Origin of the sequence: Variovorax sp. VRV01, from assembly GCF_014852545.1 — a bacterium.
Classification (GTDB): domain Bacteria; phylum Pseudomonadota; class Gammaproteobacteria; order Burkholderiales; family Burkholderiaceae_C; genus Variovorax; species Variovorax beijingensis_A.
The window spans coordinates 57,007-111,502 of record NZ_JACVBS010000019.1 but is presented as its reverse complement, the minus strand read 5'-3'; the positions used below and the strand labels follow the sequence as shown (position 1 = coordinate 111,502).

Annotated in this window: 55 protein-coding genes and 1 pseudogene (1 of these 56 cut by a window edge); 13 read left to right on the top strand and 43 right to left on the bottom strand. The window is 68.4% G+C overall.

The window, feature by feature from the left end; genetic code table 11:
- Positions 1-126 precede the first annotated feature (126 nt).
- From IB278_RS27325 to IB278_RS27290, 8 genes are all read right to left on the bottom strand, one after another.
- Entirely contained in the window at positions 127-1,506 is a 1,380-nt protein-coding gene (locus IB278_RS27325; RefSeq protein ID WP_145738755.1) for an amidase, read from the bottom strand.
- Between the two features lie 6 nt (positions 1,507-1,512).
- A complete protein-coding gene (locus tag IB278_RS27320) occupies positions 1,513-2,553 on the bottom strand; it encodes a TRAP transporter substrate-binding protein (protein ID WP_145738753.1) in 1,041 nt (346 codons plus the stop codon).
- Between the two features lie 43 nt (positions 2,554-2,596).
- Positions 2,597-3,889 (bottom strand): TRAP transporter large permease, encoded by a 1,293-nt coding sequence (locus tag IB278_RS27315; protein WP_145738751.1) that lies wholly within the window; start codon positions 3,887-3,889, stop codon positions 2,597-2,599.
- On the bottom strand, positions 3,886-4,554 hold the full coding sequence (locus tag IB278_RS27310; RefSeq protein WP_192326758.1) for a TRAP transporter small permease subunit: 669 nt from the start codon (positions 4,552-4,554) through the stop codon (positions 3,886-3,888). Before IB278_RS27310 ends, IB278_RS27315 begins: the two co-directional genes overlap by 4 nt.
- An 11-nt stretch (positions 4,555-4,565) precedes the next feature.
- Complete coding sequence (locus IB278_RS27305) at positions 4,566-5,642, bottom strand: TRAP transporter substrate-binding protein (RefSeq protein WP_145738748.1); 1,077 nt, start codon at positions 5,640-5,642, stop codon at positions 4,566-4,568.
- Between the two features lie 174 nt (positions 5,643-5,816).
- Positions 5,817-6,656 (bottom strand): IclR family transcriptional regulator, encoded by an 840-nt coding sequence (locus IB278_RS27300; protein WP_145738746.1) that lies wholly within the window; start codon positions 6,654-6,656, stop codon positions 5,817-5,819.
- Positions 6,657-6,830: 174 nt separating this feature from the next.
- Complete coding sequence (locus tag IB278_RS27295; protein WP_145738744.1) at positions 6,831-7,235, bottom strand: phage holin family protein; 405 nt, start codon at positions 7,233-7,235, stop codon at positions 6,831-6,833.
- Between the two features lie 56 nt (positions 7,236-7,291).
- Entirely contained in the window at positions 7,292-8,200 is a 909-nt protein-coding gene (locus IB278_RS27290; protein WP_145738742.1) for a LysR substrate-binding domain-containing protein, read from the bottom strand.
- Between the two features lie 177 nt (positions 8,201-8,377).
- Between IB278_RS27290 and IB278_RS27285 the strand changes: the two genes are divergently transcribed.
- The 3 genes from IB278_RS27285 to IB278_RS27275 are packed head-to-tail and all read left to right on the top strand — an operon-like array spanning position 8,378 to position 11,290.
- Positions 8,378-9,577, top strand: a complete 1,200-nt coding sequence (locus IB278_RS27285; protein WP_145738740.1) for an acyl-CoA dehydrogenase — start codon at positions 8,378-8,380, stop codon at positions 9,575-9,577.
- Between the two features lie 8 nt (positions 9,578-9,585).
- On the top strand, positions 9,586-10,824 hold the full coding sequence (locus tag IB278_RS27280) for a CaiB/BaiF CoA transferase family protein (protein ID WP_192326756.1): 1,239 nt from the start codon (positions 9,586-9,588) through the stop codon (positions 10,822-10,824).
- A gap of 25 nt (positions 10,825-10,849) precedes the next feature.
- Positions 10,850-11,290 (top strand): VOC family protein, encoded by a 441-nt coding sequence (locus IB278_RS27275; protein WP_145738737.1) that lies wholly within the window; start codon positions 10,850-10,852, stop codon positions 11,288-11,290.
- Here IB278_RS27275 and IB278_RS27270 read toward each other — a convergent pair.
- The gene (locus IB278_RS27270) at positions 11,287-11,745 is read right to left on the bottom strand and encodes a hypothetical protein (RefSeq protein ID WP_145738735.1); all 459 of its coding nucleotides are present in this window, start codon (positions 11,743-11,745) and stop codon (positions 11,287-11,289) included. The genes IB278_RS27275 and IB278_RS27270 overlap by 4 nt on opposite strands.
- 99 nt (positions 11,746-11,844) lie before the next feature.
- Here IB278_RS27270 and IB278_RS27265 point away from each other — a divergent pair, with 99 nt between their 5' ends.
- On the top strand, positions 11,845-12,675 hold the full coding sequence (locus IB278_RS27265; RefSeq protein ID WP_145738733.1) for an isocitrate lyase/PEP mutase family protein: 831 nt from the start codon (positions 11,845-11,847) through the stop codon (positions 12,673-12,675).
- 16 nt (positions 12,676-12,691) lie between these two features.
- Entirely contained in the window at positions 12,692-13,273 is a 582-nt protein-coding gene (locus tag IB278_RS27260) for a uracil-DNA glycosylase family protein (RefSeq protein ID WP_192326754.1), read from the top strand.
- Here IB278_RS27260 and IB278_RS27255 read toward each other — a convergent pair.
- The 7 genes from IB278_RS27255 to IB278_RS27225 all read right to left on the bottom strand — a co-directional run bounded on the left by IB278_RS27255 (position 13,270) and on the right by IB278_RS27225 (position 20,241).
- On the bottom strand, positions 13,270-14,943 hold the full coding sequence (locus tag IB278_RS27255) for an amidohydrolase (protein WP_145738730.1): 1,674 nt from the start codon (positions 14,941-14,943) through the stop codon (positions 13,270-13,272). The genes IB278_RS27260 and IB278_RS27255 overlap by 4 nt on opposite strands.
- 2 nt (positions 14,944-14,945) lie before the next feature.
- Positions 14,946-15,944 (bottom strand): tripartite tricarboxylate transporter substrate binding protein, encoded by a 999-nt coding sequence (locus IB278_RS27250; protein ID WP_145738728.1) that lies wholly within the window; start codon positions 15,942-15,944, stop codon positions 14,946-14,948.
- Between the two features lie 53 nt (positions 15,945-15,997).
- On the bottom strand, positions 15,998-16,357 hold the full coding sequence (locus tag IB278_RS27245) for a cupin domain-containing protein (RefSeq protein WP_192326752.1): 360 nt from the start codon (positions 16,355-16,357) through the stop codon (positions 15,998-16,000).
- A gap of 25 nt (positions 16,358-16,382) precedes the next feature.
- The gene (locus IB278_RS27240) at positions 16,383-17,384 is read right to left on the bottom strand and encodes a quinone oxidoreductase family protein (RefSeq protein ID WP_225613201.1); all 1,002 of its coding nucleotides are present in this window, start codon (positions 17,382-17,384) and stop codon (positions 16,383-16,385) included.
- 324 nt (positions 17,385-17,708) lie between these two features.
- Complete coding sequence (locus IB278_RS27235) at positions 17,709-18,596, bottom strand: 3-keto-5-aminohexanoate cleavage protein (protein WP_145738725.1); 888 nt, start codon at positions 18,594-18,596, stop codon at positions 17,709-17,711.
- The gene (locus IB278_RS27230) at positions 18,593-19,357 is read right to left on the bottom strand and encodes an SDR family NAD(P)-dependent oxidoreductase (protein ID WP_192326750.1); all 765 of its coding nucleotides are present in this window, start codon (positions 19,355-19,357) and stop codon (positions 18,593-18,595) included. The genes IB278_RS27235 and IB278_RS27230 overlap by 4 nt, the downstream gene beginning before the upstream one ends.
- 17 nt (positions 19,358-19,374) lie before the next feature.
- Positions 19,375-20,241: a dioxygenase gene (locus IB278_RS27225; protein WP_192326748.1), complete on the bottom strand. Its 867-nt coding sequence runs from the start codon at positions 20,239-20,241 to the stop codon at positions 19,375-19,377.
- Positions 20,242-20,391: 150 nt separating this feature from the next.
- On the opposite strand from IB278_RS27225, the gene IB278_RS27220 reads away from it, so the two are divergent.
- On the top strand, positions 20,392-21,423 hold the full coding sequence (locus IB278_RS27220; protein WP_145738719.1) for a LacI family DNA-binding transcriptional regulator: 1,032 nt from the start codon (positions 20,392-20,394) through the stop codon (positions 21,421-21,423).
- Here IB278_RS27220 and IB278_RS27215 read toward each other — a convergent pair whose 3' ends face one another.
- Together IB278_RS27215 and IB278_RS27210 are read right to left on the bottom strand one after the other, a co-directional pair.
- Positions 21,424-23,097 (bottom strand): hypothetical protein, encoded by a 1,674-nt coding sequence (locus IB278_RS27215; RefSeq protein ID WP_192326746.1) that lies wholly within the window; start codon positions 23,095-23,097, stop codon positions 21,424-21,426. It abuts the gene before it with no gap.
- Positions 23,098-23,125: 28 nt separating this feature from the next.
- Positions 23,126-23,317 carry a DUF1127 domain-containing protein gene (locus IB278_RS27210; RefSeq protein ID WP_145738716.1) on the bottom strand — a complete coding sequence of 64 codons (192 nt, stop codon included), beginning with the start codon at positions 23,315-23,317 and terminating at the stop codon, positions 23,126-23,128.
- An 88-nt stretch (positions 23,318-23,405) separates the two neighbouring features.
- Here IB278_RS27210 and IB278_RS27205 point away from each other — a divergent pair, with 88 nt between their 5' ends.
- Positions 23,406-24,302 (top strand): LysR family transcriptional regulator, encoded by an 897-nt coding sequence (locus IB278_RS27205; protein WP_192326745.1) that lies wholly within the window; start codon positions 23,406-23,408, stop codon positions 24,300-24,302.
- A 74-nt stretch (positions 24,303-24,376) separates the two neighbouring features.
- Here IB278_RS27205 and IB278_RS27200 read toward each other — a convergent pair whose 3' ends face one another.
- From IB278_RS27200 to IB278_RS27135, 14 genes are all read right to left on the bottom strand, one after another.
- Positions 24,377-25,024, bottom strand: coding sequence for an ANTAR domain-containing response regulator (locus IB278_RS27200; protein ID WP_145738712.1), 648 nt, complete (start codon positions 25,022-25,024; stop codon positions 24,377-24,379).
- Between the two features lies 1 nt (position 25,025).
- Complete coding sequence (locus tag IB278_RS27195) at positions 25,026-26,180, bottom strand: transporter substrate-binding domain-containing protein (RefSeq protein WP_145738710.1); 1,155 nt, start codon at positions 26,178-26,180, stop codon at positions 25,026-25,028.
- A 36-nt stretch (positions 26,181-26,216) separates the two neighbouring features.
- Complete coding sequence (locus tag IB278_RS27190; protein WP_192326743.1) at positions 26,217-27,884, bottom strand: nitric oxide reductase activation protein NorD; 1,668 nt, start codon at positions 27,882-27,884, stop codon at positions 26,217-26,219.
- Complete coding sequence (locus IB278_RS27185) at positions 27,881-28,708, bottom strand: CbbQ/NirQ/NorQ/GpvN family protein (protein ID WP_192326741.1); 828 nt, start codon at positions 28,706-28,708, stop codon at positions 27,881-27,883. The genes IB278_RS27190 and IB278_RS27185 overlap by 4 nt, the downstream gene beginning before the upstream one ends.
- A complete protein-coding gene (locus tag IB278_RS27180; RefSeq protein ID WP_145738704.1) occupies positions 28,705-29,715 on the bottom strand; it encodes an alpha/beta fold hydrolase in 1,011 nt (336 codons plus the stop codon). The genes IB278_RS27185 and IB278_RS27180 overlap by 4 nt, the downstream gene beginning before the upstream one ends.
- A 27-nt stretch (positions 29,716-29,742) precedes the next feature.
- A complete protein-coding gene (locus IB278_RS27175; RefSeq protein ID WP_192326739.1) occupies positions 29,743-31,056 on the bottom strand; it encodes a purine-cytosine permease family protein in 1,314 nt (437 codons plus the stop codon).
- Between the two features lie 43 nt (positions 31,057-31,099).
- Positions 31,100-32,137 carry an aliphatic amidase gene (locus IB278_RS27170; RefSeq protein ID WP_192326737.1) on the bottom strand — a complete coding sequence of 346 codons (1,038 nt, stop codon included), beginning with the start codon at positions 32,135-32,137 and terminating at the stop codon, positions 31,100-31,102.
- A gap of 41 nt (positions 32,138-32,178) precedes the next feature.
- A complete protein-coding gene (urtE, locus tag IB278_RS27165; protein ID WP_192326735.1) occupies positions 32,179-32,868 on the bottom strand; it encodes an urea ABC transporter ATP-binding subunit UrtE in 690 nt (229 codons plus the stop codon).
- A gap of 17 nt (positions 32,869-32,885) precedes the next feature.
- A complete protein-coding gene (gene urtD, locus IB278_RS27160) occupies positions 32,886-33,653 on the bottom strand; it encodes an urea ABC transporter ATP-binding protein UrtD (protein WP_099797328.1) in 768 nt (255 codons plus the stop codon).
- Positions 33,654-33,682: 29 nt separating this feature from the next.
- Entirely contained in the window at positions 33,683-34,735 is a 1,053-nt protein-coding gene (gene urtC, locus IB278_RS27155; protein WP_192326734.1) for an urea ABC transporter permease subunit UrtC, read from the bottom strand.
- Positions 34,736-34,738: 3 nt separating this feature from the next.
- Complete coding sequence (gene urtB / locus IB278_RS27150) at positions 34,739-35,641, bottom strand: urea ABC transporter permease subunit UrtB (protein WP_192326733.1); 903 nt, start codon at positions 35,639-35,641, stop codon at positions 34,739-34,741.
- Between the two features lie 5 nt (positions 35,642-35,646).
- Positions 35,647-36,840: an urea ABC transporter substrate-binding protein gene (gene urtA, locus IB278_RS27145; RefSeq protein ID WP_192326732.1), complete on the bottom strand. Its 1,194-nt coding sequence runs from the start codon at positions 36,838-36,840 to the stop codon at positions 35,647-35,649.
- Between the two features lie 416 nt (positions 36,841-37,256).
- Positions 37,257-37,757: a hypothetical protein gene (locus tag IB278_RS27140; protein ID WP_145738697.1), complete on the bottom strand. Its 501-nt coding sequence runs from the start codon at positions 37,755-37,757 to the stop codon at positions 37,257-37,259.
- The gene (locus IB278_RS27135) at positions 37,754-38,689 is read right to left on the bottom strand and encodes a LysR family transcriptional regulator (RefSeq protein ID WP_192326731.1); all 936 of its coding nucleotides are present in this window, start codon (positions 38,687-38,689) and stop codon (positions 37,754-37,756) included. Before IB278_RS27135 ends, IB278_RS27140 begins: the two co-directional genes overlap by 4 nt.
- Positions 38,690-38,785: 96 nt before the next feature.
- Between IB278_RS27135 and IB278_RS27130 the strand changes: the two genes are divergently transcribed.
- Complete coding sequence (locus tag IB278_RS27130; RefSeq protein ID WP_192326730.1) at positions 38,786-39,778, top strand: SDR family oxidoreductase; 993 nt, start codon at positions 38,786-38,788, stop codon at positions 39,776-39,778.
- Between the two features lie 31 nt (positions 39,779-39,809).
- On the opposite strand, the gene IB278_RS27125 is transcribed toward IB278_RS27130, so the two are convergent.
- Genes IB278_RS27125 through IB278_RS27105 form a run of 5 tightly spaced genes read right to left on the bottom strand, consistent with a single transcriptional unit; the run spans position 39,810 to position 43,626 of the window.
- Complete coding sequence (locus IB278_RS27125) at positions 39,810-40,748, bottom strand: glutaminase (RefSeq protein WP_192326729.1); 939 nt, start codon at positions 40,746-40,748, stop codon at positions 39,810-39,812.
- Positions 40,745-41,644, bottom strand: a complete 900-nt coding sequence (locus tag IB278_RS27120) for a DMT family transporter (protein ID WP_192326728.1) — start codon at positions 41,642-41,644, stop codon at positions 40,745-40,747. The genes IB278_RS27125 and IB278_RS27120 overlap by 4 nt, the downstream gene beginning before the upstream one ends.
- 19 nt (positions 41,645-41,663) lie before the next feature.
- Entirely contained in the window at positions 41,664-42,167 is a 504-nt protein-coding gene (locus IB278_RS27115) for a BON domain-containing protein (protein ID WP_318646716.1), read from the bottom strand.
- Positions 42,164-42,673: a flavin reductase family protein gene (locus IB278_RS27110; protein WP_145738687.1), complete on the bottom strand. Its 510-nt coding sequence runs from the start codon at positions 42,671-42,673 to the stop codon at positions 42,164-42,166. The genes IB278_RS27115 and IB278_RS27110 overlap by 4 nt, the downstream gene beginning before the upstream one ends.
- A gap of 41 nt (positions 42,674-42,714) precedes the next feature.
- A complete protein-coding gene (locus IB278_RS27105) occupies positions 42,715-43,626 on the bottom strand; it encodes a LysR family transcriptional regulator (protein WP_192326727.1) in 912 nt (303 codons plus the stop codon).
- A gap of 108 nt (positions 43,627-43,734) precedes the next feature.
- On the opposite strand from IB278_RS27105, the gene IB278_RS27100 reads away from it, so the two are divergent.
- Positions 43,735-45,747, top strand: a complete 2,013-nt coding sequence (locus tag IB278_RS27100) for an alkyl/aryl-sulfatase (RefSeq protein WP_192326725.1) — start codon at positions 43,735-43,737, stop codon at positions 45,745-45,747.
- Here IB278_RS27100 and IB278_RS27095 read toward each other — a convergent pair.
- Complete coding sequence (locus IB278_RS27095; RefSeq protein ID WP_145738681.1) at positions 45,729-46,958, bottom strand: nucleoside recognition domain-containing protein; 1,230 nt, start codon at positions 46,956-46,958, stop codon at positions 45,729-45,731. The genes IB278_RS27100 and IB278_RS27095 overlap by 19 nt on opposite strands.
- 76 nt (positions 46,959-47,034) lie before the next feature.
- Here IB278_RS27095 and IB278_RS34325 point away from each other — a divergent pair.
- Both IB278_RS34325 and IB278_RS33970 read left to right on the top strand, forming a co-directional pair.
- Positions 47,035-47,676 (top strand): annotated as a pseudogene (locus IB278_RS34325) (phospholipase D-like domain-containing protein); the annotation flags it as partial.
- Positions 47,677-48,307: 631 nt separating this feature from the next.
- Entirely contained in the window at positions 48,308-48,616 is a 309-nt protein-coding gene (locus IB278_RS33970) for a phospholipase D-like domain-containing protein (protein ID WP_412556338.1), read from the top strand.
- Positions 48,617-48,623: 7 nt separating this feature from the next.
- Here IB278_RS33970 and IB278_RS27085 read toward each other — a convergent pair whose 3' ends face one another.
- A complete protein-coding gene (locus IB278_RS27085) occupies positions 48,624-49,430 on the bottom strand; it encodes a metallophosphoesterase (RefSeq protein ID WP_145740501.1) in 807 nt (268 codons plus the stop codon).
- 134 nt (positions 49,431-49,564) lie between these two features.
- Between IB278_RS27085 and IB278_RS27080 the strand changes: the two genes are divergently transcribed.
- Positions 49,565-49,738 (top strand): hypothetical protein, encoded by a 174-nt coding sequence (locus IB278_RS27080; protein ID WP_186454093.1) that lies wholly within the window; start codon positions 49,565-49,567, stop codon positions 49,736-49,738.
- A 10-nt stretch (positions 49,739-49,748) separates the two neighbouring features.
- Here IB278_RS27080 and IB278_RS27075 read toward each other — a convergent pair whose 3' ends face one another.
- A complete protein-coding gene (locus tag IB278_RS27075) occupies positions 49,749-50,729 on the bottom strand; it encodes a LysR family transcriptional regulator (protein ID WP_192326723.1) in 981 nt (326 codons plus the stop codon).
- A gap of 107 nt (positions 50,730-50,836) precedes the next feature.
- Between IB278_RS27075 and IB278_RS27070 the strand changes: the two genes are divergently transcribed.
- Positions 50,837-51,385 (top strand): hypothetical protein, encoded by a 549-nt coding sequence (locus IB278_RS27070; RefSeq protein ID WP_192326721.1) that lies wholly within the window; start codon positions 50,837-50,839, stop codon positions 51,383-51,385.
- Between the two features lie 99 nt (positions 51,386-51,484).
- Here the strand turns inward: IB278_RS27070 and IB278_RS27065 are convergent, their stop codons facing one another.
- The 3 genes from IB278_RS27065 to IB278_RS27055 all read right to left on the bottom strand — a co-directional run.
- Entirely contained in the window at positions 51,485-53,347 is a 1,863-nt protein-coding gene (locus tag IB278_RS27065; RefSeq protein ID WP_192326719.1) for a phosphoenolpyruvate carboxykinase (GTP), read from the bottom strand.
- A 148-nt stretch (positions 53,348-53,495) separates the two neighbouring features.
- Positions 53,496-53,648 carry a hypothetical protein gene (locus tag IB278_RS27060; RefSeq protein ID WP_012745313.1) on the bottom strand — a complete coding sequence of 51 codons (153 nt, stop codon included), beginning with the start codon at positions 53,646-53,648 and terminating at the stop codon, positions 53,496-53,498.
- An 87-nt stretch (positions 53,649-53,735) separates the two neighbouring features.
- On the bottom strand, positions 53,736-54,496 hold the 3' portion of the coding sequence (locus IB278_RS27055; protein ID WP_186454092.1) for a threonine ammonia-lyase. It continues 445 nt past the right edge of the window; the window shows 761 of its 1,206 coding nt (coding positions 446-1,206); its start codon lies beyond the right edge, outside the window; it ends in the stop codon at positions 53,736-53,738.

Sequence of the window (54,496 nt, the reverse complement as noted above, 5' to 3'; positions counted from 1 at the left end):
GGATGGCATAGGCCTCGCTGCGGCTGGCCGTCTGCAGCAGCGCCGAGGGCACGCGCCGCCCCTCGCGCCGCGCGAGGCACAGCGCGTGCGCGGCGCTGGCCGGCGCAAGGCCGCCGGCCGCCGCGCTCACAGGGCGGGAAAGCGCTGCCACGGATGGGCGCGTTCGAATTGGCGGGCCAGCGCCAGCAGCGCGTCGTCGCCGCCTTCGCGCGCGACCAGCTGCAGCCCCACCGGCAGGCCCTCGGCAAAGCCGCAGGGCAGCGCGATCGCGGGCAGGCCCACGGCATTGACGAAGCCCGCGAACACCGCATGGCCGCGCGGACCGACCTCGTGGCCGTCGATGCGCGGCGGATGCGTGTCGGCCGCGGGCCAGGGCAGCGCCGCGGTCGCGGGGGTCAGCAGGAAGTCGTGCTGTTCGAACAGGCCTGCGAGTTCGCCGCGCAGGCGCTCGGCCTCGAACAGCAGTTCGAACAGCTCGCGCGCGGAGGCGGCGCGGCCGGTCCCGGTGTTGGCCTGCATTGCGGGGCCGAACAGCGCGGGATCGAAGGGCCGCGGCCAGAGTTCTTGCGGATGGTCCACCAGCCAGGCCAGCCCCACCTGCGCGAGCAGCGGCCAGCGCTGGTTCACCGCCTCGGCCAGCTCGAAGCGCGGCAGCGTCGTGACATGATGGCCGAGCGCGGCCAGGTTCTCGGCGGCGGCATCCACCAGCCGCGCGATGTGCGGGTCCACCGGGTGGTCCGCGAAGCGGGGCAGGTAGAGGATGCGCGCGGGCTTGGCTTCATGCGGTGCATCGGCCGCGGCGCGCGGCGCGATCGCCCGCATGACCGTGGCCACGTCGTCCACGCAGCGCGCCATCGGCCCCACCACCTCGAAGTCCAGGAAGATCGGCGGCAGCCCGCCGCCGCGCCGCACGCGGCCGCGCGAGGGCTTGAGCCCGACGAGGTTGGTGTGCGAGGCGGGCCGGCGGATGGAGCCGCCGCCGTCGGTGCCCAGCGCGATCGGGCAGCCGCCCGCCGCCACCAGCGCCACCGCGCCGCCCGAGGAGCCGCCGGGCGTGAGCGCCGGGTTCCACGGATTGCCGGTGGGCCCGAAGACCGGGTTGCCGGTGTAGCCCTGCATCGTGAACTCGGGCACGTTGGTCTTGCCGAAGATCACCGCGCCGGCTTCGCGCAGCCGCGCCACCGGCAGTTCGTCGCGCTCGGCGACCAAGCCGGCCAGCGCGCGGCTGCCCCAGTGCGTGGGCAGGCCGCGCACCTGCAGGTTGTCCTTGATGGTGGCCGGCACGCCATCGAGCGCGCCGAGCGCGTTGCCCGAGCGCCAGCGCGCGGTGCTTTGCGCGGCGGCCTCGGCCGCGCCTTCGGCATCGAGCACGACCAGCGCGTTGAGCCGCGGGTTCACCTCGGCCGTGCGCGCCAGGCAGGCCGCGAGCGCCTGTTCCGGCGTGAAGGCGCCGGCGCCAAAGCCGTCGGCGAGCTGGGCTGCCGTGAGTTGCCAGAGTGCTTTCATCGTGGCTTACCGCAGGCCCACCACCGGCGCGACGACCTGCTTCCAGGTGGCCGAGCACTTGTCGTAGGACTTGTCGCAAACCTCGGCCCACAGCGGCAGAGAGACCGCGCCGACCGCGTCGTGCACCAGCTTCTGGTCGGCCGGCTTCACCGGCACTTCCTTCATGGTGTAGCGCTTGCCGAGCTTGCACGGCTCGCGCCCCACGTTGCAGCGCGAGGCGTCGTCCCACAGCTCGCGCGAATAGGCCCAGGTGTCGGCCTCCAGCTGCTGGAAGGCGGCCGTCATCCTGGCTTGCTGCCCGGGCGGCAGCGCGTTCCACTTCTTCAGGTTGATGGCATAGGCGACGAAGTGGGTCTGGAAGCCGATCGGCATGACGTGCGTGGTCACGTCGGGCCAGCCGGCCGAGTTGGCGGAGCTCGGCCCGGTGATCGCGCAGTCGACCACGCCGCGTTCCAGCGCCTGCTGCGTCTCGGTGAATGCAAGGGCCACCGGAATGCCGTCGAGCCGCTCGATGAAGCGTGCGAGCGACTGGTCGCTCACGCGCACCTTCTTGCCCTTGAGATCGGCAAGGCCTGCAATCGGGGTCTTGCAGAACATGATCTGCGGGCCGAACGGATAGGTGCCCAGCAGCTTGGCGCCGTGGCGTTCCTGCAGCCGTGTGTCGAGCGGCGCGCGGTAGGCATCGACCACCTTGCGCGCGGTGTCGTAGTCGGTCGACAGGCCGACGATGTCGGGGCCGAGCAGGAACGGGTCGTCGCGCGAGACCTGCGCGAGGCGCAGCGCCACGATGTCGAACAGCCCCGACTTCACCACGCGCAGGCCGTCGGCGTCCTTCATGCCGAGCACGTCGAGCGGCTTGTACTCGGCATCGATCGGCAGCCCGGTGTTCTTCGCGAAGTTCTCGAAGAAGGGCTGCTCCCTGTTCTGCTGGATCAGGCCTCCGGACACCAGGCTGCCCGCCACGCGCAGCCGCGCGTTCTCGGCCAGCGCGGGCAGCGCCTGGGCGAGGGCGGCCGCGGCAACGAGGGCGAGCTTGAGTTTCTTCATGGCTTCTGCTTGTGGAAGGTTGAGGGACCGCAGACGAAGCGGCTCACATGTGGCCCGGCAGCCAGGTCACCAGCTGCGGCACGGCCAGCAGCAGCAGGGTGAACAGGATCATGATCAGCGCATAGGGCAGCGCGCCGTAGATCGCGTCCTCGATGCCGCCCTTGTCAGGCCGGATGCCGTGCACCACGAACAGGTTCATGCCCACCGGCGGCGTGATGAGCCCGAGCTCGCACATCAGCACGATGAAGATGCCGAACCAGATCGGATCGACCCCCAGTGCAGTGGCGATCGGATAGGTAATGGGAATGGTGGCCACCTGCATCGACAGCACGTCCATGAACATGCCGAGCACCAGGTAGAACAGCATCAGCGCGAGGATCAGCCCCGTGGCCGACAGGCCCAGGCCCGAGACCCACTTGGTCATGGCCTCGGCCACGCCGGTGAGGCTCACCGTCAGGTTCAGCACGAAGGCCGCCACCACGATCAGCAGGATCATGCCGCTCACGCGCGCGGTCGAGACGAAGCAGTTGCGCATCAGCTCCCAGCTCAGCTTGCCCGAGTGCAGCACGAAGCCCAGCGCCGCGATCACGCCCAGCGCGGCGCTTTCGGCCGCGGTCGCAATGCCGAAGTAGAGGCTGCCCATCACGATGCCGAACACCACCGCCGGCGGCACCAGGTGCACCAGCGCGCGGATGCGTTCATCGAGCGGCACCTTGGGCTCACGCATCGCATTGCCGCTTGCCAGGCTGGAGACCGCGATCCAGAGCATGAAGAAGCCGGTCAAGAGCAGGCCCGGGATGATGCCGGCGATGAACAGCTTGCCGATCGAGTTGTTGGTGAGGGAGCCGTACACGATCATGTTCACGCTGGGCGGAATCAGGATGCCCAGCGTGCCGCCGGCGGCCAGGCTGCCGAGCGAGGCGCGCATCGAGTAGCCGCGCCGGTGCAGCGAAGGCAGCGCCACCGTGCCCACCGTGGCGGCGGTGGCCACCGACGAGCCCGAGGTGGCCGCGAACAGCGCGCAGCTGCCGATGTTGGTGTGCAGCAGCCCGCCGGGCAGGCGGCCGAGCCAGGCCGACAGCGCGATGTACATGCGGTCGGCGATGCCCGAGCGCAGCAGCAGTTCGCCGAGCAGCACGAACAGCGGCACCGAGGTCAGCAGGTTCTCGTTCTGCACGCCCCAGACCACGGGCGCGATCGAGTCCATGAAGGGCGTGCCGTAGGCCGCGATGCCGCCGACGATGCCCACCAGCGCCATCGACACGGCAATCGGCATGCCGACCAGCATCATGCCGAGCATCGCGAAGAACGCGAGTCCTATGACGAGCAGGTTCATGGCTTGCCTCCTTCGCCCGGCTGCGGCGCCTGGCGCACCGCGAGGTCGTCGAGCTCTTCCTTGAGTTCTTCCTTGGCGCTCTTGGGATGGAAGTCGGTATTCAGCGCCGCGATGTCGCCGCGAAGCAGCAGCCGGGTGGCGCGCAGCGCGAGCCCGCAGGCCACCAGCGCGAAGATCACCAGCCCCGCATACCAGACGCCCTGCGGAATGATCAGCGGCGTGGCCCACGGCGTCTGCGCGGTGCTGCGGTAGACCATGGTGTCGCCGATCACCTTGAACGCCACCCAGCCGATGAAGACCGCGAGCGCGGCCAGCGACACTGCCGAGATCCAGTTCAGCAGCGCCTGCACGCGGACCGGAAACTTCTCGTGGAACACGTCGACGCGGATGTGGTTGCGGCCTATCAGCGCGAGGCTGAAGGCAATGGTCGAGCCCACCGCAAGCGCATAGCCGCCGAGCTCGTCCGCGCCCTGCAGCGAGATGTTGAACATCTTGCGCGCGGCGGTTTCGATGGTCACGATCACCGACAGGCCGAGGAAGATCGCGCCGAAGAGGGTGGCCAGCACCGTCTCCACGCGCGTCTTGAAGTCGGCGCGCCGCGGCGCGGCCGGCGCTCCCTGCGCTCCTGCAGGCGAGGCGGCGGTGGACTGCGGCCGCTCGCTCATGGCCGCGCTGCTCACTTGAGCCCCAGCACCGGCGCCACCGTTGCCTGCCAGCCCTTGGAACAGCCCGGGTTCGACTTGTCGCAGACCTCGGCCCACACCGGCAGCGACACCTTGCCGACCGCGCCGCGCACCAGCTCGAGGTCGGCCGGCGTGACCGGCACGTCGACCAGCTTGAACTTCTTGCCGGTGGTGCACGGGTCCTTGCCGGCATTGCAGTTGAGCGCATCGCGGAACAGCTCTTCGGAGTACTTCCACACCTCTTCGGTCAGGCCGTCGAAGGCCGCCTTGAGCTTGGCCTGCTGCTCGGGCTTGAGCGCGTTCCACGACTTCATCGTCATGCCGTAGCCGTTGAGCGCCATCTGGAAGCCGATGGCCAGCTGGTGGGTCGTGACTTCGGGCCAGCCGGCCGAGTTGGCCGAGCTCGGCCCGGTGATGGCGCAGTCGACCACGCCGAGCGACAGCGACTGGTGCGTGTCGGCGAACGACACCGGCACCGGCGTGCCACCCACCATTTCGATGAACTTGGCCAGGTTCTGGTCGTACACGCGCACCTTCATGCCCTTGATGTCGGCCAGCGAGGCAATCGGCTTCTTGCAGAACAGGATCTGCGGGCCGAAGGGCCACACGCCGAGCAGCTTCACGTTGAACTGCTGCTGCAGCCGCGCATCGACCGTGTCGAAGTAGGCCTTGGCCACCTTGCGGCCGGTGGCGTAGTCAGGCGCGGCGCCGACCAGGTCGAGGCCCAGGATCGTCGGCTCGTCGCGCGAGTTCTGCGACACGCGCAGCGAGACGATGTCGAACAGGCCCGCCTTCATCACGCGCAGCTGCTCGGTGTCCTTGATGCCGAGCGTGTCGATGGGCTTGTAGTCCACATCGATCGGCAGGCCGGTGCGGGCGGCAAAGTTCTCGAAGAAGGGCTGTTCCTTGTTCTTCTGGATCAGCCCGGTGGCCAGCGGCTGGCCGATGGCCTTCAGCTTGATCCGGTCCTGCGCCTGGGCGGCGGGAAGGGCGAGCAGCGTGGCCAGCGCGAGCACGAAGGTTGCGGCGAACAGTTTTGAAAAGGGCTTGGCAAGAGGGCGCATCGGCATGATTTCTCCTGGGAGGGCAAAGGTGGGCGGATTGGCAAGGCGGCAATGGAGAAGGCCATTGAACCGCGCCGCAAGGCACGCGCGCGGAGTTTTCCGCGCACCGGGAACCGCAGAAAAAATCTTTGCGGATCAAGCACTTGGCGCCGCACGCCGGTGGAAGACGCGGGCTGGCGGCTACTTCAGGCGCCCGCCGTAGGCCGCGGTGATCTCGTCGGCGGCGCTGCGCACCGTGGCACCGAGCTGCGCGAAGTCGGCCGCCTTGATGCGCTGCGTCGGCCCCACCAGCGAGATCGCGCCGAAAGGCTGGCCATGCTCGTCGCGGATGGCGGCGGCAATGCAGCGCAGGCCCACGGCGTTCTGCTCGTCGTCCACCGCATAGCCCGCGCGGCGCACCTCGCCCAGGGTTTCATGCAGCCGCGACGCACGCGCAATGGTGTTGGGCGTGAGCTTGGGCAGGCCGTAGGTGCGCAGGTACTGCAGCACGTCGTCCTCGGCCATGGCGGCCAGGATGGCCTGCCCCATGGCGGTGCCGTGCAACGGTGCGCGAAAGCCCGGCTTGCCGATGGCGCGCATCAGCTCGCGGCTTTCCACCTGCGTGACGAACACGATGTCGCCCAGGTCGGCAATGCCCAGGTTGATGCTTTCGCCCGAGCTGTCGCGCAGCCGCCGCATCACCGGCAGCGCCAGGTGCGCGATGCGGCGCCGGCGCCCGAAGGCCGCGCCCACCGAGAAGCAGCGCACGCCCACATACCAGAGGCTGGTTTCGCGGTCGAACTGGACGAACTGGCGCTGCTCCAGCGTTGTGAGCAGGCGGTGCGCAGTGGACGACGACAGGCCGCTGCGCGCCGCGATGTCGACCAGGCGGTAGCCCTCGTCGTCGTCGGCCAGCAGTTCGAGCAGCTGCATGGCCCGCGTGAGCGATTGCACGGTGCCGTCGCCGTCGCGGTCGATGCGCATGACCTTGCCGGCGGCCTTGGAGGAAGAGGAGGAGCGGGGGGAGCTGCTGTCCGTCATGTCCAAATCCTTGCAAGTTGCACGCCACCCCCGTCGCCGGCCCGGCCGCAGCCGCTCAGCGCCGGTGCGTCCGGCTATCTTTGTCGACAAAAGTACTGAATATTGTCGACATCATCCTCGTCAATCAAGCGCCCGGGGGCAGTGATTACGCGGATGCCCCGGCCCTTGCGGCAGCTACAGCCACTTGCCGCTGCCCGTCGGCATCTGGATGGTGGTGGCGGGGTCGCCGCTGTTCACCAGCGAATCGATCGCAATGCTCAGCAGCGAGATGAAGATGCTCGCGAAGAACGCGGTCCAGAAGCCCGAGAGCCTGAACCCGCGCACCAGCGCGGCCACCAGCATGATCATCAGCGCATTGATCACCAGCAGGAAGAGGCCGAGGGTCAACAGCGTCAGCGGCAGCGTGAGCACGATCAGGAGCGGCTTGACGACGGCATTGGCCAGGCCCAGCAGCAGGGCCGAGATCACGAGCGCGGACGTGCTCTCGAACTTGATGCCGCGAAAGATCAGGCTGGCCACCCACAGCGACAGCGCGGTGATGGCCCAGTGCACGAGAAAGGGGGCGATGTTGTTCAGCATGGTGTGAGGGGCGCAAGGTGGTGCGCGATGGTGCGGACCATCATATCGGCACTGTCTCAGGCGGCGCTGCGCTGCGCCTCGGCCAGCAGCCAGTCGCTGAAGAACTTCAAGAGCGGCCGCTGGTCGGCGCGCTCGGGCGTCACGAGGTAGTAGTTGCGCTCGCCCGACAGCGGCCGTGCGCAGGCCACCACCAGTTCGCCGCGCGCGAGTTCGTCGGCCACCAGCATCGTGGGCATCAGCGCCACGCCCAGGCCGTGCGAGGCGGCCGCGGCCAGGATGGAGAACAGCTCGTAGCGCGGCCCGCCGCGCGCATTGGGCGCGTCGATCTGCTGCGCGTCGAACCACTGGCGCCAGCCGTCGGGCCGCGTGCTTTGCTGCAGCAGCGGCATCTGCGCGATGGCCGCGGGCGCCACAGCCTTGCCGCGCGGCAACAGCGAGGGGCTGCATACCGGCACCACGTCCTCGTGCATCAGCATCAGGGCGCGCGTGCCGGCCCAGTTCTCGACCTGCGCGGGCGTGCCGGCGTACAGCGCGGCGTCGAACTCCGCGTCGGCAAAGAGAAAGGGCCGGGTGCGCGTCTCGATGTGCACCACCACGTCGGGCTGCAGCGCCGCGAAGCCCTTGAGCCGCGGCATCAGCCAGCGCGTGGCAAAGGTGGGCACGGCCGCCAATGAGAGCGAGCCGCCTTCGCCCTGGTGCGCCATGGCGTCGAGCGTGTCGCGCTCCATGGCCTCGAGCCGCTTGGTGATCTGGCGCGCATAGGCCGCGCCGCTGGCGGTGAGCGCCACGCCGTGGCGGGTGCGGCGGAACAGCGCCACGCCCAGGAAGGCTTCGAGCGTGCCGATCTGGCGCGACACCGCGCTCTGCGTGAGCGCGAGTTCCTGCGCGGCGCGCGTGTAGCTCTCGTGGCGCGCGGCCGCGTCGAAGCACACCAGGGTCTGCAGGGGCGGGATCTTGCGGCGCATGTATGCCAGTAGTGTATGACTGGACGGACGCCGTCGCCAATGGAAACGTCTTGCCGCATGGGTGCCAGATGTGCGAAAGACGCATATCTGGGTGAGGATTCATCGTTTGCGCCCAACCCCCCGCATGGCTAGGATCGGTCCATTCCCCCTCTTTTTTTCTCTTCCGGAGACAAGCACATGGCCGCCAAAGCGCAATTCCACTGGGACGACCCCCTTCTTCTCGACCAGCAGCTGACCGACGAAGAACGCATGATCCGCGACGCGGCCAATGCCTACTGCCAGGAGCGCCTCGCGCCCCGCGTCATCGAGGGCTTCCGCAGCGGCGAGACCGACCCCGCCATCTTTCGCGAAATGGGCGCGCTCGGCCTGCTGGGCCCGACGATTCCCGAGCAGTACGGCGGCCCCGGCCTCAACTACGTGGCTTACGGACTGATCGCGCGCGAAGTCGAGCGCGTCGATTCGGGCTACCGCTCGATGGCCAGCGTGCAGAGCTCGCTGGTGATGGTGCCGATCTTCGAATTCGGCACCGAGGCGCAGAAGCAGAAATTCCTGCCCAAGCTCGCCACCGGCGAATGGATCGGCTGCTTCGGCCTGACCGAACCCGACCACGGCTCCGACCCCGGCAGCATGGTGACGCGCGCCAAGAAAGTGCCGGGCGGCTATTCGCTTTCCGGCGCCAAGATGTGGATCAGCAACTCGCCGATCGCCGATGTGTTCGTGGTCTGGGCCAAGGAAGTCAGCGAAAGCGGCACGGTCGGCCCGATCCGCGGCTTCGTGCTCGAGAAGGGCATGAAGGGCCTCTCGGCCCCCGCGATCCACGGCAAGGTCGGCCTGCGCGCCAGCATCACCGGCGAGATCGTGATGGACAACGTGTTCTGCCCCGAGGAAAACGCCTTCCCCGAAGTGCAGGGCCTGAAAGGCCCCTTCACCTGCCTCAACAGCGCGCGCTACGGCATCTCCTGGGGCGCGCTCGGCGCCGCCGAAGACTGCTGGCACCGCGCCCGCCAGTACACGCTGGACCGCAAGCAGTTCGGCCGCCCGCTCGCCGCCAACCAGCTGATCCAGAAGAAGCTGGCCGACATGCAGACCGAGATCACGCTGGGCCTGCAGGGCAGCCTGCGCCTGGGCCGCATGAAGGACGAAGGCACGGCCTCGGTCGAGATCACCTCGATCATGAAGCGCAACAACTGCGGCAAGGCCCTCGACATCGCCCGCCTGGCGCGCGACATGATGGGTGGCAACGGCATCAGCGACGAGTTCGGCGTGGCGCGCCACCTCGTGAACCTCGAGGTGGTCAACACCTACGAAGGCACGCACGACATCCACGCGCTCATTTTGGGCCGCGCCATCACCGGCATCGCCGCCTTCGCCAACTGAAGGAACGCATGACCGCCAAGCCCGCAGCACTCGACGGCATCAAGGTCCTCGATCTGTCCCGCGTGCTCGCGGGCCCGTGGTGCACGCAGATCCTCGCGGACCTGGGCGCCGACGTCATCAAGATCGAACGCCCCGGCGTCGGCGACGACACGCGCACCTGGGGCCCGCCCTTCATCAAGGACGCGGACGGCAACGACACCGACCAGGCCAGCTACTTCACGGCCTGCAACCGCAACAAGCGCTCGGTCACGGTCGACATGGCCACGCCCGAGGGGCAGGCGCTCCTGAAGCAGATGGCGGCGCAGGCCGACATCGTGGTGGAGAACTTCAAGACCGGTGGGCTCAGGCAGTACGGCCTCGACCACCAGAGCCTGCGCGCGGCCAACCCGCGCCTCATCTACTGCAGCGTGACCGGCTTCGGCCACGACGGCCCCTACGCCGAGCGCGCGGGCTACGACCTGATGATCCAGGCCATGACCGGCATGATGAGCATCACCGGCCGGCCCGACGGCGAGCCCGGCGGCGGCCCGCTGCGCGTGGGCGTGGCGCTGACCGACCTGTTCACCGGCGTCTACGCGAGCACCGCCATCCTCGCGGCGCTGCAGGTGCGCGACCGCACGGGCGAAGGCCAGCACATCGACATGGCGCTGCTCGACGTGGGCATGGCCATCCTCGCCAACCAGGCGAGCGCTTTTCTCAATACCGGCAAGGCACCGCAGCGCCAGGGCAACACACACCCGAGCCTCGCGCCCTACCAGGACTTTCCGACGCAGGACGGCTCGATGCTGCTGGCCATCGGCAACAACGGCCAGTTCGCGCGCTTCTGCGAAGCGGCCGGCCATGCGGAATGGGCCACCGACGCGCGCTTTGCGAGCAACACGCTGCGTGTGAAGCACCGCGGCGTGCTGATTCCGATGATGGAAGAGCTCACGCGTACCCGCAGCACTGCCGACTGGGTCGCGCTGCTCGAAGACAAGGCCGTGCCCTGCGGCCCGATCAACGACATCGCGCAGGCCTTCGACGATGCGCAGGTCAAGTCGCGCGGCCTGGCCGTCACGCTGCCGCGCGATGCGGGCGACGGCATCGCCAGCATCACCGGCGTGGCGAGCCCGCTGCGCCTCACGGCCACGCCGCCCGTGCTGCGCCACGCGCCGCCGGCGCTCGGGCAGCACACGCGCGAGGTGCTGGCCGAATTCGGCATCGATGCCGCGCGCTTCGACGCGCTGCGCGCGGCCGGCGTGGTCTGAACCCCATGTAGAAAGGACGCACGCCATGGCCAACCCGACGCACAGCCCGCCGTTCTCGGTCCTGCGCATCGACCATGTCGTGCTGCGCGTGAAGGACATCGAGCGGTCGATTGCCTTCTACCGCGACGTGCTGGGCTGCCAGGTCGAGAAGCGCCGCGACGACCTGGGGCTGGTACACCTGCGGGCCGGTTCGAGCCTCATCGACCTCGTCTCGCACGACGGCCCGCTCGGCCGGCAGGGTGGTGCGCTCGCGGGCAAGGAAGGCCGCAACGTCGACCACCTCTGCCTGCGCATCGAGCCCTTCGACGAGGCCGCCATCCGCGCGCTGATGGCCCGGCACGACGTGCCGGTGCATGGCGAGGTGCAGAACAACTTCGGCGCCGAGGGCAACGGGCCTTCGATCTACATCGCCGACCCCGACGGCAACGGCGTCGAGCTGAAAGGGCCGGCAGGCGGCAGCTTCTAGCCGGCGCGCCCGATGGTCGCCACGGCGAACACCGCCACGCCGAGCGCGAGGTTCACCGTCACCAGCAGGCGCACGGTGTTGAGCCGCGCGGCCGCCACCGGCCACGCGCTTTCTTCCACTGCGCGGCGCATCGCCCTGAACACCGAGGCGCGGATGTAGACGTAGATGCCGGCCATCACGAGGGCGATGCCCATCATCGCCTCGATGCGCCAGTGCACCGCGCGGAAGCCGCCCGCGAACAGGATCATCGCCACGCCGGTCGCGAACAGCAGCGTGACGGCCGCGTCCACGCCCACGAAGAAGCGCCGCAGCGCCGCCGCCATGGTGCGCAGGCGCAGCGGCGGTTCCAGCGTGGCGACCGCGGCGGGGCGCACCGCGAAGTGCAGGGTGGCCATGCCGCCGACCCAGAAGGCGGCGGCGAGAAGATGGATGAAGAGCAGGATGACGTAGGACATGGGGCCCGATCAGAACACCGAAAGCTGTGCCCGCGCAATGTCCGCCCCGTTGCGTTAAAAACCCATGCTTCGCACGCAAGAAAGAAAGATGAGGCTTCCATGACCCGCACCGTCGCCCAGAAACGCGCCGAGTTCCGCGCGCTCCACCAGCAGGGATGCTTCGCCATTCCGAATCCCTGGGACAAGGGCAGCGCGCGCTACCTGCAGGGCCTGGGCTTCAAGGCGCTGGCCACCACCAGCTCGGGCCATGCGTGGTCGCAGGGCCTGGCCGACGGAGGGCAATCGCGCGACACCATGCTGGCCCACCTGCGCGACATCGTCAGTGCCACCGACCTGCCGGTGAATGCGGACTTCGAGAACGGCTTTGCGGCCGATGCGCAGGGCGTGGCCGAAAGCGTGCGCCTGGCCGTCGAGACCGGCGTGGCGGGCCTGTCGATCGAGGACTCGACCGGCGATGCGGCGAATCCGCTGTTCGAGATCGGCGTGGCGGTCGAGCGGCTGCGCGCGGCGCGCCACGCCATCGATGCGGCCGGCGGCGACACGCTGCTGGTGGGCCGCGCCGAGAATTTCTTCGCCGGCCGCCCCGACCTGGACGACGCCATCGCCCGCCTCAAGGCCTACGCCGAAGCCGGCGCTGACTGCCTCTACGCACCGGGCATCCGCACGCGCGAGCAGATCGCCGCGGTGGTGGCCGCGGTTGCACCCAAGCCGGTCAACCTGCTGATCGGCTGGCCCAGCGAGCTCAACATGCAGGACATTGCCGCGCTCGGCGTGCGGCGCGTCAGCGTGGGCGGCGCGCTCGCCCGCGCGGCCTGGGGCGGCTTCGACCGCGCCGCGCGGGCGCTGGCCGAGAAGGGGCGTTTCGACGGCTTCGAAGGCGCGGCCTCGGGGGCCGATCTCAATGGCTTCTTCGGCCGGTTCTCCGAATAGCGCGCGTGCCGGCGCCATGGACGTGTTGCTCGCGGAAATCCGCAGCTGCACCGCCTGCGCCGCACAGCTGCCGCTGGGCCCGAGGCCCGTCGTGCAGGCCAGCGCCAGCGCGCGCCTCTTAATCGTCGGCCAGGCGCCGAGCCTGACGGTGCATGCCACCGGCCTGCCATGGGATGACAAGAGCGGCGAGCAATTGCGCCGCTGGCTCGGCATCGACCGAGAGGTTTTCTACGACGCCGCGCGCATCGCGATCATGCCGATGGGCTACTGCTACCCGGGCCGCGGCAGCAGCGGCGACCTGCCGCCGCGCCGCGAGTGCGCCGAACTCTGGCATGCGCGCCTGCTCGCGCAGATGAGCCGGGTCGCGCTCACGCTCTTGATCGGCCAGTACGCGCAGCGCCACTTCCTGGGCGCGGCGCGCAAGGCCGGCGTCACCGAAACCGTCGCGGCCTTTGCGGACTATGCGCCGCGCTTCATTCCGCTGCCGCATCCGTCGCCGCGCAACACCGGCTGGTTCAAGCACCACCCGTGGTTCGAGAGCGAGGTGCTGCCGGTGCTGCGCGAACGCGTGCGGCGGGCGCTCGCAAAGCCCTCCTAGGGTGCCGCGGCCACCGAGGTGCCTGCCCCATCGAAGGGCCGCGCGGCATACACCACGCGTCCGCCCACCACCGTCATCAGCGACACCGTCTTGCCGATGCGCTCCAGCGGCACCGAGAAGAAGTCCTGGTCGAGGATCGCGAAGTCCGCGAGCTTGCCCACTTCGAGCGTTCCGCGTTTGCCCTCGTCGAAGCTGAACCACGCGCTGCCCACCGTGTAGAGCCGCAGCGCCTGTTCGCGCGTGGGCGTCTCGTCGGCGCCGCGCATGGGCTTGCCGCTCACCGTCCTGCCGTCGAGCATCCATTGCAGCGCGACGAAGGGGTTGTACGAAGCCACGCGGTGCGCATCGGTGCCGGCACCCACATTCACGCCGGTGCGCAGCGCGCTGCCGATGGGCGGCATGCGGCGCGCCGCGTCGCCGCGCGTGGCGAGTGCGCGGTCGCCCTGGAAGTACATCGCATCCTGCAGGGTCCAGCCGATGCCGAGCGCCTTCATGCGCGCGAGCGTTTCGGGCGAGGCGTCGTCCAGGTGCGCGATCGACCAGCGCAGGTCCTTGATCGGCACTTCGGCGTTGAGCTTCTCGTAGAGCCCGAGCAGGTGCTCGACCGAGCCGTTCTCCTGCCAGTGGATGGTGACCGCGAGCTTGCGCATCGCCGCCCACTTGATGAGCTCGTAGAACTTCTCCTTCGCGGCCGCGTCGGGAAAATTGTTGTTGTACATCGCGAGCGTCACGCGTTCGCCGAGGCCGTTGAACTTGAGCATCTCGTCGCCGAAGCCCATCGGCAGCATCTGCGTGAGATCGCGGAACTCCTGCAGTTCGGCGCCGGGCTTCTGCGCGAACACGCTGTAGGCCACGCGCAGCGTCAGCGCCTTCTCGCGCCACAGCTCGAACAGCGCCGCATACTGCGAAGGCGCGATGCTGAAGCCGCCCGGATCCACCAGGCCGGTGACGCCCAGGCGGTTCAGCTCGCGGAAGAAGGCGCGCGTGCCGGCCAGGTTGTCCTCGTAGGTCGGCTTGGGCAGCTTGTCGAACAGGGCCGAGATGCCGACGATGTCGCCCGTCATCCAGCCAGGTGCCCCGTCCGTCGCGGGTTTCATGCCGGCCGGCAGCGTGCCCGCCGGAACGCCGAGCGCTTCGAGCGCCTTGGGCGTCATCACCACCGCTTCATAGAACAGCTGCACGTACACCGGATGGTTGGGCGCGGCCTCCTGCAGCTCGGCCATGGTGGGGCGGCGGCGCTCGGCGAACTGCTGCTCGGTCCAGCCCCCGGCCACGATCAGCCAGCCGCCGGGCCGCGCACGCGCGGCCGCGGCGCGGATGCGCTCCATGGCTTCGCTGATGCTGCCGGCGCCGATCCAGTTGACCTCGGTCGAGTAGCTCAGTGCCGCGCGAACCGCATGCATGTGCGAGTCGATCAGGCCCGGGATCACGGTGCGGCCGCCCGCATCCACCGTGCGCGTGATCGGACCCGAGAGCGCGCGCATCTGCGCGGCATTGCCGACTGCAATGATGCGGCCGTCGCGCACGGCCAGCGCCTGTGCGGTGGTGGAGGCCGCGTCGAGCGTGGCGATCTTCGCGTTGGTGACGACCAGGTCGGCCGGCTGGGCCCGTGCGGCGAGCGGCAGCAGCAATGCGGCGGTTGTGGCCGCCGTGAGCAGTGTGCGCAGCATGGTCAGTCCACCTTGATGCTGGCGGCCTTGACCACCTGCTGCGCCTTGGCCGTTTCATCGGCAATGAACTTGTTGAACTGCGCCGACGGCATCGTGAAGGGCTCGGCGCCGAGCTTGTCGAGCCGTTCCTTGAGTTCGGGCGAGGCCATGATCTTCGCGACCTCGGCCTGCAGGCGGTCCACCACCGGCTGCGGCGTCTTCGCAGGTGCGAACAGCCCGACCCAGAACAGGTATTCGGAACCCGGCACGCCGGCTTCCACCGTGGTGGGCGCATCGGGCAGCGCGGGCGAGCGCTTCGCGGTGCCCACGGCCAGCGCCTGCAGCTTGCCGCTCTTGATGAGCGGCAGGGCCGACACCATCGGCGCGAAGAACCAGTCGACGCGCCCGGCCATCACCTCGGTCATGGCCTCGGGCGTGCCGCGGAAGGGCACGTGCTGCGCATCGAGGCCGGCCGCCAGGCGGAACACCTCGGCGTTCATGTGCGTGGCCGAGCCGTTGCCCGCGGAGCCATAGTTGAGGCCGCCCGGCCTGGCCTTGGCCTTTGCGACCAGGTCCGACACGTTCGCGAAGTGCGAAGGCGCGGCCACCAGCACATTGGGCAGGCTCGCCATCGGCGTGATGCCGGTGAAGTCCTTGAGGGTGTCGTACGACAGGCCCTTGTAAATCCACGGGTTCACCAGATGCCCGGCCGAATGCACCAGCAGCGTGTAGCCGTCGGCCGGCGCCTTGGCCGTGATCGCTGCACCCAGCGTGCCGCCGGCGCCGGGCTTGTTGTCCACCACCACGCTGGTGCCCAGCGCGGGGCCGAGCTTCTCGGCCACGAGCCGCGCGACGATGTCGGTGCCGCTGCCTGCGGTGAACGGAACCACGAGCTTGATCGGCTGCGCGCCGGGCCATGCGCCTTGCGCGTGTGCGCCGGTGCCGCCGAGCGTGCAGGCCGCGAATGCCGCGGCCATCGTGAGCGCCTGCCGGCGGCTCCAGGTGTGGAATGTCTTCTTCATGCGTCTTGTCTCCGTTGATTTAATTGGGTGAGCGATGAATGACTGAAGAGGGCCTAGGTGGCCGGCGGTGCGTTCGGCATCACCAGCGCCACCAGCACCGGCCGATTGCTGCGGTTCTCGAGCTGGCGCTTCTCGCCGGGCGCGAAGCGGCAGCTGTCGTAGGGGCCGAGCACTTCTTCCTGGTGCGTGCCATCGAGTTCGCCGACCACATGGAGCTGGCCTTCGAGCACGAGGTAGAGCTTTTCCATCGGCGAGCCGTCGAGCCCGGTGTGGCCGCCGGGCAGGATCTGGCTCATGCCCATCCACATCTGCGTCGAGGGCCCGGCCTCCTTGCCCTGCAGGCGCAGGCAGCGCATGTCGAAATGATTGGGCGCCTCGTAGTGCGGCGCTTCGCTGAAACGGGTCACGTGCATGGCGGTGTTCCTGGGGTTGTTCGATTCAGGGGCGCAGCACGACGCGGTCGGTGCTGCCCGAGAGCACGAGCCGGTAGGCGTCCATGGCTTCGTCGAGCGTGAAGTGCCGCGCCACGGGAAAGGGCTTGAGCGTGCCGCGCTCGAAGCCTTCGCGCATCGCGTCGAGCTGGGCGGTGGAGGCCACGCAGTCCATCGCGAGCGAGTCGATGCCCACGAAGGTGTGCATGCCGCGGTAGAACGCGAAGATGTCGAAGGGCACGGCGCGCTCGTGCGTCGCGATGAAGATCTGCGTCGCGCCCTTGGCCATGGCCTTGTTGGCGGCCTCGAAGTAGGCGCTGCCGACGGTGTTGTAGACGATGTGCGCGCCGCGCCCACCGGTGAGCTCGCGCACCTGCGCGCCCACGTCGGCATGGTGGCGCGCGTCGATCACGTCGACCGGCCCGCACGCGAAGCCCTCGAAGGGCCCTGCGCGGCGCTGCACCGCGATCACGCGCGCACCGGCCTGCGACGCGAGCTGCACCGCCGCCTGGCCGACCTTGCCGTTGGCGCCGAGCACCAGCACGGTCTGCCCGGCCTGCGGCATGCCGCTGCGGCGAAAGCCTTCGTACGCGGTGACGAAGGGCACGCCCACGGCGCCGGCCTCGTCCATCGAGATGCCCTGGGGCTTGGCACGCAGCGCGGCCTCGGGCAGCACGAGATAGCGTGCATGCGAGCCGTCGCGCGTGATGCCGATGTCGCCGCCCGAGCCATAGACCTCGCGGCCGATCCATTCGGCCGGACCGCTGACCACGGTGCCCGCGAAGTCGCGGCCGGGGGTGCGCGGCCAGACGGCTTGCGGCATGAGGCCCAGCGCGGCCTTCACATCACTCGGGTTGACCGCGGCGGCGGCGACTTGCACCACGGCGTGGCCGGGGGGGGCTGTGGGTTCCGGCTGCGGCGCGGCCTGGATCTGCAGCGCGTCGAGGTTGGCGGCCTTTTCGTTCACGCGCAGTGCGCGGGAGGTGGTGTGCATTGCGGCGATGCTCATGGGTGCGTGTGTTGTTTGGATGTGCTGTTGTTCGGGGTGCGTGCACAGGCCACCGGGTACTCCCCTCCGCGAATGTCCCCCGGCCTTCGGCCTCCTCCTTGATTTCGCTGCGGGGAGCACCCGATGTCCTGTGCACGATGGGCGTGGCTGTGGTGCTGGTTGATCAACGACCGCTCTGCATAACGCTTCCGCCGATGGGGTGCCTTACGCAGCGAAATTAAGGGGGAGGCCGAAGGCCGGAGGACATTCGCTTCGCCGCGTACCCCGTCGGCGGGAGCGCGCCCTGAATGCCCCACAACGCAATGCATGGAAAAAGCTTTCACGCTAGCTCCCCGCACCAGGCAGACCCAGCATGGCACGCGCCTCGCGTGGATTGGCAACCTCGCCCCCTAGGCTCAGCAGGATGTCGCGCGCCTTCGCCACCAGCTGCGCATTGCTCTCGGCCAGCACGCCCTTCTCCAGGTAGATGTTGTCTTCCATGCCCACGCGCACATGACCGCCCAGCAGCCAGGCCTGCGCGACGATCGGGAACTCCATGCGGCCGATGCCGAAGGCGCTCCAGAACGCGCCGCGCGGCAGCATGTTGCGGGCATACAGCAGCGTCTCGGGCGTGGGCGCGAAGCCGTACTTCACGCCGAGGACGAAGGTCCACATCGCGGGGCCGTCGAGCGTGCCGTCGGCAATCAGGTCGAGCGCGAGATTGATGTCGCCGGAATCGAAGATCTCCAGCTCGGGCTTCACGCCCGCCTCGCGAATCACCCTGGCCATGCGGCGCACGTTCCTCGGTGTGTTCATCACCACATCGGGGCCCGAGTTCATGGTGTTGAGATCGAGCGAGCACACGTCGGGCTTGATGAGCGCGATGTGCTCCACGCGCTTCTCGGGCGGCAGCAGCGTGGTGCCGGGCGCGGCGATCTTCGGATCGTCCTCGCTCGGAATGAAGCGCCCGCCCGGGCCGGTCGTGAGGTTGACGACCAGCTCGCGGTTGCCGCGGCGGATGCGGTCGACCACCTCGCGGTAGAGCTCGATCTCCATCGACGGCTTGCCGGTCTCGGGATGGCGCACGTGGATGTGCACCTGCGCCGCGCCGGCCTCGGCCGCGGCCAGGCATTCGTCGGCGATCTGCACCGGCGTGATCGGCAGGTGCGGCGTCTGCTCGGGCTTCACGAGGTTGCCCGTGACGGCGCAGGTGATGAGCGTCTTGGTATTCACAGGTGGCGCCCTCCATCGACCACGATGCGCGTGCCGGTGACGAAGCGCATCGTCGTCGCGAGCGCTTCCACTGCGGCCGCCACGTCGTCGGGCTTGCCGATGCGCCCGAGCGGCGTGGTGCTTGCCATCTTGTTCGCGAACTCCGCGCCGCGGCCCGGCACGAAGCCGGACTCGACCGCACCCGGCGACACCGACACCACGCGCACCGCCGGCGCCAGCGCCTTGGCCAGCGCATCGCCCACCACGTCGAGGCCGGCCTTGGCCGCGACGTACGCGAGATTGCTGCCCACGCCCGTGAAGCCCGCAATGGACGAGATGTTGGCGACGAGCCCGTCGCCGCTGTCCTTCAGCATCGGTGCGAAGGCGCGGATGGTCGCGAACACGCCGCGGAAGTTGGCGCGCAGCAGCTCGTCGATGAGTTCGTCGGTCAGCGCATCGAGGTCGCCCGCCGGAACGGGCTGCGTGTGCCCGGCGCTGTTGACGAGGATGTCGCAGCGCCCGTGCGTGGCTTTCACCTCGGCGGCCGCGGCCTGCAGGCTCGGCGTATCGACGATGTCGGCGCGGATCGCCGTGTGGCGTTGTCCGTGGGCGGAGGGCAGGGCGGCAGCGCGGGCAGCCGCATCGTCGCCCCTGCGGTGCAGCAGCACGCAGGTGGCGCCGAGTGCGGCAAGACGCACCGCCGTCGCGTAGCCGATGGCGCCAAGGCCGCCGGTGATGACGGCGACCTTGCCGTCGAGTCGGGAAACAGGATCGAAGCTCATGGGATGGAAGCGTGGGTTCAGGGGATGGGAGGACGCGGGAACTTCATCTCGCCCGGTTCGAGCTGGAAGTCGTACTGCAGCGTGGCGCTCTGGCCATCGGGCGCCAGTGCGAAGCAGCCGATCAGCCGCCGCGTCACGCCGAAGGTCGGGTCGCTTTCGAGGTTCTGGTCGTCATCGGCGAACACCTGCGTGATGAGCACCTTGTGGCCCGGCTTGCTCACCATGAAGTGCAGGTGCGCAGGCCGGTTGGGGTGGCGCTGCTGTGCGCGCAGCAGCGCGCCGCAAGGCCCGTCGGTGGGCACCGGATAGCCGGCCGGCCGCACGCTGCGGAAGTGGAAGCGCCCTTGCGCGTCGGTCGTGAAGCGGCCGCGCAGGTTCATGTCTTCCTGCGCCGGGTCCTGGTTTTCGTAGAGGCCGATCGGCGAGGCCTGCCACACGTCGACCGTGGCGCCCGCGATCGGTTCGCCCTGCGCGTCGCGCACCGTGCCCGCCACCGCGAGCGGAAGACCCGGCGTGCCCGAGCGCGCAATGCTGTCGCCGAGCGCGCAGGCCGGCGAGTTCGCGCGCCAGAACGGGCCGAGCAGCGCGGCCGGCGATTCGCCGTGCGGGTCCTGGTTGTTCTGCAGCGCCACCACGGTGGAGATACCGAGGATGTCGGCCGCCAGCACCACCTCGTTCTTCTTCTCGCCCGTGGCCTGGCCGATGGCGACGATGAATTCGAGCGCCTGCTCGAACTCTTCCTCGGTCAGCTTCACCTCCTGGACGAAGTCATGCAGGTGGCGCGTGAGCGCATTCATCACGGTGCGAAGGCGCGGATCGGGCGTGCGCTCCATGGCCTGGAGCGCGAAGCCCAGTACCGAGTCGGGGGAGGTGGCGATGTTCATGGGATGTCTCGTCGGGATGTTTGTGCAATCGTTTGCATGATCTTAGTCCAAACCGGTAGAAAGTAAAATGACCCTGTCGGCCAATATGGGAATGCGCGCAGGCGTTCCGAACGCGCAGCCCCGGCGACAATCGTTTGCACCAATCAGCCCATGAGCATCAGCCCACCTTCTTCCCCTGTGACCATCCGCGACGTTGCCCGCGCGGCCGGCGTGCATGTGTCGACCGTCTCGCGCGCGCTCAGCCCCGAGAAGCGCTCGCTGATCAGCGACGAAGTACTGCGCGTGGTGGAAGAGGCCGCGCAGCGCCTGGGCTACCGGCCCAACCGCGCGGCCTCGGCGCTGCGCACGGGCCGCACCCACACCATCGGCGTGCTGGTGCCCGACATCACGAACGCGGTGTTCCCGCCCATCCTGCAGGGCATCGAGGCCAGCGCGGCGGCGCGCGGCTACTTCGTGTTCGTCACCAACGTGGCCGACCCTGCGCTCGCGCGGCCGGTGCTCGAACGCATGCTCGCGCAGCGCGTCGACGGCGTGATCCTGGCCACCGCCACGCGCGACGATCCGCTGGTCGACTTCGTTTCCAAGGCCGGCATGACCGCGGTGCTGGTCAACCGGGCCGACGAGACCGGCCGCCTGCCGGCCGTGGTGAGCGACGACCGGCTCGCGATGAAGCTCGCGGTCGACCATCTCGTGGGCCTCGGCCACAAGCGCATTGCGCACCTGGCCGGACCGCAGAACATTCCCACCGGCGTGGGCCGCCGCCTGGGCGTGGAGCAGGCGCTGCGCGACCACCGCATGAAGCCGCTGCGCGTGGTCGAATGCGCGAGCTACAGCCGCGAGGCCGGCGCGGCCGCCATGCGGCAGATGCTCGAAGCCGGCCCGGCCCCGCAGGCCGTGGTGTGCTGCAACGACCTCGTGGCGCTCGGTGCCTACGACGCGCTGCGCCAGGCCGGCCTGCGCGTGCCGAGGGACATCTCGGTCACCGGGCACAACGACATGCCGCTGGTCGACATGGTCGACCCGCCGCTCACCACCATCCGCCTGCCGCACCGCGAACTCGGCTGGCGCGCGGCCGAGATGCTGTTCGAGGAGATCGACGGCCGCGCGATGTCGGCATCGACCGTGGTGCTGCGGCCCGAACTCGTGGTGCGCAACTCGACCGGCGCGCCGGCCGTGCGCTGATCAGCGGGGCGGGGTTTTCTTGCGCACCGCCGGCCGCCGCGGCGGCTTGGCCTCGAGCACCAGCTCGGCCGGCAGCGTGTCGTTCCACGATTCGGTGAAGTAGGCGCGGTCGCTCGGCACCAGCTGCGGCAAGGCTTCGCGCAATGCAGCCAGCGACTGCTCGGCCGCCTGCAGGTCGCCCGCGTGCGCCGCGTACCAGGCGTGCTCGAACAGCAGGCTGCAATGCTGCAGGCCCGGGTAGCGGCGCCGCCCGGCCTGGTGGTCGGTCAGCCGCGCCTGCGCCACCTCGACCCAGCGCGCCGGCCAATGGGCGGCATCGAAGGCATCGGCGAGCGGTCCGGCGAGCTGCGAGACCGCGGCCCTATCGAGCGGCTTCTGCGCACGGAACTGCGCGAGCGTGGGCTGCTGCTCGGGCCGGCAGTGGCCGCGCGCGATGCGCATCAGGTAGATCGCGTTCCAGGCCGAGCGGCCCTGGCCGTCGGTGTGGCCGCAGAGCCATTCGCTGAAGGCGATCCACTGCACGGCGCGGCGCGTGGTGTCGGCATGGCCGTCGTGCACGAGCGCCGGCAGGTCGGACAGGCCCACGCGGTCGAACAGCCACGCGGCCATGCCCATGTTGGCGGCCACGTGCTGTGCGGCGTCGAAGGAATGCGATTCGAAGGCCGCGGCCAATGCTTCGCCGAAGCGCTGCAGCGACTCTTCGGCGAGCGCTGCGGCCGTTGGCTTGTCGTCGGCGGAGAGCCCGAGCGCGCGCGAGCGGCACACCAGCGCCCACAGGTTGCACCATTCGAAACGCACGTCGGGGTGGTGCCGCAGCACCAGGCTGCGCGCCGCATCGTTCGCCATGCCACTCAGCAGCGACTGCGCGAGCGGCAGGTCGCGCGCGGTGTAGGCGCACCAGGCAGAGACGATGCATTCCATCGCGCCCAGGTAGTCGTTGCCCGCCACATGGTGCGCGAGGCGCTGCTTCTTGAGCGCCTGCAGCCGGCGGCGCGCCTGCTCGTTGTCGCCGAGCCGGCGCCACAGCATCGCCTCGTTGAGCGTGACCAGCGCGCGCTGGAAATCGGTGGCGGCCAGCGTGCCGGCCAGGCGGATCGACTCCAGCGCGCTGGCCGGCTGGCCGGCCGCGCTGCCTCCCGCCACCGGCGCCATGAGCCGGCCTTGCCGCGCCGCCTGCTGCGAGGCCACCAGCTGCTTCCAGAACGCGGCGTCCTGCAGGTGCACGGCATCGGGCGGCGGCGAGCCGGGCGCGGCCGCGCGGGCCCTGCGCGAGCGCAGCCCCAGGAAAGAAGCCACCTCGGCGGGCGTGGCTGGGCGGCCGCCCACCAGCATGCGCACGCGCTTCGCCTCGGCGGGCGGCAGCCAGAACGGACCCTGGCTGCGCCGCTCGGCGTTCAGGAAGCGCGGCTCGCGCTGCGTGTCCTCGCCCCAGCCGACCTCGATGTGCCAGGCCTTGAAGTCGCGGAACGCGCGGCTCACGACCATGCGCAGCGTGCTCGCATCGGAGACTTCGCCGCGCAGGTCGGCCAGCCGCACGAGGCCGGCTTCGGCATCGTGCGCATGCTTCATGCGCGCGAGCAGCCAGAGCGACTGGAATGCCGCGCGCTGGCCGTTGACCGATTGCGGCGAGGTGAGTTCGATGGAAAGCGGAGTGGGGGCGGCGGTTTTGGGCACGCCTCGGATTGAACCTCAAATCCGATGATCAGCGATGCCTGTCGAGCAGGCCGGGAACTTCGCTGCGACCGATGCCCAGGTCGCACAGCTCGTGGTCGCTCATGCCGGCCAGACGCTGTGCGTCCGCGCGGCTGCGGCGGCGCTCCGCGGCGCGGCGGCGCCAGCTGCGCAGGGCATGCATCAGGCGTTGATGGAAGGGCGAGTGCGTTGGCGCTGTCACGATGGTCTCCTTGTGGGAGCGCTCATCTTGCGGCGACGCATGCTATTGTGGAAGTTGAGATTTCTGACACCTTCAATCAGCATTCCTGATGCGACAGCTCAACCTCGACCAACTCCGCACGCTCATCGCCATTGCCGATCTGGGCACCTTCTCGGCGGCGGCCAAGGCGCTGCACCTCGCGCAGCCCACGGTGAGCCTGCACATCAGCGAACTCGAATCGCGCCTCGGCGCGCCGCTGGTGCTGCGCGGCGCGCGCCGGGTCACGCCCACCGCGGCAGGGGCCCTGCTGGTGGAGCGCGGCAGGCGCCTGCTGCGCGATGCCGACGACGCCATCGATGCGGTGCGGCGCCAGCACAAGGGGCTGGCCGGCCGGGTGCGCATCGGCTGCAGCACCACCAGCGTGGTGGTCGACCTGCTGCCGCCGGTGTTCCATGCCCTGCTGGAGCGCTATCCCGACATCGTGCTGACGCCCAGCTTCATGGGCTCGGAGTATTCGGTTGCCGGCGTGCTGGCCGGCACCCTGGACCTGGCCATCATCGCGCTGCCCCAGCCTGCGGTGCCGGGCCTCGCGCTGACGCCCTGGCGCCAGCATTCGATGATGGCCTTCATCCCCGCGCGCTGGCAAGCGCCGCGCCGCATCACGCCGGCCTGGCTGGCGCAGCAGCCGCTGATCATGAACGAGCCGGGTTCGCGCATGTTCGCGCTGACCATGGAGTGGTTCGCACAAGCCGGCTTCGCGCCCCGCGCGCGCATCGAGCACGACTACGACGTCGCGATGCGCGGCCTGGTGGCCGCCGGCTACGGCGTGGCACTGCTGCCCGCACCCGACGGCGGGAAGGTTGCCGACGCCGGCGAGCACGTGCAGACGCGGCCGTTGAGCCCGAAACTCACACGCCACCTGGCCATTGCGTACCGCGCGCAGGGCCCGCTGGACGGTGCCACGCAGCGCGTGATCGAGACGCTGCTGGAGTTCGCCAAGGGCTGAGCACCGGGTCGCGCTCGGCGCCGCGCAACGCGTGCTGCTGGTGTTGGTGCTGGCGGCGTTTCGCCAGCTCTGATTCAAACCTGGCCGGGCCTGCGCGCGCCGAGCGAAAGAATCTCGTTGGCGTTGACGATGGCCGCGGCGATTTCTTCCATGGTCGTGCGCTTGCTCATCGCCTGGTCGCGGATCAGGTCGTGTGCCTGCCCTTCGGAAACGCTGTGTGTCTTCATGAGAATGCTCTTGGCTTCGGCAAGCTGCCGTACACCGAGCAGCTTGGCCTCGACCTTGCGCAGGCGCCGCGCGAGCGAACGGCTTTCCTTGTGCGCCTCGCGCGCCACCACCAATGCAGAGAGCAACCCGAAGGAGCGCACCGGCGAGGGAAGCACCGCCTTGGCGCCGATCTCCAGCACGGCCTCGACGATGGTCGGATTCTCGTAGGTCACCACGGCGATGATGGCGGGCGCTTCTTCGTTCTGGGTCCATTCGAAGCGCAGGTTGATGAAGTCGGGCTGCACCGCCATGAAGGCAACGTCGATGCCCTCGGGAAGCACCTGCACCGGCGGCCAGAAGGCCTGCACCTGGCAGCCGATGCGCTGCAGCTGCTGCGTGAGCTGGCGGCCGTCTGCATCGTCAGGGTGGATCACCGCGATCTTCAGCAGGCGCAGCTCTTTCAGCTGCGGCGGCGTCATCCGCAGGGTGTGTCGCTTGGGGGCGGCGCCGTCCATCCTAGAGCTCCAGCGTATCGAGCCTGGCCGTCCAGTCGCCCAGCGAGTGAGTGACCAGATAAGGATCGGGGTACACCGCGCGCGTCGCCTGCCGAACGATGGTGAACTGCCCGTGCGCATCGACCCGCCCGATGCGGGGGTAAAGGCAGGTGTGATGGTTCGCCGGATCGATCTTCACGCGCCCCTGCGGCGCATCGAACTCGCTGCCCAGGATGTGCGGCAGGATCTCCGCAATGCCGTCGCTGCCCGATTGGCGAAACGCATTGGCGAAGATGTGCATCTGGAAATACGAGGCCTCCCAGCACAGGTTGGGCACGCAGCCATCGCCGAAGCGTTCGCGCAGCCGCGCGAGGCAGCGCCGGTTGGCGGCCGAGTCGATCGACTGGAAATACGGCGCCGCGGTGAAGTGCCCCGTGGCCACGCCGGGCCCCATCTGGGAGATCTCGGCTTCCGACGTGGTGAGGCTCGAGATCGGCATCTTCTTCGGATCGAAGCCCGCTTCCGCGTACGCGCGGTAGAGGCTCGCCGTGGAGTCGCCCACCACGGTCGAGAAGATGAAGTCGGGCTGCCTGTCGCGGATGTCGTCCATGATCGCGCGGTAGTCCTTTTCGGTGGCGTCCAGCGCCACGTAGCGCTCGCCCAGCTTCTCGCTGCCCGGGCGCTGCATCACCAGCTCGCCCATGATGCGGTTCGACTCGTAGGGATAGATGTAGTCGGAGCCGATCAGGTACACGCGCGAACCGAAGTTCGTGGTCATGAACTCGGCCAGCTGCACGCTGTTCTGATTGGGCGCGGCTCCGGTGTAGATCACGTTGCCCGAGTACTCGAAGCCTTCGTAGAGCGTGGGGTAGAACAGCAGCTTGTTCCACTTCTCGACCACCGGGATCACCGCCTTGCGGCTGCTCGACATGTAGCAGCCGAAGATTACGTTGACACGGTCCTGCACGATCAGCTTCTCGGCCAGCTGCGCGTAGCGCGCGGGGTTGGATTGCGGGTCGTAGCGCACCGCCACGATCTCGCGGCCGTCGACGCCGCCGGCTTCGTTGATTTCCTCGATGGCGAGCAGCGCGCCCTGCAGCTGCGACAGCCCGATCGTCGAGGTGACGCCGGTTTCCGAGTAAAGGATGCCAACGCGAATGGGGTCCTTGTCAGCCACGGGGGTGTCTCCTGGGTGTGTGAACCATCATTCTCCTCAGTTTGCGGCAGCCAGCCGCGCGCTCATGCGCGCGAGCCGCGCGGGCAGGCTGCGTGCGTCGTCGGCGATGCAATAGTTGCGCCAGCCGAAGATCCGGCGCACATACGCGTCGGCTGCGCCATCGACCGCGATGCAGGCAATGCGCACGCCGGCTTCGCGCGCTTCGGCGACGGCCATGCGGGCGTCTTCGATCAAGTAGCGGGGGTCGTGCACGTCGATGTCGGAAGGCGCGCCGTCGGTCACGAGCAATATCGCGCGCCGGCCTGATGGCTCGGCGCGCAGGTGCGATGCAGCATGGCGCAGTGCGGCGCCGATGCGCGTGGAGTAGCGGCCGCGCACCGCGCCGATCATGGCGCGCGAGGGCGCTTCGAGCGGCCTGCCGAAGTCCAGCAGGCGGTAGTAGTAGATCTCTGCGCGTGTGTTGGACGAGAAGCCGTGGATGGCGAACCGGTCAGCGCCGCGTGCGTTCGAGCCGGCCAGCAGCAGCGCGGCCTGCTTTTCGATGTCGAGCAGCGAACGCGCACCGCCATGGCCAGGGGCGTTCGCCGATTCCGACAGGTCGAGCAGCACCAGCACGCTGCTCGGGCGCGGCGCCTTGCCGGGGCGCATGAAGAGGCGCGGGTCGGGGCGCAGCCGCAGGCGACGGTCGACCAGCACCTCGATGGCGGCGTTCAGGTCGACGTCGTCGCCTTCCCATTGGCGGCGCAGGCGATGGGTGCGGTCGAGCTGGCGGGCGCGGAGCAGCGCGAGCGGGGTCGGGCGCTCGGTGGTGTTGCTGGCGGCCGCTGGTTGTTCACGCACCGGCAGGAGGCCCTGCCACGCCGGCAGCTTCTCGATCACCGTGCACCAGTCGGGCCGCAGGCGTTCGAGCTTGCGGTCCCATTCGGGGTAGCTGTAGCGGCCCAGCTCCAGTTCGGCGGCGCCTTCGGGCAACGGGCCATCGCCTGGATTCGCAGCATCGCCTTCCACCGACGGTGGCGGCCGGGCACCGGACCGCTGCAGCGCGATGGCTTCGTCGGGCGGCGTTTCGGTCTCGCCGAAATCCCACAAATAACTGTTGTCGTCGCGGTATGGTGCCGGCACTTCGTAGTGCTGCGGGTCGAAGCGCACGCGCATCTGGCCGAGGTCGTTGGCCAGGATCGACGCGATCGTACGGAAGGCGTCGTGGTCTTCCAGCCCCGCAGCGGCCACGGTCTCGTCGAACAGGCGGCGCGCCTTGTTGACCCAGTGGTTGTCGTCCTGCCACGCGGGCAGCATCAGCATGCGGTCCATGCGCGAGACGAGCGCCGCGAAGCCCAGGTCGAGCGGGTCGGGCGCGGGTGCGAGCGATCCGGCGAACCAGCCGTGTACCCCGGGGAAGTCGCGGCACAGCAGCCGCTCGACGCGTGCGTCCTCGATGGCGGAAACGATGGCGATGCCCATCGGCTTGAGCGTGCGCGCGGGCCGGGCGGGCCGGGAATGGCGCAGGTGCGCGACCGCATGGGCCACCATGGCGCGGCGCAGCCGCTCACCGCCGCTGCTGCCGCCGTCCTGCGCGGGGAGCAGCAGCCGCTTGCCCACCAGCACCGCTCGCGTGCCTGCGCTGCCTTCGAGCGGCTGCACCTCGATGTCGACACCCACCAGCCCGCGGGCGAGCAGGGCCAGTGCGGCGTGGCTGGCTTTCATCCGAACTGGGCAGCGACGAAGCCCTGCAGCGCACTCGCCATGTCGGGGTCGTCGGTGAGGGCACGCGTCATGGTCATCTCGCAGCTGTCGCGCGGCGGCACGCCGTCGCGGATCAGCACGCCCGCGTAGATCAGCATGCGCGTCGACACGCCCTCGTCGAGCCCGCGGTGCTTGAGCTCGCGCGAGCAGCGCGCAATGGCCACCAGCTTCGCGGCCAGGTCGAGCCCGACCGCGGCCTCGTGCGCGACGATTTCCGCTTCGAGGCCGCTTTCGGGGTAGTCGAACTCCAGCGCCGCGAAACGCTGCCGTGTCGAAGGCTTCATATCCTTCGCGCTGCTCTGGTAGCCGGGGTTGTACGACACCACGAGCTGGAAGTCGGGGTGCGCGCGCACCAGCTCGCCCTTCTTGTCGAGCGGAAGGATGCGGCGCGCGTCGGTCAGCGGATGGATCACCACGGTGGTGTCCTGTCGCGCCTCCACCACCTCGTCGAGGTAGCAGATGCCGCCATGGCGCACCGCCAGCGTCAGCGGGCCGTCATGCCAGGCCGTGCCGTTCGCGTCGAGCAGGTAGCGCCCCACGAGGTCGGAAGCCGTCATGTCCTCGTTGCAGGCCAGCGTGACCAGCGGCCGCCCGAGCGACCACGCCATGTGCTCCACGAAGCGGGTCTTTCCGCAGCCGGTCGGTCCCTTGAGGATCAACGGCATGCGGTGGCGGTAAGCCTGTTCATAGAGTGCCACTTCGTTGCCCGCGGGCCGATAGAAGGGCTCGGTCTCGATGCGGTAGCTGCCGAGCGGATCGGTGGAACGGGGCAGGGCGGCGTTCATGGCGTGGCGAGCAGTTCCCTGAGGGCGGCGTCGATGAAGCGGGTGTCGACGGGGCTGCTGCCGCCGCCTGCGAAATGGCCCCACACGCCCGGGATCGGGCGGCACTCGGCGTTCGGCATGTGCGACACCTCCCACTCGTTGTCGGCCACGGGAAAGTACAGGTCCCGCTCGGCCGGCATCACGATGGCGCGCGCCTTGATGGCGCCCAGCGCCTTCTTGAAGTCGCCCTTGAACACCGGGTTGTCGCTGATGTCGCCGTGCTGCCAGGACCACAGCATCGCGAGCAGATTGTTGGCGTCCTTCTGCAAAAAGAAGCCTTCCCAGAAGCCGACCAGGAAATCTTCGAGCGAGCTGAAACCCAGCTCGCGCCAGAGTTCCTGCATGTAGAAAGGCTGCGACAGGCCCCAGCCTGCGTACACGCGCCCCACTGCCCGCAAGCCCTTGCTCGGCGGCGTGCTGTACCAGCCGCCGTTCCACGCCGCGTCGGCCGTGAGCGCCGCCTTCACGCCCTCGAGAAACACGATGTTGTGCGGCGCCGTCTTCGCCGAACCGCAGAACGGGGCGATGCGCTGCACCATGTCGGGGTACAGGCAGCCCCACTGGTTGGTCTGCTGCGCGCCCATCGACCAGCCTGTGACGAGCGCGATGCGTTCGATGCCGAACTTCTCCGTGACCAGGCGGTGCTGCAGCCGGACGTTGTCATAGAGCGTGATGTCCGGAAAGCGCGACAGGTTGTACGGCTCGGGCGTGTTGCTGGGCGACGAAGAGAGGCCGTTGCCCAGCATGTTCGGCACGATGATGAAGTACTTCTCGGGGTCGAGCGCCATGCCCGGGCCGATCAGCCATTCGTTGTCGCGGTGCTGGCCCGAGTACCAGGTCGGGTAGACGATCACGTTGCTCTTGTCGGCATCGAGCTTGCCGTAGGTCTTGTAGGCGAGCCTGGCATTGCGCAGCGTCGCGCCGCGTTGCAGGGGCACATCGCCGAGGTCGAAGATTTCGTAGTCCATGGTCGTTGTCGCTTTCGGAAGAGGGGTTCAGTTCTTGATGGACGGCGCGGCCGCTGCCACCGGCGCGGCGCTGCCGATGTGGAGCACGAAGTAGCAGACGCCCGCCGCAATGAAGGCCGCCACGGCCGTCGACAGCTGCGGCGCCATCGTCTCGGTGGCATAGGCCACCAGCGAGCCCACGCCCCAGGCGATGAAGGCGCGCGGGCGCCAGTCGGCACCGATGGCGGCGCCGGGCCGCACGAAGTACAGGTCGGCGATCAGGATGGCGCCGATGGGCGGCACCAGGATGCCCAGCAGTGACAGCCACGGAATGAACAGCGCCCACACGTTGGCTGCGGCAACCGCGATGCCCACCGCGGCGAGCGCCACGGCGAACACGCGCATGCGCCCGTTGCCGATGCGCGACCAGCCCACGGCCGAGTTGTAGAGGCAGTGCGCGCACACCGAGCCCAGGTTGCACAGCAGGAACACGAAGGCCACCACGGCCAGCCACGGCGCGTTCTGCGCGAGCAGGTAGCCGAACATGTTGTCCAGGCCGAAGGGCTGCGGTTGCGGCAGCGCCAGTGCGGCCGTCATGACGCCGCCGACCAGCATCGCGACCAGGTTGGCCACGGGAAAGGCGCAGGCCGTGGCGATCAGCGAGCTCTTGCGGTCGGCGGCCCAGCGATTGAAGTCGGCCGTGACCGTGCCCGCGTCGATGAACAGCGCCACCACGATGGTCAGCCCGATGCCGAAGGACATCGGCAGCGCGGGCTGCGTGCCGGCGTACGACAGCACCTTGTCCCACCCCGCTGCGCCGGCCGAATGCAACGCGACCCAGCCGCCCAGCACCACGAACAGCGGCACCGACACCATGCCGATCCAGTGCAGCCCGCGAATGCCGACGAAGGTGATCCCCAGGTACAGCACGCCTGCCGCAATCGTCATCGTCAGGTAGTCGAACTTGAAGGCCGTGTGCATCAGGTTGCCCGTGATGCCGGTCTGCACCGCGTACCAGCCCAGCAGCAAGGTCGACAGCAGGCCCGAGGCGAACACGTAGCCCTTCCTGCCGAAGCTGGCGCTGGCCAGCAGCGCGAAGTTGTGGCCGCGCGCCGTGCCCAGTGCACCGAGCGACCCCACGTACGCGAACATCAGCAGGTTGCCCACGATCATCGCGAGCAGCGCGGACTGGAAGCCCATGCCCGCCACCAGGATGGAGCCGGTCATGGCCCCCGTGATGATCATCGGGAACCCGAGCCACACCATCGAGACCGAGAAGGTGCTGCGCCGCTTCGAGAGCGGAACCGGGTCGTGCTCGTACTCTTCGCCGAGTACCTTGTCGTCGAGATGCGTCTGTGTCATGGCGTACCTTTTGTGGTTGAGCGTGGAAGGGCCGGTCGCCCGGTCAGCGATGCTTGGCCGGCTCGTTTGGAATGCCGTCGATCGGGCATTCAGGCGTGCCGACCGTGCTGCGCGTGAACGACTCCACCATTTCTCTGGTGCCCTCAGGGTCGTTGATCCACTGCGTGTAGAAGTTGTAGGGGCAGGCCGCCACGCCCTTGTCGCCGTCGCCCGAATTGATGGTGCCGGTGTAGCCGCGGTGCACGAGCTTGAAGAGGTGGTTCTGCGACTGGCCGTTCTTGCGCGCGTCGCGGATCAGGCCCATCGACAGCTCGGCGTAGTTGATGCCCATTTCCTCCTCGCCGCATTCGCCGAGCGTGCGGCCGTCGAAGCCGATGAGCGCGGAGTGGCCGAAGTACGAGTACACGCCGTCGAAGCCGGCCGCGTTGGCCACCGCCACGTAGGTGTTGTTCATGAAGGCCATGGCCTTCGACACCAGGATCTGCTGCTCCTTGGCCGGGTACATGTAGCCCTGGCAGCGGATGATGAGTTCGGCGCCGCGCATCGCGCAGTCGCGCCAGATCTCGGGATAGTTGCCGTCGTCGCAGATGATCAGGCTCATCTTCATGCCCTTGGGGCCTTCGCTCACGTAGGTGCAGTCGCCCGGATACCAGCCCTCGATGGGCACCCACGGCATGATCTTGCGGTACTTCTGGACGATCTCGCCCTGGTTGTTCATGAGGATCAGCGTGTTGTAGGGCGCCTTGTTCGGGTGCTCTTCATGGCGCTCGCCGGTCAGCGAGAACACGCCCCACACGTTGGCGCGGCGGCAGGCGTCCGCGAAGATCGCAGTCTCTTCGCCGGGCACGGTGGCGGCGGTGTCGTACATCTCCTTCGCGTCGTACATGATCCCGTGCGTGGAGTACTCGGGAAAGATCACCAGGTCCATGCCCGGCAGGCCCTTTTTCATGCCGACCAGCATCTCGCCGATCTTGCGTGCGTTGTCGAGCACCTCGGCCTTGGTGTGCAGGCGGGGCATCTTGTAGTTGACGACCGCGACGCCGACGCAATCGTTGCTGCTCGAAATATCACCATGTCTCATGACGCTGCTCCTGGAGGGGGTTGAGGGAAAAACGGGAAGACTCACACGGTCAGGAAAGACCTGACCTTGTCCTGGTCGAGGCTGGCGCGCGCTTCGTCGTGCACGAGGCGCCCGCGGTCGATGACGAGAAAACGGTCGGCCAGGTCGAGCGCGAAGCTCAGCACCTGCTCCGACACCACGATGGCAAAGCCGCGCTCGGCGCGCAGCACGTTCAGCGTCTGCGCGATCTCCTTGATGATCGAAGGCTGGATGCCTTCGGTGGGCTCGTCCAGGATCAGCACCTTCGGCTCCGAGATGAGCGCGCGCGCAATCGCCAGCATCTGCTGCTGGCCGCCCGAGAGGTTGCCGGCGCGGCGCTGCTTCATGTCCTTGAGCACGGGGAAGAACTTGTAGAGGTAGTCGGGCACCGCGCGGTGGCCCGACTTCGCGGCGCCCGAGAGGATGTTCTGCTCCACAGTGAGGAACGGAAACACCATGCGCCCCTGCGGCACGAAGGCCAGCCCCTGCGCCACGCGCTGGTAGCTCGGCAGCTTCGTGATGTCGGCGCCGCTCAGGTGGATGTGGCCGCCGCGCGCGGGCAACAAACCGATGAGCGATTTCAGCAGCGTGGTCTTGCCCATGCCGTTGCGGCCCATGATGGCCACCGCTTCGTCGGGCGCGACGCGCAGCGACACATCGCGGATGACGTGCGATTCGCCGTAGGCCACGTTGAGTTCGTAGACTTCGAGCATCTGGATATCTCCTTCTCTCAATGGCCCAGGTACACGTCGATCACGCGCGGGTCGGCCTGCACCTCGGCCGCTGTGCCTTCGCTCAGCAACTTGCCCTGGTGCAGCACCGTGACGCGGTGTGCGATGCGCTTGACGAAGTCCATGTCGTGCTCGATCACGACCACCGACTTGCCGGCCGAGATGCGGCGCAGCAGGTCGCCCGTCTGCTCGCGCTCGCGCGGGCTCATGCCGGCCACCGGCTCGTCGAGCAGCAGCAGCTCGGGCTCCTGCATGAGCAGCATCCCGATCTCGAGCCACTGCTTCTGCCCGTGGCTGAGCTGCCCGGCGCGGTGGCCGAGCCGCTCGCTCAGGAAGACCTGCTCGGCCATGGCGTCGATGCGTTCGCGCACGGCGGGCGTGCGGCGAAAGGTCAGCGACTGCAGCAGGCCGTGCATGCGCGGCAGCGAGATCTCGAAGTTCTCCAGCACCGTGAGGTCTTCGTAGACCGAAGGCGTCTGGAACTTGCGGCCCACGCCGGCGCGCACGATCTCGTATTCGTTCAACCGCCCGAGGTCCTGGCCGTTGAACAGCACGCGGCCCGCGCTGGGTTTGGTCTTGCCGCACACCATGTCGAGCAGCGTGGTCTTGCCCGCGCCGTTCGGGCCGATGATCACGCGCAGCTCGTTGCGCTCGACCGAGAGGCTCAGCCCGTCCACGGCCTTGAAGCCGTCGAAGGACACGGTGAGGTCTTCGATGCGCAGGATCTGTTCGTTCGAGTGCGAGAACGCCGCCGCCGCTTGCGGCATGCCCCCGTTGGGCATCGTCATCGTGGCGTTCATGGCGCCACCTCCGCACTCCGTCGACGCATGAGCTTCTCGCCCAGGCCCGCGAGCCCGTTCGGCATCGCCCACACCACGAGGATGAACACAGCGCCGAGGAAGTACAGCCAGCCTTCGGGAAAGGTCTCCGACAGGTACGACTTGAGAAAGCCGATGAGCAGCGCGCCGATCACCGCACCGGGAATCGACAGTCGCCCGCCGACCGCCGCATAGATCACCATCTCAACCGAAGCGACCACGCCGATCACGCCCGGCGCGATCAGCCCCACCTGCAGGCTGTAGAACGCTCCGCCGATGGCCGAAAGCACTGCTGCCACCGCGAACACGAAGGCCTTCATGTGCGCCGTGTTGTAGCCGCTGAAGCGCACGCGGTCTTCCTTGTCGCGGATGGCGATCAGCAGCTTGCCGAAGCGGCTGCGCACGATGGCGAGCGACACCATCATCACCAGCGCGATGGCCGCCACCTCGACGAAGTACATCGTGCGCTTGGCCTCGTCGGTGGCGATGTCCCAGCCCAGCAGCGTGCGGAAATCGGTGATGCCGTTGGCACCGCCGGTGTCGCCCTGCTGGCCGACGACCACCACGGTGAGCGTGAGCGCCAGCGACAGCGTGACGATCGCGAAGTACACGCCGCTCACGCGTCGCTTGAAGATCGCGTACGAGAACACATAGGCCAGCACAGCAGGAATCAAGAGAATGCCCACGACCGTCCAGCCCAGCGAGTGGAAGGGCTGCCACCACGCGGGCAGCTGCTCGACGCTGCTCCACACCATGAAGTCCGGCAGCTCGGGCGCGGAGGCTTCGAGCTTGAGGAACATCGCCATCATGTAGCCGCCCAGGCCGAAGAACATGCCCTGGCCCAGGCTCAGCACGCCGCCGTAGCCCCAGGTGAGCACCACGCCCACCGCGACGAACGCGAAGGCCAGGTACTTGCTGATGAGGTTCAGGCGGAACGGATCGAGCGTGAGCGGCAGCACCACGGCCAGCAGCACCAGCACCGCCACCATCGCGCCGAGGTCGCGGGTGCGTTGAGGAGAAAGACCGTGCATGCGTCAGCTCCTCGCGCGCGTGGCGAACAGGCCGTTGGGCCGGAAGTACAGCACCGCGATCACCAGCAGCAGGATCGTGGCCTTGGCCATCGAGCCGCTCATGAGGTACTCGAGCCAGGTCTGCGACTGCGCGATGGCAAAGCCCGAGAGCGCGGTGCCGATGAGGCTCTGCACGCCGCCGAACACCACCACGATGAACGAGTCGACGATGTACAGCTGGCCCGTGCCAGGGTTGGTCGAGCCGATCATCGTGAACACCGAACCGGCGATGCCCGCCAGGCCCGAGCCCAGCGCGAAGGTCATCGCGTCGACGCGGTGCGTGTCGATGCCCACTGCGCCGGCGATGGCGCGGTTCTGCGTCACCGCGCGCACCTTCAGGCCCCAGGGCGTGCGGTACAGCAGCAGGTACACGCCGACCGCGACGAGGGCGGTGAGCCCGACGATGAAGATGCGCGTGAGCGGCAGCTGGATGCCCGCCGTCGGCTCCCATGCGCCGGCGAGCCACGAGGCCAGCGGCACGCTGACCTCCTGCGCGCCGAAGATCGAGCGATAAGCCTGCTGCAGCATCAGGCTCAGGCCCCAGGTGGCCAGCAGCGTGTCGAGCGGCCGGTCGTAGAAGAAGCGGATGAAGCCCCGCTCCAGCAGGTAGCCGAACGCGAAGGTCACGGCGAACGCGAACGGGATCGCTGCGAACAGGTACAGGTCCATCCAGCCGGGCGCGAAGTGCGCGAAGAAGCGCGCCGCCAGGTAGGTCATGTAGGCGCCCAGCGCCATCAGCTCGCCGTGCGCCATGTTGATGACGCCCATCAGACCGAAAACGATGGCCAGTCCGATGGCCATGAGCAGCAGGATGGTGAACAGGCTCACGCCGTTGAACACCTGCATCACCGCGATGTCGAAGTTCATCGGGGTCAGACCTTCGGGAAGGGGTTGGGCTCGACCGGCTGCGGCGATTCCCACACGATGTCGAACTGGCCGTCGGGCCGTGCGCGGCCCACGCGCACCTTCTTCCACACGTGGTGATTGGTGGCGTGCACGCGCACCGTGCCTTCGGGCGCCTCGATCTCCACGCCCGCCGCGGCGGCCGTGACCTTGTCGACGTCGAAGGACTTGGCCTTCTCGACCGCGAGCTTCCAGAGGTACACGCTGTTGTAGGCCACCTCCATCGGGTCGCCGATCACGCGATCCTGCCCGTACCTGGCCTTGAAGGCCTTCACGAACTTCTCGTTGGCTGGCGACTTGATGCTCTGGAAGTAGCCCATGCAGGCGTAGTAGCCCGTGGCGTTGTCCTTGCCGATGCCGTCGATCTCGTTCTCGGACACCACGGTCGACAGCAGCACTTGCTTGCTGCCGTCGAGGCCCGCCGCGCGCAGCTGCTTGTAGAAAGCCACGTTGGAGCCGCCCACCACCGTGCTGTAGATGCAGTCGGGCTTGGCGGCCTTGATCTTGTTGATGATCGACGAGAACTCGGTGTGGCCCAGCGGCGCATATTCTTCGCCGAGCACCTTGCCGCCGGCCGTGGCAATGGCGGGCTTGGCGATCTTGTTGCAGGTGCGCGGGTAGATGTAGTCGGAGCCCACGAGGAAGAAGCTCTTGCCCTTCTCGCGCGCCATCCATTCGACCGCCGCGATGACCGACTGCGTGGCCTCCTGCGAGGGGTAGAACACGCGCTTGTCCTGCTCCTGGCCCTCGTAGTAGGTCGGGTAGAAGAGGAGGCCCTTGGCCTGGTTGAGCACCGGCAGCAACGCCTTGCGCGAGGCCGAGGTGTAGCAGCCGATGATGGCGGCGACCTTGTCGCGCTCCAGCAGCTTGCGTGCCTTTTCAGCGAACACCGGGTTCTCGCTGGCGCCGTCTTCGACCACCGCCTCGATCTTCTTGCCCAGCACGCCGCCGGCGGCATTGATCTCCTCGATGGCCAGTTTTTCGGCATCGACCAACGAGGCCTCGGCGATGGCGATGGTGCCCGAGAGCGAATGCAGCAGCCCGAGCTTCACGGTGGCGCCATCCTGCGCGGCCGCCAACCTGGCGACGCCGCCCGCGGCGCCCAGCACGATCATCGAGCCGCCGGTTTTCACGATCTGGCGGCGGTTGAAGGGGTTCGTCATGTCAAATTCCTTTGCTTTGGTTTTGTGCGAGTCATCAGGAACATCCGACCTTCGGCCGCCGTGCGTTGGGTGTCTCCTCCCGCGGCGCGGCGCCTGCAAACGAGCGACCGGTCACCAGTGCTTTTTTTCGCCGGGCAAGGCTCCGCCCCCGGATGGCGCGCATCCGTTTCGAAAAGGCTTCGTTGCGACCGAAAAACAAAAAAGCCCGAACCGGTGTTGAAACCGGTTCGGGCTTTGTTGCCCGACCCTTCGCTGGCAGCACTGGCAGCGGGGGTCGTATGAATGAAGGACTGAAAACGATTGCTCGTTGGGGCGGATTCTTCTCAACTCACCCCTGCATGGACATACGTTCTTTCGCTTATTGGCGGATACGCAGAACGTGTGGTATCCGCGCGCGCACTGGCGCGGCGCTGCCGTCAGCGCGGGCGGGCGAAGTCGGCTTCGATCCAGCCGGCGGCGCTGCCGGACGTGAGCTTGAAGGCAGGTGAGACGTTGACGCTCGCGAGCTCGCTGTCGTCTTCGTCGTCATGTGCGCTCAGCATGGCCGAGGGGTTGTCCTCGTCGGGCACGATGGCGAGCGACACGCGAATGCGCCGGCCGTCGCGCGCCGTGACCGTCACGCTCTTGTTGAGCGTGGCGTGCAATTGCTGCTCGTGGCGGCGGATCACTTCGGCGGCGGTCTTCACCAGCGTGGAAAACGCAGGCCCGTCGAGCGGCTTCGGGTTCTTCTTGTCGCGGCCCATGGTCCAGGGGCCGACCAGCGCCGGTTCGGGGTCGCCGTGGCGGGTCATCTCGACGGCCCAGCCGTCGTCTTCCTCGTTCTTGATGACGCGGGCGGTCCATTGGCCGTCGCGCCAGAGGCGGGGTTCCTGCAGGGGGAGGGTGTCGGAGTCGGTGGAGTCTGTGGCTTCGGTCATTCGGGTGCTTGTGTTCGTGCGCGGCCCATTTTCGCCTGCGCCTGCGTGCCGATGTAATGCTGCAGGCCATCGACCAATGCATCGAAGGCGGCGCGGCAGCGCGGACTGCTGCGAAGATCCTCGTGCATCGTGACCCAGGTCTCGAGCTTCAGGGAAAACGTGCGCCGCATCAGGCGCACCAGCGCCGCGTTGCGCAGGGCGAGCCCGGCCTGGCAGATGCCGATGCCCGCACCGGCGCGGATCAGCGCGAGCTGCGCCAGGTCGCTGTCGGTGCGCAGCGAGAAGGCATCGCGGCTGAAGCCCTTCAGCGACTTGCCCGCATTGCGCACGAAGGCCGAAGGCTGGTCGTAGCCGATGACCGAATGCGCCGCCAGTTCTTCGAGCCTGCGCGGTGTTCCATGACGGGCCAGGTAGTCCTTGTGCGCGTGGAAGCCGAGCTCGATCTGACCGATGCGGCGCGCCACCAGCTGCTCCTGCTTCGGGCGGACCATGCGCACGGCAATGTCGGCCTCGCGTCGCAGCAGGTCCTGGACGCGGTTGGTCGACACCAGTTCAATCTTCAGGGCCGGGTGTTGCTCGCGCAGCCGCGCGACGATGGGCGGCAGCACCTCGACGCCGATCACTTCGCTGGCGGACACCCGCACCACGCCGCGCACGCCCTCGCCCTGGCTGGTGGCGGCGCGCGCCAGGGAGGCGGCAGTGCTCTCCATTGCCTCGGCGTGGCCCCGCAGCGCCAGGGCAATTTCGGTCGGCATCAAGCCGACCTGCGAGCGCGTGAAGAGCACCACGCCCAGGGCTTTTTCCAGCGCCGCGACATGGCGTCCCGCCGTCGGTTGGGTGATGCCGAGCGCGCGCGCCGCACCGGAGAGCGAGCCCTCCCGCAGCACGGCGAGAAAGGAGCGATAGAGTTCCCAGCCGATGTTCGAGGTCATGCACAAATGTATAGCTGCTGGCTCATGTTCGGCAATTCCAATGGAATGGCCTGCGCTCCAGAATCCATCCATCGACAACTCTTCTGGAGCGTTTTCATGGCCCGCAGCAACACGGTTCTGGTTCTTGGTGCCACAGGCGGCATCGGCAGCGAGGTGGCGCGGCAACTGCGCGACGCGGGGTGGCAGGTGCGCGCACTGAAGCGCGGCGCGGCGGATACAGCGGCGCAGAAGGACGGCATCACCTGGATCTCCGGCGATGCGATGGACCGCCATGCCGTGGCCGAGGCCGCGAAGGGCTGCTCGGTCATCGTGCATGCGGTCAATCCCCCCGGCTACCGCCGCTGGCCGCAGCTGGTGCTGCCGATGCTCGACAACACCATTGCGGCCGCCACGGCCGAAGGTGCCACCATCGTGCTGCCCGGCACGGTCTACAACTACGGGCCGGATGCGTTTGCCCTGCTCGCCGAAGATTCGCCGCAGCGCCCCGCGACGCGCAAGGGCGCGATCCGCGTGGAGATGGAAAGTCGGCTCGAAGCCGCCAGCCGCCGCGGCGCCCGCGTGCTGATCGTGCGCGCCGGCGACTTCTTCGGCCCGAAGGCCGGCAACAACTGGTTCTCGCAGGGGCTGGTCAAGGCGGGAAAGCCGGTCGGCACGGTGAGCTACCCAGGCAGGAGCGGCATCGGCCACCAGTGGTCCTACCTGCCGGACGTGGCGCGCACCATGGTCGAGCTGCTGGAGCGCCGCGACAGGCTGGAGGCCTTCGCGAGCTTTCACATGGCCGGCCACTGGGATGCGGACGGCACGCGCATGAGCGGCGCCATCCGCCGCGTGGTGGCGCGCCGCACGGGTGTCGAACCGCGCGTGGCGGCCTTTCCGTGGTGGCTGCTGACCCTGGCTTCGCCGTTCTTCGCGACCTTTCGCGAGATGCGCGAAATGCGATACCTGTGGGAGACGCCGGTGCGGATGGACAATGCGCGGCTGGTCGCGTTTCTCGGCCGCGAGCCGCACACGCCGCTCGACGAAGCAGTCGAGGCTTCGCTCGAAGGCATGGCGTGCCTGCGCACGCCACCGGTGGCAGTGCCCGCCTGAAGATGCGGCAGAGGCGCGAGCAAACAGCCGCTCAGAAGACCGACAGCCCGGTCCGCGCGACGAAGAGTTCCAGCGCCTTCATTCCCAGCAACGAGTTGCCCGTGGCGTCCAGCGCGGGCGACCACACGCACAGCGTGAGCCGGTCGGGCACCACGGCCACGATGCCGCCGCCCACGCCGCTCTTGCAGGGCAGGCCGATGGAGAACGCCACGTCGCCCGCGGCGTCGTAGGTGCCGCAGGTGAGCATCAGCGCATTGATGCGCCGCGTCTGCCGCTCGCCGGTCACCTCGGCCCGGCCGTCGATCGGATGCGCGCCGTCGCGGCACAGGAAGGCCGCCGCGCGCGCCAGCTGGCGGCAGCTCATGCGCAGCGCGCACTGGTGAAAGTAGGTGTCGAGCACCACGGCCACGTCGTTGTCGATCTTGCCGAAGCTCTTCATGAAGTTGGCGAGCGCGATGTTGCGAAAGCCGGTCGCGGCCTCGGAGCGTGCCACCTCGTCGTCGAACGAGATCGGCTCGCCGCAGAGGCTGCCCATCAGCGCCAGGATGTCGGCCTTGGCGCCGCCGCCGGCCTGCAGCGCCTGGCTCACGAGGCGGTCGGCCACTGCGATGGCGCCCGCATTGATGAACGGATTGCGCGGCTTGCCCTGCTCGTTCTCCAGCTGCACCAGCGAGTTGAAGGGATTGCCCGAAGGCTCGCGGCCGATGCGCTCCCACAGTGCGTCGCCCATGCGCTGCATGGCCAGCGTCAGCGTGAAGAGCTTGGACACGCTCTGGATCGAGAACGGCGTTTCGGCATCGCCCGCGAAGGCCTCGGTGCCGTCGCAGGTGCGCAGCGCAATGCCGAGCTGGCGCGGGTCGATGCAGGCCAGCGCCGGGATGTAGCTGGCCACCGTGCCGGCGGTGCCCAGCAGCGGCCGCAGGGTGGCGACAATGTCGTCGAGCACCGGCTGGAAGTCCGTGTCCTTCATGCCCGCGCCTTTCGCCGATTGACCATCACGATGCCGAGGCCCACGCCCACCAGCGCCAGCATCAGCTGCAGCGTGAGCGGTTCGCCGAGCAGCGCCACGCCGAACACCAGCGCGAACAGCGGCGTCAGAAAGCTGAACGACGACATCTGCGTGGCAGGATAGTGCCGCAGCAGCCACATCCAGGTGAGGTAGCTCGCGAAGGCGCCGATCACGGTCTGCAGGCCGATCGAGGTCCATGCCCACGCCGAATACGAGAAGCCCCAGCGCTCGCCGAGCGCCAACGACAGCAGCGGGCACACGGCCGCGGTCACCGCCACCTGGTAGAACAGGGCCTTCTCGGCGCTCGCGGTGGCGAGCCGCGTGGTGCGCAGCGCCAGCGTGGTCAGGCCCCAGAGCATGCCGCCCACGATCGCCATCGCATCGCCAATCAGCTGGCCCGAACTTGAATGCCCGAAGCCTTCGCTGAACGCGAACAGCACCGCCGCGAAGGCGATGCCCAGGCCCAGCCACTGCAGGCCGCGCAGGCGCTCGGCGGGTACCCAGCGCGGCAGCAGCAGCGAAACCCAGAACGGCGCGGTGTACAGGAACACTGTGAGCCTCGAAGCCGAGGTGTGCTGCAGCCCCAGGTAGATGCAGGCGAACTCGCCCGCGAACAGCAGGCCCACGAGCAGCCCGCCCGGCAGCGTGCCGTCGCGCTCGAACAGCGGCACGCGGCGCCACAGGCACCAGAGCCAGAGCAGCGCCACGGCGCCCGCCATGCGCACCGAGGCCTGCCAGAGCGGAGGCACTTCGGCGACGGTGGTCTTGATGAGGATCTGCTGCAGGCCCCAGAACGCGCAGCATGCGATCAGAAGGCCGATGGCGAGGGAATCGAGGTGGGTCTTGCGCTGGATCATTCGTCGCGTTGTTGTTCGTTCACCGGCCGGCCACCGGATAAGGCGGCTTGCCCCGCGTGCCCACCATCAGGTCGGGCACCACGGTTTCGACATCGGGCACCGCGCGCGCGGCGCGTTCGAGCTTCCTGGCCACGGCGGCCGAGGGCACGCAGCCCTGCAGGTAGACCCAGCGCCGCTGGATCATCACCCACACGCTGGCCTTCTGCACGCCCGGCACGGCCGAGAGCGCGGCGCGCACCTTGGGCGCGAGCGGCTTGTCGTAGCGGTAGGCGTTGCTGTCGGTGCATTTGCCCGCGAGCCAGCAGCTGGTGCCGCGCTCCAGCCGCGAATGGGTCTGGGCACGGCGCTCCTCGGCGGTATAGAGCGGGCCTTCGGGCATGGCACAGGCGGGCTGGCCGGCGGAGACCTGGAAGAAGGGATCGTCGAACCAGTTCTGCTTGAGCGGTGCTGCCGGCTCCTGCGCCGCGACGTTCTGCGCAGCCAGCAGCACCGACACGCACATGAACGCAGCGCCGCGGCTCACAAGGGATGTTCCGTGTAGAAGCGCCCGCCGTGGAACAGCAGCGGCGAGGCGCCGGCGTTGTGGGTGCAGCGCTCCACCTCGCCGACGAAGATCACGTGGTCGCCCTCGTCGTAGCGGCTGCGGTTGAAGCATTCGAAGCTCGCCGCCGCACCGGCCAGCACCGGCGCGCCGCCAAGCCCCTCGGTGAAGGCCACGTCGGCCCAGCGGTCGATGTTCTTGGTGGCGAAGCGCTCGGCCAGCCCCTTCTGGTTGGCGGCCAGGATGTTGATGGCGTAGTGCGAGCCGGTGCTGAGCGCCGGCATCGAGCCGGCCGCGCGCGCCAGGCTCCACAGCACCAGCGGCGGCGCGAGCGATACCGAATTGAACGAGTTGGCCGTGAGGCCGACCAGCGTGCCTTCGGCCGAGCGCGCGGTGACGATGGTCACGCCGGTGGCGAACATGCCGAGCGCTTCGCGGAACTCGTCGGGCGAAAAGGTGGGGGGCTTGGCCCGGCGGGGAGTGGTCACGGAAAAGGCTGGGCGATGATCGGCAGGAGGACCATTTTGGCTCAGCGCATGGCGGGCTGCTTGGCCGGGCCCATCAACTCTGTCACGAGCCGGGTATAGGCACTGGCGGCGGCCGAGGGCGTGCGGCCCGCAAGCGTCACCAGGCTGTAGTGCGTCCGCATGCCTGCAAAGCCGACGATCGGCAGGGGCGCGAGGGCGTTCGTGTCGGTGTCCAGGGCCGGCGCATGTGGCGCGAGGATCACCGCATTGGCAGTCAGGGCCAGGTGGCGAAGGGTGCCGGCGTCGTCGCAGGTCACGCTGAATGCGCCGCGGTCGCTGCGCGGAGTCTGGCGATCGAAATATGCGGCCACTTCGGCGGGCAGGTTCGGACCGGCCAGGGGATGGTCCATGGCCTTTTCCAGCGTCACCTGCTTCAGGCGGCGCAGCGGGTGCCTGGGCTGCACGAAGAACGAGACCGGCAGGTCGGGCAGGCGCGCGAGCTTCAGTCCGGGCTGCTTCTTCAGGTCGCGGGTGTCGGCGATGAACAGGTCCAGCTGCCGCCGGTGCAGGCGCTCGCAGAGCGTGGCGGTGTCGGCCACTTCCATGCGCATGAGCAGTTGCGGATGGCGCTGCGTCATCAGCGACAGGGCCATGCGGCCGAGCGTGCTGGCGGCGAAGGGGCCGAGACCCACGGCAAGGCTGCCGATCGCGAGGCCTTCGAGCTGCAGCACGTCGCGCTGGATCTGCTGCGCATCCGCGAGGAGCTCGCGGGCGCGCGCGAGCACGAGCTCGCCTGCCTGCGTGAAGCGCACGGTGCCGTAGGCGCGGTCGATCAGGCGCGCTTGCAGGCTGTCCTCGAGGGTGTCGATGCTGCGCGAGAGCGCGGGCTGCGACAGGTGCACGGCCTGCGCGGCGCGGCCGAAGCTGCCCTGCTCCGCGAGCGCGACGAGATGCTGGAGCTGGCGCAGCTGCATTTTGCGTTCTGGTTAAAAAGAGAACTCATATTTTGCATTTGCCAATGCTTCGAGCGATTCGGAGAATCGCTCGCTGTTCCTGCTTTTCGCCAAAGACAAAGAGACACGATGCACGCTTTTTCCTTCTCTGCCGTCCTCGCCGCACTGGCTTGCGCGCTCGGCGGCGCGCCGTCCTTCGCGCAGATCGCGCCCAAGGCGCCCGAGTCCGCCACGCTGAAGGCCAATGCCGCCATGGCAAGGGCGCTGCCCTTCGCCAACCGGCAGGACTTCGAGGACGCGATGCGCGGCTTCATCGGCACGGTGCCCGATGCGGCGGTGCCCGGCGCCGGCCCGCGCCCGGCCTGGAGCATGAAGCCCTATGACTTCCTCAAGGCGAACGAAGCGGCCGACACGGTCAACCCGAGCCTGTGGCGGCAGGCGCAGCTCAATGCGATTCACGGCCTGTTCAAGGTGACCGATCGTGTCTACCAGGTGCGCGGCTTCGACATCGCGAACATGACCATCGTCGAAGGCGACAACTCGCTGATCGTCATCGATCCGCTGCTCACGGCGGAGACCGCGCGCGCCGCGCTCGCGCTGTACCGGCAGCACCGGCCGAAGAAGCCGGTCGGCACGGTGATCTACACGCACGGGCACGCCGACCACTTCGGCGGCGTGAAGGGCGTGGTCAGCGAAGACGATGTGGCTGCCGGGAAGGTGCAGGTCATTGCACCCTCGGGTTTCATGGAAACGGCAGTGGCGGAGAACATCCTCGCGGGCAACGCGATGAGCCGGCGTTCGCAGTACCAGTTCGGCACGCTGCTGCCGCCCGGTGTGCGCGGGCAGGTCGATACCGGCCTGGGCAAGGCGCTCGCGCGCGGCACCATCACGCTGATCGCGCCCACGTCGACCATCGAGAAGGCCACGGAGCAGCGCACCATCGATGGCGTGGAGATCGTGTTCCAGCTGGTGCCCGGTTCGGAGGCGCCGTCGGAAATGCTCATGTACCTGCCGCAGTTCCGCGTGCTCAACATGGCGGAGGACGTGACGCACAACATGCACAACCTCTACACGATCCGCGGCGCCGAAGTGCGCGACGGCAACCTGTGGGCCAGGTACATCGACCAGGCGCGCGTGGCCTTCGGCGAAAAGACGGACGTGCTGATCGCCCAGCACCACTGGCCCACCACCGGCCGCGATCGCATCGTCGACCTGCTGAAGAAGCAACGCGACATGTACAAGTTCATCAACGACCAGTCGCTGCGCCTGCTCAACCACGGCTACACCGCGGCCGACATCGCCGAGACGCTGCGCATGCCTGCGAGCCTGGAGCAGGAATGGTCCGCGCGCGGCTACTACGGCACGCTGCGGCACAACGCCAAGGCCGTGTACCAGAAGTACCTGGGCTGGTACGACGCCAATCCGGCCAACCTGAATCCGCTGCCGCCGGTGGACCATGCGAAGAAGACGGTCGAATACATGGGCGGTGCCGACGCCGTGATCGCACGCGCCCGCGAAGACTTCAGGCAGGGCGAGTTCCGCTGGGTCGCGAGCGCGATGAGCCAGGTTGTCTACGCCGATCCCGCCAACCGCGCGGCACGCGAACTCGGCGCCGATGCGCTCGAGCAGCTGGGCTACCAGTCGGAGGCCGGCACCTGGCGCAGCGCCTACCTGGTGGGCGCGATGGAACTGCGCAACGGCGTGCCGAAGATCCCCGGCGCCAGCAGCTCGAACGCCGACACGCTCAAGGCCGTGAGCAACGACCTGTTCTTCGACTTCCTCGGCGTGCGGCTCGATGCCGCCAAGGCCGAGGGCAAGGCGATGGTCATCAACTGGCACTTCACCGATTCGAACCAGAAGTTCGTGCTGACGCTGGAGAACTCGGCGCTCACGCATGTGGCGGGCCTGCAGGCGAGCGGGGCGGATGCCACCGTGACGCTGGGCCGCGCGACGCTCGATGCGATCACGCTGAAACAGACGACTTTTCCCGAGGCGGTTCAGTCGGGACTGGTGAAGATCGAAGGCAACCGCGCGAAGCTCGGCGAGCTGCTGTCGATGCTCGATACCTTCGAGCCGATGTTTCCCGTGGTCGAGCCGCGCAAGCAAGCCGCCCGCAGCCAGGATCAGCCAAAGAACCAGTAGCAGACCGCAACCGCCGCCACCACGCCCGCCAGTTCGGCCGCGAGCGCGCAGGCCACCGCATGCCGCGCGCGCTGGATGCCGACCGCGCCGAAGTACACCGCCAGCACGTAGAAGGTGGTCTCGGTGCTGCCCTGGATGGTGGCGGCCACGAGGGCCGGGAAGCTGTCCACGCCCTGGCTCTTCATGGTTTCGATCAGCATCGCGCGCGCCGCGCTGCCCGAGAAGGGCTTGACCAGGGCGGTGGGCATGGCGTCGACGAAGCGCGCATCCCAGCCGCCCGCGCTCACCAGCCAGCGCAGGCCGCCGAGCACGAAGTCCAGCGCACCCGAGGCGCGCAGCACGCCGACCGCGCACAGCATCGCCACCAGGTAGGGCAGCAGGTTCTTCGCGATATCGAAGCCTTCCTTCGCGCCCTCGATGAAACACTCGTAGACCTTGATGCGGCGGATCGCACCGGCCAGCAGGAACACGATGATCACGCCGAACAGCGCAAGATTGCCCATGAGCGAGGAGAGCGACGCAATGGCCGCCGCCGAGAGCGTGCCCAAGAGCGCCATGAAGCCGCCCAGCAGCAGCGCGCCCGGCACCAGGTAGGCCAGCACCACCGGGTCCCACAGCCGCAGGCGCTGCGCCACGGCCACCGAGAGCAGGCCGACCAGCGTCGATGCGCTGGTGGCCAGCAGGATCGGCAGGAACACCATCGTCGGATCGCTCGCGCCCTGCTGTGCGCGGTACATGAAGATCGTCACGGGCAGCAGCGTGAGCGAAGAGGCGTTGAGCACCAGGAACAGGATCTGCGCATTGGTGGCCGTGACCGGATCGGGGTTGAGCCGCTGCAGCTCGCGCATCGCCTTCAGGCCGATGGGCGTGGCCGCGTTGTCGAGCCCGAGCGCATTGGCCGCGAAGTTCATCGTGATCAGGCCCAGCGCCGGATGGCCCGCGGGCACGCCGGGCATGAGCCGCCGGAACAGCGGGCCCAGCAGGCGCGCGAGCCAGCCCACCAGCCCCGCCGCCTCTGCGATGCGCAGGAAGCCGAGCCACAGTGTGAGCGTGCCGAACAGCAGCACCATCACCTCGACCGCGAGCCGCGCCATCGCGAACAGGCTTTCGACGATCGCCGCGAAGACCGCCGGATCGCCGCCCACGAGCCAGCGCCCGAGCGCCGCCAGCATCGCCACTGCGAAGAAACCCAGCCACAAGCCGTTGAGCACGCGTGTCCTTTTTCCTTTTTTTGTGAGCGCGATCATAGGGCTGCGCCCAAGCCCACCGCCGGCTACAGTGCGGGCCATGGCAGCCTCTTGCTCTATCCGCAGACTCGCAGCCCTGGTGTGGGTCGCCGTGGCCTCGGCGTGGCTGGCGGGCTGCGCGGGCCTGCCGCCGCCACAGCCCAGCGCGCCGTCCGCGGCCATCACCGATGTCGCTGACACTGCGCTCGGCCAGCTGGCGCGGCTGCGCGCGCCGCAGGAGCCCGCATCGCTGTCGGGCTTCCGGCTGCTGCCGGAGGCGGCCTTTGCCTTCGACGCGCGCATTTCGCTCGCGCGGCATGCCGAGAAGTCGCTCGACGTGCAGTACTACCTGATCCAGAACGACGACGTCGGCCTGCTGCTGCTGCGCGAACTGCGCGAGGCCGCCGCGCGCGGCGTGCGGGTGCGCCTCCTGGTGGACGATCTCTACACCGCCGGCGAGGACGAGGTGTTCAGCGCGCTTTCGGCCTTTCCCAACGTCGAGGTGCGGCTGTTCAATCCGCTGCCTTCGCGTGCCGACTCGTTCGCGCTGCGGCTCCTGTTCTCGCTGGGCGACTTCGGCCGCATCAACCACCGCATGCACAACAAGCTGCTGGTGGCCGACAACAGCTTTGCCGTCTCGGGCGGCCGCAACATCGCCAACGAATACTTCATGCGCGGCACGGCGGCGAACTTCATCGACATGGACGTGCTCTCCTGCGGGCCGGTGGTGCGCCGGATGTCCGAAGGCTTCGACCGCTACTGGAACAGCGAGCATGTCTGGCCCATCGAGCGCATCGTGCCGCAGCGCATGGCGGCCGAAGAGGCGCAGAAGCGCTTCGACGCCCTCGCGGCCGCCGCGCTGCCCGACGTGCGCATCCGCCCGCGCGACGTGCTGGACCATTCGCCCGTGGGCGAACAGCTCGCCACCGGCAGGCTCGAGCTGCAATGGGCGCCATCCACGCTGTTCGTGGACGACCCCGCGAAGATCACGCGCAACTCCGAGGCGGCCTACGAGGGCAGCGTGACCGCAGGCGCGCTCGGCGTCATCAATTCGGCCAGGCGCGAAGTCAAGATCGGTTCGCCCTATTTCATTCCCGGCGCGCGCGGCATGGCGATGATGAAGCAGGCCATCGAGCGTGGCGGGCGCATCACCGTGGTGACCAACTCGCTCGGCGCCACCGACGAACCGCTGGCCTACGCGGGCTACGAACGCTACCGCGCCGACATGCTGAAGATCGGCGTCACCATCTACGAAATCGCGCCCCGGCTGACCGGGCGCTCGGGGCGTCGGCAATTTCGGGCACTCGATCAGCCGGCTGCACGCCAAGCTCGCGGTGATCGATGGCGAGCGCATCTTTGTCGGCTCCATGAACCTCGACCGCCGCTCGGCCGCGGTGAACACCGAAATGGGCCTCGTGATCGACAGCCCGGCGCTCGTGGCCGACTACGAAAGGCTCATGAGCGGCGAGCGCGTGAGCCTGGGCTACCGGCTGCGGCTCGCGCCGGGCGGGCGCCGCGTGCAATGGCTGGAATACGACGACGCCGGCGGCGACATCGTCCACGAGGACGAGCCCGGCGAGTTTCTCTGGCTGCGCTTCAAGAACTGGCTGCTGCTGCCGATCGTGGGTGAAGAGCTGCTGTAGCGCGCGCTCAGGGCACCTCGATCAGCAGGTCCGGCCGAAAGCCTTCCTGTTCGCCCTTGCCCTTGTAGCCGAGCGGGTTGGCGACCACGCGGCAGCCGTCCTTCACGTAGTCGGAGGGGCAGTGCAGGTGGCCGTGCAGCCACAGCCGGGCGCGCGGCAGCAGCGCATCGAGCGAATTGCAGAAGCCCGCGGTGCCGGGCGTGAGGCCGTAGCGTGGATCGGCGCTGGCGAGGCTGGGCGCGAAATGCGTGATGGCGACCGTGGCGCCGTCGAAAGGCTCGGCCAGCGCCTGTTCGAGCCAGGCCTGGCAGGCCAGCCCCTGCTCCCGCATGGCGCCGGCCATGAAGGGCTGGCCATGGCGCACCGTGGCGGCTTTCTCGAGATAGAAGTCGGCCGCGCGCATGGCCTTGCCGCGCTTCTTGAGCGCCTCGGCCAAGCCGTCGGTGGGTTCCACCAGCGCGTCGAAGTCGGCCCAGAGCGTGGTGCCGATGAAGCGGATGCCGTCGATCACCAGGGTCTCGCGCTCCAGCCAGAGAATGTCGAGCTCCCGGCACAGCGCGCGCAGGCGCTCGTGGGTCTGGTCGAAATCGGTGTTGTCGTATTCGTGGTTGCCCGGCACGTACATCACAGGCACCGGCCAGCCGTTGCGGGGCGAGAAACGGCCCAGGCCGAAGTCGGGGTCCGTTAGGCGCGAGCCTTCCTGGTAGGAGCCGATGTCGCCCGCCAGCACCAGCATGTCGGCGCCGGGCGCAGGCTCGGCCTGGAAGCGGGGGTGGGACTCCAGGTGCAGGTCGGACAGCAGTTGCAGCTTCATCTTGCGCATCGTGTGGCCAGTCTAGGGGAATCAGCCCATGCAAAAAGCGCATGAAGTGGGGCTTTCAATATTAGGGATAACCCCTATTCTTAGGACATCAACCACTCCAGCGCAGCCAAAAGCAGCGCACTGTCATGTTCAGCCTCATTGCCCAAGTGGCCCGTTTCTTCCGTTCCTCCGACGCCAGCGCCCCGGCCAGCCATGCCGCCGCGCTGATGGAAAGCGCCGATGTCCGCGCCGGCCGCGGTGCGCATCACGCGCAGGAACTGCGCGCTGCCGCCAGCGCCTGGCTCTCGGTCGTCCGCTGAAAGCCCTCGGTCATCCGGGCACCTTCTGCCCGAGGACCGAATCCGCAAAAGCCGCCGCGGCCGAGCGCAGCAGCGCGGTGCGCAGCCACTCGTGCGCATGCCCATGCTGCGCGCGCCGGTGCCAGATGGCGTCGACGTGCACCATCGGCTGGTCGAACGGCAGGTCGCGCAGCACCAGCTGCTCGTCGATGCCGGTCACGGTCACGAAATGGCGCGGCAGGACCGTCAGCAGGTCTGAATTGGCGACCACCCGGCCGGCCGTGAAGAACTGGTTCACCGTCACCACGATGCGCCGCTCGCGCCCCAGGGCGCCCAGCGTCTGGTCGATGAAGCCGTAGGGACGCCCCGAAAAGCTCACGAGCAGGTGCCGCGCGGCGCAATAGTCGTCCAGCGTGAGCGGCGCATTCGCGAGCGGATGGCCGCGCCGCATCACGCAGACGTACTGGCCCAGGTAGAGCCGCTGGGTCTCGAACGCCACGCCCACGCCCGACTGGCCGCGTGCCGCCAGGCTGGCGATCACGGCCGGAAAGTAGCCGATCGCCATGTCGACTTCTTCCTGCTCCAGCATCCGCCGCGGATCGCGGGTCGTCAGCGGCAGAACGCGCAGCGAGATAGCGGGCGCTTCCTTCTCCACGATCCGGACCAGCCCCGGGATGAGTTCGGCGGCGGTGGCGTCGGCCATGGCCAAGAGGAAGGTGGTGTCCGCGGTCGCTGCGTCGAACTCGCCCGGCGCCAGCGTGTGCTGCAGTTGCCGCAGCGCGTCGCGCACCGTGGGCCAGAGCGCCAGCGCGCGCGGCGTGGGCTCGACGCCTGCGCCCGAGCGGCGCACCAGCTCGTCGCCGAGCACTTCGCGCAGGCGGCGCAGCGCATTGCTCACGGCGGGCTGGGTGATCGACAGGTTGCGCGCGGCGCGCGTGAGGTTGCGCTCCGCCATCACCTCGTCGAAGACGCGGAGCAGGTTGAGGTCGAGTGTGCGGAAGTTGACGTCCATCAGTGATGTGAATGATAAACATCAGAAAGATAAAGTTGCAAAACACTAGGGCAAACCCTAATATCTCCCCATCGGCATCAGCCATTCGTCCCACGGAGGGATTCATCATGACCAGCTTTGTCCACGTAGACCAACCCACTGTCCACCCCGGCGTCCAGCGCGCCGAGATCCTGTTCGGCCAGATCAAGGCCGCACGCGCCGGCGCGAACGGTTCGCGCCCGCTGATCGCCCTGCTGATCGTCGCCGTTGCCGCGGCGGTGATGGTGGTGGCCGACAAGCTCGTTTCCAACTGGGACGAAGGCGCGCTGCTCGCCGCCTGGGCCGTGCTCTGCGCCGCCGCCTTCGGTATTGCCGCGCTGTTCGCCGGCTCGCTGCGCGCTCCCCTGGCCCGCGTGGCCGGTGCCTGGAACGCGGCCGCCGCGCGCCGTGCCTCGGCCCGCGCCGACGCCCGCTTCCTCGAAACCGCGCAGAACGACCCGCGCGTGATGCAGGAACTGCAGGCCGCCACGTGGCGCCAGGAGTCCGAAGGCAAGGTGTCCGCCGCGGTCGTCGCCAAGGTGGACGCAGTGGCCCGCGCGGCCGCACGCTCCAGCGAAGCGCGCATGCCGACGCTCTACGAAGCCATGCGCCGCATGAACAGCTCGCGCTACTACTGATCGATCGGCGCCAGCCGCCGGCCGTTCAATGAAAAAGCCGCCCCTCCGGGCGGCTTTTTTGCGTGTGCGGACAGGCCGCACAAGACCCGGGGACCGGCGTCAGGCCGCCAGGCGCTGCTCGATGGCGGCCTTGGTTTCCGGCAGTTCCTTCGGCAGGTGGTGCGCCAGCTGCTGGAACAGCTCGGCATGCAGCTTCAGCTCGGCCTGCCAGGCAGCCTTGTCCATGCTGGTGACCGTGGCGAACTGCTCGGCGCTGAAGTCCAGGCCGTTCCAGTTGAGGTCTTCGTAGCGCGGGCTCACGCCGGTGATGTGCTCGGTGCCCTTGGCGGTGCCTTCGACGCGGTCGATCATCCACTTGAGAACGCGCATGTTCTCGCCGTAGCCGGGCCAGACGAACTTGCCGTCGGCGCCCTTGCGGAACCAGTTGGTGGTGTAGATCTTCGGCAGCTTGGCGCCCGAGGCCTCGAGCTTCTTGCCCAGGTCGAGCCAGTGCTGGAAGTAGTCGCTCATGTTGTAGCCCGTGAACGGCAGCATTGCGAATGGGTCGCGGCGCACCACGCCCTGCTGGCCGGCGGCCGCGGCGGTGGTTTCGGAGCCCATGGTGGCGGCCATGTAGACGCCCTCGACCCAGTTGCGGGCCTCGGTCACGAGCGGCACGGTGGTCGAGCGGCGGCCGCCGAAGATGAAGGCATCGATGGCCACGCCCTTGGGATCGTCCCAGGCGTCGTCGAGCGCGGGGTTGTTGATGGCGGCCACGGTGAAGCGCGAATTCGGATGCGCGGCCTTGGCGCCGGTTTCCTTGGCGATCTGCGGCGTCCAGTCCTTGCCCTGCCAGTCGATCAGGTGCGCGGGCAGCGTGCCGGTGTCCTGCTCCATGCCTTCCCACCAGACGTCGCCGTCGTCGGTGAGCGCGACGTTGGTGAAGATCACGTCGTGGTCCAGGCTGTCCATGCAGTTCGGGTTGGTCAGCATGTTGGTGCCGGGCGCCACGCCGAAGTAGCCGGCCTCGGGGTTGATCGCGTAGAGGCGGCCGTCCTTGCCGGGCTTGATCCAGGCGATGTCGTCGCCGATGGTGGTGACCTTCCAGCCTTCGAAGCCGGCGGGCGGCACCAGCATCGAGAAGTTGGTCTTGCCGCAGGCGCTCGGGAAGGCGGCGGCCACGTGGTATTTCTTGCCCTGGGGGTTGGTCACGCCGAGGATCAGCATGTGCTCGGCCAGCCAGCCTTCGTCGCGGCCCATGTTCGAGGCGATGCGCAGCGCGAAGCACTTCTTGCCCAGCAGCGCATTGCCGCCGTAGCCCGAGCCGTAGCTCCAGATCTCGCGCGTTTCGGGGTAGTGGACGATGTACTTGGTCTTGTTGCAGGGCCAGGCCACGTCCTTCTGGCCGGCCTCGAGCGGCGCGCCCACGGTGTGCACGCAGGGCACGAATTCGCCGTCGGCGCCAAGCACCTCGTACACCGCCTTGCCCATGCGGGTCATGATGCGCATGTTGACCGCCACGTAGGGCGAGTCGGAGAGCTCGATGCCGATGTGGGCAATGGGCGAGCCCAGTGGGCCCATGCTGAACGGCACCACGTACATCGTGCGGCCCTTCATGCAGCCGTCGAACAGCGGCTGCAGCGTGGCGCGCATTTCGGCCGGGGCCATCCAGTTGTTGGTGGGGCCGGCGTTTTCCTTTTTCTCGGAGCAGATGAAGGTGCGGTCCTCGACGCGCGCCACGTCGCTCGGATCGGACACCGCGAGGAAGGAGTTGGGGCGCTTGGCCGGATTGAGCTTCTTGAAGGTGCCCGCGTCGACCAGCTGCTGGCAGAGGCGGTCGTACTCTTCCTTGCTGCCGTCGCACCAGTGGATGGCCTGGGGTTTGCAAAGCGCGGCCATGTCGGCCACCCAGGCAATCAGTTTTGCGTTCTTGACGTACGAGGGTGCCTGGATGGCGAGGCCCTGCATCGTGGGTGCGTTCATCGGAAATCTCCTAAGTTGAAAAAATCGTCTTTCCGAACGGGACGCCGCGCCTGCGATGGCGCGGAGGTCCGTTTGAGAAAACGTTTTCGCTTCGGGAGACTGCGTCAACGCGGGCCGCACGACCCGCGGACGAGGACGCAAATGGCTGTCAGGCCAAGTAGACGGCGATGGATGCCAGCAGCAGCATCAGCACGCCGCCGGCCAGCGGGAGCACGAGCGGCATCAGGTGCACGATCGATTCGACGGCGTCTTTTTCAACGGCGGCGGCGTGGCCGGGCTCGACGGGAGTAGGGTTGGACATTGATTACCTCGAATACGCAAATACGGAAAACTGCGGCCATTTTACCGGCGGCCCCCGGCAGCACGGTCTAGGGGGTTGCGAGCCCCTTCAGTGCTGCTCCTCGGCCTCGAAGCCGGCCTCGTGCAGCGCGCCCAGCACGCTGGCCAGGTGCGCCCGTCCGCGGGTCTGCAGCACCAGCTCGATGTCGACGTTCTGGGCTGCCAGCATGGTAAACGCTCTTTGGTGATGAACCTCATCGACGTTAGCGCCCGCTTCCGCCACAGTGGCCGTGATCTGGGCCAACGAGCCCGGCACATCGCGCGCGCTCACCCGGACGCGCGCCAGCCGGCCGGCCCGCACCATGCCGCGTTCGATGATGGCCGCCAGCAGCAGCGGGTCGATGTTGCCGCCTGAAAGCACCAAGCCCACGCGCTTGCCCTTGAAGCGTCCCGGATGCCGGATCAGCGCCGCCAGGCCGGCCGCGCCCGCGCCCTCGACCAGCGTTTTCTCGATTTCGAGCAGCATCAGCACGCCCTGCTCGATGTCGCCTTCGTCGACCAGCAGCAGGTCGTCCACATGCTTGGCGATGATCTCGCGCGTGAGCACGCCGGGCGTTCCGACCGCAATGCCTTCGGCGATGGTGCTCTTGCCCTGCAGGTGCTGGGTGCCCTTGACGGCATTCACCATGCCCGGAAAGCGCGTGGTCTGCACGCCGACGATCTCGATGCCGGGCTTGCGCTCGCGCGCCGCGATCGCCATGCCCGCGATCAGCCCGCCGCCGCCGACCGACACCACCAGCGTGTCGAGGTCGGGCACCGCATCGAGCATTTCGAGCGCCACGGTACCCTGGCCCGCGATGATGGCTTCGT

What these genes read in the sequence shown, in the direction of transcription:
- IB278_RS27325 (WP_145738755.1), bottom strand. Translation starts at nt 1,506, where the DNA reads ATGAAAGCACTCTGGCAACTCACGGCAGCCCAGCTCGCCGACGGCTTT.
- IB278_RS27320 (WP_145738753.1), bottom strand. Translation starts at nt 2,553, where the DNA reads ATGAAGAAACTCAAGCTCGCCCTCGTTGCCGCGGCCGCCCTCGCCCAG.
- IB278_RS27315 (WP_145738751.1), bottom strand. Translation starts at nt 3,889, where the DNA reads ATGAACCTGCTCGTCATAGGACTCGCGTTCTTCGCGATGCTCGGCATG.
- IB278_RS27310 (WP_192326758.1), bottom strand. Translation starts at nt 4,554, where the DNA reads ATGAGCGAGCGGCCGCAGTCCACCGCCGCCTCGCCTGCAGGAGCGCAG.
- IB278_RS27305 (WP_145738748.1), bottom strand. Translation starts at nt 5,642, where the DNA reads ATGCCGATGCGCCCTCTTGCCAAGCCCTTTTCAAAACTGTTCGCCGCA.
- IB278_RS27300 (WP_145738746.1), bottom strand. Translation starts at nt 6,656, where the DNA reads ATGACGGACAGCAGCTCCCCCCGCTCCTCCTCTTCCTCCAAGGCCGCC.
- IB278_RS27295 (WP_145738744.1), bottom strand. Translation starts at nt 7,235, where the DNA reads ATGCTGAACAACATCGCCCCCTTTCTCGTGCACTGGGCCATCACCGCG.
- IB278_RS27290 (WP_145738742.1), bottom strand. Translation starts at nt 8,200, where the DNA reads ATGCGCCGCAAGATCCCGCCCCTGCAGACCCTGGTGTGCTTCGACGCG.
- IB278_RS27285 (WP_145738740.1), top strand. Translation starts at nt 8,378, where the DNA reads ATGGCCGCCAAAGCGCAATTCCACTGGGACGACCCCCTTCTTCTCGAC.
- IB278_RS27280 (WP_192326756.1), top strand. Translation starts at nt 9,586, where the DNA reads ATGACCGCCAAGCCCGCAGCACTCGACGGCATCAAGGTCCTCGATCTG.
- IB278_RS27275 (WP_145738737.1), top strand. Translation starts at nt 10,850, where the DNA reads ATGGCCAACCCGACGCACAGCCCGCCGTTCTCGGTCCTGCGCATCGAC.
- IB278_RS27270 (WP_145738735.1), bottom strand. Translation starts at nt 11,745, where the DNA reads ATGTCCTACGTCATCCTGCTCTTCATCCATCTTCTCGCCGCCGCCTTC.
- IB278_RS27265 (WP_145738733.1), top strand. Translation starts at nt 11,845, where the DNA reads ATGACCCGCACCGTCGCCCAGAAACGCGCCGAGTTCCGCGCGCTCCAC.
- IB278_RS27260 (WP_192326754.1), top strand. Translation starts at nt 12,692, where the DNA reads ATGGACGTGTTGCTCGCGGAAATCCGCAGCTGCACCGCCTGCGCCGCA.
- IB278_RS27255 (WP_145738730.1), bottom strand. Translation starts at nt 14,943, where the DNA reads ATGCTGCGCACACTGCTCACGGCGGCCACAACCGCCGCATTGCTGCTG.
- IB278_RS27250 (WP_145738728.1), bottom strand. Translation starts at nt 15,944, where the DNA reads ATGAAGAAGACATTCCACACCTGGAGCCGCCGGCAGGCGCTCACGATG.
- IB278_RS27245 (WP_192326752.1), bottom strand. Translation starts at nt 16,357, where the DNA reads ATGCACGTGACCCGTTTCAGCGAAGCGCCGCACTACGAGGCGCCCAAT.
- IB278_RS27240 (WP_225613201.1), bottom strand. Translation starts at nt 17,384, where the DNA reads ATGAGCATCGCCGCAATGCACACCACCTCCCGCGCACTGCGCGTGAAC.
- IB278_RS27230 (WP_192326750.1), bottom strand. Translation starts at nt 19,357, where the DNA reads ATGAGCTTCGATCCTGTTTCCCGACTCGACGGCAAGGTCGCCGTCATC.
- IB278_RS27225 (WP_192326748.1), bottom strand. Translation starts at nt 20,241, where the DNA reads ATGAACATCGCCACCTCCCCCGACTCGGTACTGGGCTTCGCGCTCCAG.
- IB278_RS27220 (WP_145738719.1), top strand. Translation starts at nt 20,392, where the DNA reads ATGAGCATCAGCCCACCTTCTTCCCCTGTGACCATCCGCGACGTTGCC.
- IB278_RS27205 (WP_192326745.1), top strand. Translation starts at nt 23,406, where the DNA reads ATGCGACAGCTCAACCTCGACCAACTCCGCACGCTCATCGCCATTGCC.
- IB278_RS27200 (WP_145738712.1), bottom strand. Translation starts at nt 25,024, where the DNA reads ATGGACGGCGCCGCCCCCAAGCGACACACCCTGCGGATGACGCCGCCG.
- IB278_RS27190 (WP_192326743.1), bottom strand. Translation starts at nt 27,884, where the DNA reads ATGAAAGCCAGCCACGCCGCACTGGCCCTGCTCGCCCGCGGGCTGGTG.
- IB278_RS27185 (WP_192326741.1), bottom strand. Translation starts at nt 28,708, where the DNA reads ATGAACGCCGCCCTGCCCCGTTCCACCGATCCGCTCGGCAGCTACCGC.
- IB278_RS27180 (WP_145738704.1), bottom strand. Translation starts at nt 29,715, where the DNA reads ATGGACTACGAAATCTTCGACCTCGGCGATGTGCCCCTGCAACGCGGC.
- IB278_RS27175 (WP_192326739.1), bottom strand. Translation starts at nt 31,056, where the DNA reads ATGACACAGACGCATCTCGACGACAAGGTACTCGGCGAAGAGTACGAG.
- IB278_RS27170 (WP_192326737.1), bottom strand. Translation starts at nt 32,137, where the DNA reads ATGAGACATGGTGATATTTCGAGCAGCAACGATTGCGTCGGCGTCGCG.
- urtE (WP_192326735.1), bottom strand. Translation starts at nt 32,868, where the DNA reads ATGCTCGAAGTCTACGAACTCAACGTGGCCTACGGCGAATCGCACGTC.
- urtD (WP_099797328.1), bottom strand. Translation starts at nt 33,653, where the DNA reads ATGCCGCAAGCGGCGGCGGCGTTCTCGCACTCGAACGAACAGATCCTG.
- urtC (WP_192326734.1), bottom strand. Translation starts at nt 34,735, where the DNA reads ATGCACGGTCTTTCTCCTCAACGCACCCGCGACCTCGGCGCGATGGTG.
- urtB (WP_192326733.1), bottom strand. Translation starts at nt 35,641, where the DNA reads ATGAACTTCGACATCGCGGTGATGCAGGTGTTCAACGGCGTGAGCCTG.
- urtA (WP_192326732.1), bottom strand. Translation starts at nt 36,840, where the DNA reads ATGACGAACCCCTTCAACCGCCGCCAGATCGTGAAAACCGGCGGCTCG.
- IB278_RS27140 (WP_145738697.1), bottom strand. Translation starts at nt 37,757, where the DNA reads ATGACCGAAGCCACAGACTCCACCGACTCCGACACCCTCCCCCTGCAG.
- IB278_RS27135 (WP_192326731.1), bottom strand. Translation starts at nt 38,689, where the DNA reads ATGACCTCGAACATCGGCTGGGAACTCTATCGCTCCTTTCTCGCCGTG.
- IB278_RS27130 (WP_192326730.1), top strand. Translation starts at nt 38,786, where the DNA reads ATGGCCCGCAGCAACACGGTTCTGGTTCTTGGTGCCACAGGCGGCATC.
- IB278_RS27125 (WP_192326729.1), bottom strand. Translation starts at nt 40,748, where the DNA reads ATGAAGGACACGGACTTCCAGCCGGTGCTCGACGACATTGTCGCCACC.
- IB278_RS27120 (WP_192326728.1), bottom strand. Translation starts at nt 41,644, where the DNA reads ATGATCCAGCGCAAGACCCACCTCGATTCCCTCGCCATCGGCCTTCTG.
- IB278_RS27105 (WP_192326727.1), bottom strand. Translation starts at nt 43,626, where the DNA reads ATGCAGCTGCGCCAGCTCCAGCATCTCGTCGCGCTCGCGGAGCAGGGC.
- IB278_RS27100 (WP_192326725.1), top strand. Translation starts at nt 43,735, where the DNA reads ATGCACGCTTTTTCCTTCTCTGCCGTCCTCGCCGCACTGGCTTGCGCG.
- IB278_RS27085 (WP_145740501.1), bottom strand. Translation starts at nt 49,430, where the DNA reads ATGAAGCTGCAACTGCTGTCCGACCTGCACCTGGAGTCCCACCCCCGC.
- IB278_RS27080 (WP_186454093.1), top strand. Translation starts at nt 49,565, where the DNA reads ATGTTCAGCCTCATTGCCCAAGTGGCCCGTTTCTTCCGTTCCTCCGAC.
- IB278_RS27075 (WP_192326723.1), bottom strand. Translation starts at nt 50,729, where the DNA reads ATGGACGTCAACTTCCGCACACTCGACCTCAACCTGCTCCGCGTCTTC.
- IB278_RS27070 (WP_192326721.1), top strand. Translation starts at nt 50,837, where the DNA reads ATGACCAGCTTTGTCCACGTAGACCAACCCACTGTCCACCCCGGCGTC.
- IB278_RS27065 (WP_192326719.1), bottom strand. Translation starts at nt 53,347, where the DNA reads ATGAACGCACCCACGATGCAGGGCCTCGCCATCCAGGCACCCTCGTAC.
- IB278_RS27060 (WP_012745313.1), bottom strand. Translation starts at nt 53,648, where the DNA reads ATGTCCAACCCTACTCCCGTCGAGCCCGGCCACGCCGCCGCCGTTGAA.